The organism is Epibacterium sp. MM17-32, assembly GCF_022348205.1.
Classification (GTDB): domain Bacteria; phylum Pseudomonadota; class Alphaproteobacteria; order Rhodobacterales; family Rhodobacteraceae; genus Epibacterium.
This window is the reverse complement of record NZ_JAKRFC010000018.1, coordinates 1-55,119: the sequence shown is the minus strand read 5'-3', so window position 1 is coordinate 55,119 and position 55,119 is coordinate 1. Positions and strand designations below refer to the sequence as shown.

Below are 55,119 nucleotides of genomic sequence, written 5' to 3'. Positions count from 1 at the left end.
TCGGCGAGGTGGCTGCACACAACATCCTCCTTAGCGCCTGAATTGCTGCGGTGGGCACGGCCCCGCCGCAGGGCCCAGCATTCTTCGCAATCGATATCCTCGGGCTCGGGCGGATCGGTCTGCCAGTAGGACGCACAGTGCAACATGCGCTGGCTGTCGCCGCGGACATACAGGACGCCCGCAAGATCGGGAAAGATCTGTGGTGCGTAGCGCGCGATCACAGCGCCCAGTTCATCCAGGGATTGGCAGGCCTGCACCCGGTGCATCAGTTTCAGGATCAGGTCCTTGATCTTGATGTCACGGCGGCGCTCCGCATCGAGCTGTTCGCGCTCCAGCCCGTTCTTGCGGAACACATGCACGGCCCTGTTCAACTCACCGATTTCGTCACGCCGGCCATCCAGCGGCACCTCGACCTCGTAGTCCTGGCTGGCGAGGCGTTTCACGATCCCGGCCATGCGCGCCAAGGGGACGGCCACACGGCGGCGCAGAACGAAATACAGCACGCCAAGGAACACGGTCGCCGTCAGTCCCAACATGATCTGCGCAATGAACTCGAACCAGTCGCTGCGCTGATGCGCGGCCTGCAGCTCGCGATCCGTCCGGTTCTGAACCATGCGACGGAACTGTGTGACATCATCAATCAGCTTGAGGTGGAACTGGTAATGCTGCGCGCCAAACAGGAGATCCCGCGCGCGAGTGGTATCGCCGGACTGGTAGGTCGAAACCGCCTCCTGTTCCAACGCCTCCAACGTCTCCAGATCCGCGAGGATCCGTTGCAGGAACGCTATCTCCTCGCTGGTGGCTCCGAGCGAGCCGGCCTCCTGCGCGGAGGCTTCCAGCTCCGCTTCGGCCTGATCGGCACGCGTGAAGGCATCCAGGTGGCTCGGGTCGCCGCGCATCACGTAGAGGCGCGCCTCATCGGTGCGGAGTTCCGCCCCGATCGCCAGTTCCTCACCAAGCTCATTCAGGATCAGATGTGTTTGAACCGCATCGCGTTCTTTGGCGGAACTGTTGATCGAAGCGATGAACGCGGCCCCGGACAGAGCGGTCAGCACCACCGTCAGTCCATAGGCCCAATTCGTAATGGTGTTAATCTTCATCAGCAAAGGTCCAAAACTGACACGTGCCCGGGTTATATTGTGCAGCGAAATCTGAGCGGATTTCCCTGTCCCGGGCAGGCCTAGCTTACTGCCCCGGCGATTGATATGCCAAGAGCAGCATATCGGATGAGCAGGCCATATGCAGTGTGATTTTCGCAACCTATCGGCCGAGGTCCGGGCCTCTGGGGGAGCGGCCCGCGCGTTTCGCTGCGCGGCTGTGCTGCGATCTGGCTCCGGCAGGGGTCGTCAGGTGCGCGACCGCTCAAACCGGTCCCAGGCCTCTGCGAATGTCTCAAAATCGAACCCGGGGGCCTTTGCCGGCTCCAGCACCAGCTTCTCGGTCTCCAGCAGTTTGGTGATGGCCTCCGCCAGCATCGGGATCACCGCAGGCGGGATCACCAGGGCGCCGTGGCGGTCGGCGTGGACCAGATCACCGGGGGCGACAGTCAGGCCGAAGATCTCGACGGGCGTGTCGATCTCGCGCACATGCACAAACCCATGGCTGGGGCCGATCGAGCCTGCAACCACCGGAAAGCCTTCGGGCAGGTCGCCAAGGTCGCGCATGACACCATTGGTGAGCGCGCCGGAAATGCCAAAGCCCTTGTGCACGGTGGTGTTGATCTCACCCCAGTAGGCACCGATGGCGTTGGGGTAGTCCAGATCTTCGATCACGGTGACGGCGGGGGCAGGGGCCTCGGCCATGTATTTGTAATAGGCCATGCGGCGGGCTTTGATGACCTCGGGCGGCTCGGATGGCGGTGCTACGGCAGCGATCTTGGCGGTGCGGGCATAGCCCACCATGGCCGGGGCCTCCGGGGCGGAGGCCAGCAGGGTGCCACGCGTAAAGGCGTCAAAGCCGCGTTTGCCCTCTGCGACCTCGATGGCGTTGCAGACGGTCGGGGTATCCACCTGCCGCAACAGGGTGAGCAAGTCGGGTGTCATATGTCCTCCAGCCAGCGGGCCAGTGCCGCCGTTGTCTGTTCGGGGGCCTCAAGGGTGGGCAGGTGGCCGCAGTCGGGCAGCACGTCGAGGTGGCCGTGCGGCATCAGCTCCTGCATCAGTTCGTGTCGCGCAACCGGGCAGAGCCGGTCCTGCGCGCCGCAGAGGATCAGCGCCGGCCCCGCAAAGGAGCGCAGCGTTGCGCATTGATCCGGGCGATCGCGCAGCGCCCGCGACTGGCGCACAAAAACCTCCGGCCCCAGTGCCAGCGCCATCTCCAGGCACAGCGCGGAAATCGGATGCGCGGGGTCGGGCGTGGCGAGGTAGTTGGGGATCATGATGTCGGTCATGAGCTCTGCCAGACCGCCGCTCTGTGCGGCCTCGATCTGCGGCGCGCGCTTGGCCTTGACCTCGGGGACCTCGACCAGCGGGTTGGTGTCCAGCAGCGCCAGCCCGGCCACGCGGTCGGGGGCCTGGCGCAGCACTTCCATCGCAAGGATGCCGCCCATCGACAGCCCCGCAAGGGCAAATCGCGGCGGCGCGTTGTGCAGAACCTCTGCGGCCAGCGCCCCCATGGTGTCGTGACCGGTCAGCGCCGCGCAGGAGACGGTGCGCATGGCAGAGAGGGCAGCGATCTGCGGCGCAAACAGCCGCGCGTCGCACATCATGCCGGGAAGAAAGACGAGGGGAGTCATAGCGGCCTCCGTTTGAAAGACGGGCAGCGCTGGGGCGCTGCCCATGCGTGTGTGGCGGCAGCTTAGGCGGCACCGCTCCAGGTGGCCCCGGCGGGATCGTCGGTCTCGGTCACGCGGTAAAGGCTCGCCTCGCCCGTCATCGAGGGCGCAAGGCTGTAGCTCTCGCCCGGTTTCAACAGGCAGGTATCGCCCGGGTTCAGCACGGTGTCGAAATCGCCCACCCGAAGCGCCCAGTGGCCGCGCATCGGCATCAGCACCACGTGTTTGTCGGGCGTGATCGGGCTGTCGTCCAGCGAGGTGCGGGACAGGAAGTCGACCTCGAAACCGGGCTTGTCCTTCAGGAGCGCATCGGTGCCGATCACCTTTGCGGGTTGTTTGCCCGACAGCGCCATCAGGTCCCAGTAGCGCGCCACATAGCGCGGCACCACGGCCTCGACCGGGGTTTCGGGGAAGTCTTTCATCTGCTCTTCGGTCAGGGTGGGCATGGGCTGGACGTTGTGCGGCAGCGCCTGGCCCTGCTTGGTGTCGTAGAGCACGCCGTTGTTGCCCAGCACGAGCCCATGGGCGCGGGCTTCTTCGATCACCTGCGGCGCCCATGTGACACCGCCCCCGGCATCGTCACCGCCGAGAATCGCCATGATCATCCCGTAATCGGTGCCGACGTTTTCAAAGCCGCGAAAGATGCCGGTGGGAATGTTGAAGATATCGCCCTCTTCGGCGATGAACTCTCCCGCATCGCCATTACGGCCCCAGAAGAACCGCCAGCGGCCCTTGAGGACAAAGAACACCTCCGCTGTGGTGTGGCTATGGAGCGAGTTGCGGCAGTTGGGCGGCTGACCGGCTGCGCCGATGTTGAACCCGGGGGTGTCGCGGATGTGGACGTGCTGGTCCGGGGATTCCGAGACGCCGCCACCGATGATGGTAAAGTTTTCCTTCTGGTCCGACCCCGGCGTGTGGGCGTCGATAAAGGCGGTTTTGCAGGGACGCAGTTCGCCGTAACGGACGATGCGGTCATTCAGAGTGCTCATGGAGTTTATCCTTTGATATAAAACAGAAATGCGTCAGCTTGAGAGGCCAGCGCCGGGCGGGCGCAGGTTTAGCCGACGCGCCCGCAGCGAGGCGCGATGCGCATGCATCCGCCCTGTGGCCTCGCGGGCATCCAGTTTCATGTCAAAGGCGGGCATGATCACTCCGCCCCGGTTTGCATCAGGATCTGTTTCCAGACCGAGGTTTCGTCAAACAGCGTGTATTCGCGGCGTAGCTTCACGTCTCCGCCCACCAGCGCGCCAAATTCGGCGTGGGAAATGCCGAGGATATAGACCTCGGCGCCGGTCGGCACACCAAAGGCACCCCAGCCTTCGTGTTTGCCATGCAGGCTCCAGCGCAGGGCGGAGCGGGGCGGCATATGCGGATCGTCGCGGCCGATCTGGTGATGGATGGTGAAGGTTGCGTTCGGAAACGCCGCCCGCAGCCCCATCCAGAAGCGGTCCACCGCGCCAAAGGAATGGCCGGTGACGCCGCCGGGATATTCCACATGCGCGGCGCGATCATAGGTTTCCTCGATGGCGGCCATATCGGCATTCATGATCCGGGTCAGGATCTCGGCGTGGCGACCGCCCCATTCATTGTCGTTGCCCTGACCGGTGTAGGGACCGGGGCGGTCCGTGGCCGGGCTCAGGGGGGGTACGCAATTGGCCGCACCGCCCTCGTTCTCGATCAGCTGGGCGGCATAGTCCCTGGGCTCCCAGCCCATCTGACGCACGATGGCGCCCTGATCGCGGATCAGCCATTCATCGTTGATCTGATTGTTGATGGCATGACAATCGGCGAGGATCCGGTACTGGAGTTTCTTGCCGGTGGCCTTGCCATAGACCCCGTCGCCCGCATGGGTCGCGGTGGAAATGATCCGGTGCGAGGACAGCATGCCCGTCTCCGGCGTCCCGGACCAGATCACATCCTCGCCCAGCAGTTCGCGGTCGGGGAATTCCGCCAGCGTGGCCATGGTGGCGCCGATCACATTCTGATTGCCGACCACCACAGAGGCAGGCGAGCGCACGACGATGTCGTCGCTGTAATAGCGGTGCAATGTGGCGATGCCGCGATCTTCCCAGATCTCCTTGGTGATGCCGATGATATAGTCGGGGAAGTCGCGAAATTTCGCATCAAAGCCTTGCATGGGGGTTATCCTTCTGTGGGCCAGTCGTCCGGTATACGCGCCGATCCACGCAGTATCAGCGGCGCTTCGATCTGCACATGGCAGGGGCTGGCAGTGTCGGGTGTGTCGATTTGTTCAAACATCGCGCGCACGGTCTCGGCCACCATCAGATTGGCGCGCTGCCGGATCGTGGTCAGGTTATAGGCGCGCCACGCGGCCGGCGGGACGTCGTCATAGCCCACCACGGAGACATCCTCGGGGATGCGCAGGCCCAGCTCGAACCGCAGCACATCCATCACCGCAAAGGCCATGTGGTCATTGGCAACAAAGACCGCATCGGGGCGTTCGCCAGCGGGGACGGAGAACATGTCGCGGGCGGCCTGTTCGGCCTGCTCGACGCTGAAATTGCCCACGGCGCGGGCAAAGAGGTCCCGCCCGGCCCCGGAAAGGGCCTCGCGAAAGGCGGCCTCACGGTCGCGCTGGGTGGAGGCGCCCTCCCAGCCCGCGATATAGGCGATCCGCTGGTGCCCGCCTGCCATCAGGAACTCGGCCACCCGCCGCCCGCCGGCACGATTGTCGGAGGTCACGGCGGCGATGCCGTCGATGTCCTGGGCGCGGTTGAACAGCACCACAGGCACGCCAAGCTGCTGACAGCGCGCGGAAATATCCGAGGACATGGCAACGGAGGCGAGGATGATCCCATCGACCTGATGGTCGAGGATTTCCTCCATCACCTGATCGATATTGCCCGCCGTCTGCGAGGCCATGAAGACCAGCACGTGATAGCCCTTGGCCTGCAAGGCGGTGGAGAGTTTCTCCAGCGCTTCGGGGTAGAAGTAGTTTTCCAGATAGGCGACCACCAGCCCGATGATGCGCGACCGCCCCGAGGCCATGGCACGTGCCAGTACATTGGGGCGATAGCCGAGGTCTTCGGCGGCCATGCGCACCTTGTCGGCAGTTTTCTTGCTGACCGAGGCACCGGGGGTGAAGAACCGGCTCACGGCGGATTGGCTGACGCCCGCGCGCTCGGCAACCTGGAGGATGGTGACTTTCTCGCTCATCAGTCTGCCGTCCAGCCGCCGTCGATCAGCATCGAGGTGCCGGTGACCATGGCCGACGCGCCCGAGGCCAGATAGAGCACCGCGCCCATGATGTCGTCCACTTCGCCGACGCGGGGCAGCTTGATCTTCTCCATGATCCAGGCGGCACGGTCGGGGTCGTCAAAGGTGGCCTGCGTCAGTGGTGTGCGGATGAAGGTCGGGCAGACCGTGTTGATGCGCACGTTCGATTTGCCCCATTCGATCGCCATGGCTTTGACCATGCCCTCCAGCCCGTGTTTGCTGGCGCAATAGACAGCGCGGTCAATGCCGCCCACATGGCCCATCTGGCTGGAGATATGGATGATCGATCCGGGCTTTTGTGCCGCCTTCATTGCCCGCGCCGCCCAGGCCGACAGGAAATAGGCCGAGCGCAGGTTGACCCCCATCACCGCGTCATAATCCGCGGGCGTGGTGTCCAGCGCGGGGCCATGGCGGGCCAGCCCGGCGGAATTCACCACCACGTCATAGGCCGTATCACTCAGCGCCGCCTCCAGCGCGCTAAGGTCGCCCTGATCCAGTGGCAGCGCCTCTGCGCTGTAACCGGCCGCCTGCATCGCCGCCACCGTTGCCTCCAGTCGCTCCGCCCCGCGCGCGGCACAGACCACATGCGCCCCGGCCCCCGCCAGCGCGACCGCGCAGCCCTGCCCGATGCCGGAGGAGGCACCGGTCACCAGCGCGCGTTTGCCAGTGAGATCAAAGGACGGGGGGCGGGGCAGGTCGGTCATCAGCTCATTCCATTCGGGATATTGATCGGCGCGAGATTGCGTGCCTTGTTGAACTCACGCAGGCGGGCAAAGACGTCAACGCCAAGTTGCGCATAGGCATCCAGCAGATCGACCAATACCCAGTTTTCCCGGATCCTGCCGTTCTCCAGCCGCCAGAAGTCCAGACTGCGCATGGTGATTTTCTTGCCAGCCGGCGCAATCCCCATCCAGCCGTCATGGGTGACGGTCTGGATCATGTTTGGCCAGCCGGTGACGGCGGCATAATCGCCATCGCCAAAGAAATGATAGTTGATCTCGTCCACATACTGACCACGATCCGGCATGCCGTTCAGAAACGGGATCTGATGCCAGTTGCGGAACCCCGCGATGCCGCGCCCGGTGCCAATCCCCGACGGCCCGTACCAATTCATCCGCGGATGCCAGAAGCGCTCCATCTCCATCACTTCCGGACCACCCTGGGCGGGGTGCTTTTTCAGATGCTCGAGCATGTCGACGATGTGCTGACAGGAGGCCGCTCCGGCCTCTGCATCATAAGGCCCCGGCACCAACCCGTCCTGCGTCGCAGGCCCCGGCACATGCCATTCCCGCCCCAGCGAGGGCGCCATCGGCCAGGCGTTGGCCTGCATCATCACCTCGGGAATGTCCCACAGCGCCTGCACCTCCACCACCTTGCCATCCACGATACGATAAAACTCGTGAAACCGCATGCTGACCTGATGACCGGTGGGCGGAATGTCGAGCCAGGGCGCGGTAAAGACCCCGGTGTAATACCCGCCTGCGCCCACCCAATCATTGCCGAACTCGTCCGGCCCGGCGATCACGATGGTGTCGCGCCGCTCCAGATCCGGCCAGGCCTTCAAGAGGCCCGCGTAAACCGCGTCATAAAGGGCCTCCACCCCGGTGAGATCGCCAAACGGGTGACAGAACCGAAACAGCACATCCTGCGCGCAGACCGATCCAAGTGCAGCCCGCACGCCGGCCTCGTCAAAATCATACATTGCCGCCCGAAGCGGCGCGATCAGCGCCTTGTTCTGCGTATGAACATCCATGGCTCTTGCCTTCATCTTCTCAAAAATATCTCGAGGGAGGCCCCGCGAGGGGCCGGGGGCAGCGCCCCCCTTGTCCCGCTTTATTCTGCCGCGTCGCGATAGGGGGCAGCCGCACCGTAGGGTACATTCACCCCGCCATAGCGGCGCACCCGGATGTTGCATTGCTCGGCATGGCCCACAAATCCCTCGAGCATGCAGAGGCGCGAGCCGTATTCGCCGACCAGAGAGGCCGCCTCATCGGTCAGGACCTTCTGATAGCTGTGGGTTTTCAGGAACTTCCCAACCCAGAGCCCACCGGTATAGCGCCCCGCCTTCAGCGTCGGCAGCGTGTGGTTGGTGCCGATCACCTTGTCGCCGTTGGCCACATTGGTGCGCGGCCCCAGGAACAGCGCGCCATAGCAGGTCATCTGCTCCAGGAACCAGTCGTCGCGATCGGTCATCACCTGCACATGTTCCGAGGCGATCTCATCCGCGATCTCGCGCATCTCCTCGTAGCTGTCACAGAGGATCACTTCGCCGTAATCCTCCCAAGAGACCCGCGCGGTGTCGGCGGTGGGCAGGATCTTCAGCAGCCGGTCGATCTCCTCGAGTGTGCCCTCGGCGAGCGCGCGTGAATTCGTCACCAGGACGGCGGGCGAATTATAGCCGTGCTCGGCCTGTCCCAGAAGATCGGTGGCGCAGAGCTCGGGATCGGCGGCGGTCTCATCGGCGATCACCATGGTCTCGGTGGGGCCGGCAAAAAGATCAATGCCCACGCGGCCAAACAATTGCCGCTTGGCCTCGGCCACAAAGGCATTGCCTGGACCAACCAGCATATGCACCGCCTCGATGCTCTCGGTGCCGATCGCCATGGCACCCACCGCCTGAATACCACCGAGGATATGGATCTCATCGGCGCCGCCAAAATGCATCGCGGCGACCACGGCGGGGTTCGGCTTGCCCTTGAACGGCGGCGTGCAGGCCACGATGCGCGGCACGCCGGCGACCTTGGCGGTGGCCACCGACATATGGGCCGAGGCGACCATGGGGAACTTGCCCCCCGGTACGTAGCAGCCCACCGATTGCACCGGGATGTTCTTGTGGCCGAGGATCACGCCGGGCAGGGTTTCCACCTCGATATCCAGCATGGAGTCGCGCTGCGCCTTGGCAAAGGCCACGACCTGCTTTTGCGCAAACTTGATATCCGCGATCTCGCGGTCGGAGAGCTCTGCGATCAGCGCGTCGATCTGCTCTTGGCTAAGGCGAAAGCTCTCGGGCGCGTAGCCGTCGAATTTCTCGCTGAGGTCGCGCACGGCGGCGTCGCCGCGGGCCTCGATGTCGGCAAGGGTGGCCTCCACGATGGCGCGGGTCTTGGCGTTGTCTTCGGCGCGGGCGGCGTCGGATTTGCCGCGTTTGAGATAGGTGATTGCCATGGCTCTTATCCTTGGTTGTCGGTACGCGGAGTGTCGGGGCGCGGCGGGGTCTTTTCGCCGCGGTCATAGGCTTCCCAGCCGTGGCCGTTGAACAGATCCACACCGAGTTGCGCGGCCACATGGGCGAAATCCACATTCACCCAATTGTCGACGATCTTGCCGTCCTGAACTTTCCAGAAGTCCATATAGCGGATCTCGACCCGCTTGCCGGTGGCGGGAATGCCGAGGAATTCGCCCGTGTGGGTGGCTTCCTGACGGCCAAAGGCGGCCGCCCATTCGCCCATGTAGAGGCGCGCCTCGTCGATGCAGGTCTTGTCGGAAAACGCCGCCTGAAAGGGGCGCTGCCAGTTGTCCTGAAATTCCCGCAGGCCGGTCTTGGTGCCGCAGCCCTGATTGCCGAGCCAGCGGAAGTTTTCTGCAAAGAACTCGCCGATGTCGGCAATGCGGTGGTCGTTGAGACCGTCGACCATGCCTTCGATCACGGCGCGGGTCTCTTCGGTCTTGGTCATATCCGTGTCACGGGTCAGCACGGCCTGTTCGGGGCGGGAACCTTTCATGAGGTCACTCCTGTAATCCTGTTTCTGTGGTGAGGGAGGGCAGGCTCCCTGCGGACAGAAAATCCCGTGGCAGGCGGTTCAGCGCCGGGTGGCGGGCGCTCGCAGTCTCGCGAAAGGCACAGCTCATCCCTTGACCGCCCCTGCGGTGAGGCCGGAGACGATCTGGCGCTGGAACACCATCACCAGGATGAACAGGGGCGCGGTGATCGACACCGCGGCGGCGACGGCGACCACCTGATCGGTGGTTGTGGTCTCGCGGTTGAACATGCCCGCAATGGCCGGAACCATGGTCTGGTTCTGCGCATCGAGCAGAAGCGAGGTCACCAGAAAGTCGTTATAGGCCAAGAGGAAAGAGAACAGCCCGGTGGTAATGACCCCCGGCCACATCACCGGCATGATGACCCGGCGAAAGGCCTGAAAATGGTTGCAGCCATCGACCCGCGCGGCCTCGTCCAGATCGGCGGGGATGTTCTGGAAGAACGACCGCAGCATCCAGATGGTGAAGGGCTGGTTGATCGCCACCAGCACCGCGATCACCGCCATCGGCTTGCCATAAAGCGTCGGCGCGTTCTCCCCGAGGATCGGTGCCAGCCACTCGGACGAGTTGATAAACACCGGCAGATAGCCCGCCACCAGCACCGAATGCGGAAGGGCGCGGAACACCAGCGCGACGATCAGGATCCAGAACGCCAGCGTCGAGCCGGACCGCGCCAGACCATAGCCCGCAAGCGTACCCACGGTGAGCGACACGGTCACAACACCTGCGGTCACCACCAGCGAGTTCTGGAAGTTGTTGGAAAAGCCCCGGTCGATCCAGACGGTCTTGTAATGCTCGGTCGTGAGGCCGATCACATCCGCCCCAAAGGCCCCAAGCACCGGGTTCAGCGCGTTCGAGAGCACGGGCAGAAGGCCAAACAGGGTGACAAGCGCGACCAGACCAAGAGCAGCCGCACCAATGAGCCAGCCCAGCCAGACCGCGCCTGCGGGGGCGTAGCTCCTGACCATCGAGGGCAACAGCCGGGCCGCCCCCCGCCACAGCCCCCAGAGCGCAAGCCCCAGCAGGCAGATGTCGAGGAGCGATACGCCATGCCCCTTGGCGCGGGTTTCGGGGCCGAAGATCACATTGAGCGCGTTGGCATCAAAGGCATCCACCGGTGTCTTGAAGCTCATCACCGTGATCCAGAAGATCGGGAAGGCGGCGATGACGCACCACAGGATCAGGAGGCTGTTGGAGGTCAGACGCAGGCTGAGGGGCTGGCGCATGGCACGGGACGACATGTCAGTGGCCTCCTTTATGATCGCGCCAGGTGCGGCGCAGGGGAGCGATGAGCAGGAGCGTGATGCCGATCATGGTCAGCATGGCGCTGGCGGAGGCCCGGCTGATCGAACGGTTGCCCGCCTGATCCGGCACCAGGAAATCGTAGGTGAGCCATTGCAGCGAGATCACGTGCCCCTGGGAGGAGAAGCCGACGACCTCCTCGAACACGCGATAGGCGTCCATCAGGTGGATCATCGACACAAAGATGATCAGCGGCATCAGATGCGGGATCACGATGTAGCGCAGCCGCTGCCAGCGCGAGGCTCCGTCGATCACCGCACTTTCCAGACTGTCGGAATTCACCGTCTGAAGGCCCGCGTAAAAGACGATCGCGGCAAAGGGCGCGACGTGCCACACGCGGTAGAGCATCATCAAAAGCTCGATGGTCCAGGCCTGGGCGAACATGGCGATGTCGCGGCCCGAGTACCATTCCATCGCCGCCGTCAGGATGCCGTCGCCGCGAAACAGCCAGTTGATCGACAGCGCGCCAATCACCGGTGTGATGATGAAGGGCAGCAGCGAGATGAAGATCACCGGCCCGCGCACCGCACGGGCGGCGTTGTTGATCATCAGCGCAATGCCAAGGCCGAGGCCGATGTTCAGCGGCAGGGTGATGAGGGTGAAGGTCAGCGTGAAGCGCAGCGCCTTCCAGAAGTCGATGGTCTGAAAGGCCGACCAGCTGCCGGATTTCAGCGCATCCCACGCGCGGCCCAGCTCCAGCACATTGCGGTAGCTTTGCAGGCCGACAAATTCGGTGCGCGTCATCACGTCGCCGTTGTCATCCACCACCGGCACGGATTTTTCCTCGGTGGTGCAGGTCTGGGTCAGAAAGCCGGGGGTGCAGGTTTCCACCTCCACCACCTCATAGACGGTCTGGGTGACATAGAAACTCTGCACAAACACGCTGATCAGCGGAAAGGCGATGAACAGAAGCATCATAAAGACAGAGGGGCCGACAAAGGCGGCAAAGGTGCGGAAATTCATGTCTCTGCCTTTCTCATGGTTCCGTGGGGCTGGGAAAAAGGGGGGAGGGCGCGGCCTCCCCCGAGGTCGACGAGGAGAGGGGAGGGTTACTCCAGGAGGCCCGCTTCCTTGGCGGCGGTGATATAGTTCGCCTCGATGTCGGCCAGCGTGGTTTCCGCATCCTTGGCGCCGGTCAGATAGGCCGACAGCCCGTTGCCGAGGGCGGAATGCAGGATGCCAAGCGCGGTGGAGGCCGGGTAGGGGCGGGCGCCGTTGGCGGCAGATGCGGCGGCCCCGGCGGCCAGCGGGCCAGCCTCATAGCCGGGCACCAGCCAGACGGCGGCATCGTTGTTGGCCTGCACCATTTCGGTGTCGAGCCCTTCCATCACCACCCTGAAGGCGGCCTCGGCCTCTTCATCGCTCATGTTGGCGGCCAGCACGACGCCATCCCACCAGAGCGAGGTTGCAGGGGCTGCGGAGCCCATCGGGGCGGGGGCCATCTTGACCTTGCCCACCACCTGGCTTTCGGCGGCATCTTCCATCGCGGCGGCGCGGCTGGCCCAGAGGTTGGCCATGGCGATCTTGCCCTGCTGGAACTGCTGCTGAACGTAGGTGGAGTCGGACACCAGATATTCCGGGTCCATATAGGCGGTCATCGCCTTCAGGGTTTCCAGCGCCTTGATGCCTTCGGGCGTGTTGATGGTGGGGTTGTTGTCGGCGTCGACAAAATTGCCACCCTCGCCGAGGTACATGTTCACAAATTCCTGCGCCAGGTTCCAGCCGGTCTTGAAGGTGCCACCGAGCGGATAGTCTACCACGCCTGCGGCCTTGATCTTTTCGGCAGCGGCGAGGACATCGGCATAGGTCTTGGGCTCTTCGATGCCGAGATCAGCCAGGATGTCCTGCCGGTACATCAGGTGCTGGGCGTTCACCATCATGGCAATCGCCATGGTCTCGCCGTCGATCTTGATCAGCTGGTTGGGCGTCAGGTTCTCCCCGTATTTCGCAACCAGATCATCCAGCGGGCGGATGGTGCCGGCGTTCAACAGCGGGATCAGCGTCTCGTTCGCAACGCCGCCGATCTGGTAAAGCGCCGGGTTGGCGGCAAAGGCCTCGGGCTGCTTTTCCTTGAACTCCTGATCGAGCGAGGCGGAGAAGTTGCCGCATTCCGCCATCGCATCGGTCGCGGCCTTCCAGGCCTCGAAGCCAGCGGTGAGGGATTTGAGCGGCACGGTGTTTTCAAACGCGCAAGAGGCCGAAGCCGCCGCGCCCGCAAGGGACAGCGCCCCTGCCATCAGAATGGTCTTGAGTGTCATATAGTTGGCTCCCTGTGGGGTTCCTGTTGAGTTGAGGTCCGCCGGGTTGTCCCGGTCTGTTCTGGAATGGGTCAGATGCGTTCGCCGGTTTCGGCATCAAACAGGTGGCAGATCGCGGGCGGCACGCTGAGGTGCACCGGATCGCCGATTTCGGCGCGGAAGGTCTTGTCGGCCTTGACCGAAACCAGCGCCCCGCCGACGCGGACGGAGATCATCGTCGCATCGCCCAGGAGTTCGAGCGTGTAGATCGGCGCGGTGATCTGGCCCTGACCTTCGGGGGCGAGGCTGGCATCCTCGGCGCGGAAACCGAGCGTCAGCGGGCCGTCCTTGGCGTCAAGGCCCGGAATTTCCACATGTTTGGCGCGGAAGGTGCCGCCGGTGACGGTGCCCTCCATCAGGTTCATCGCGGGTGACCCGATGAAGCTGGCGACAAAGGTATTGGCCGGGTGGTCGTAGATTTCCGTGGGCGAGCCGACCTGCTGCACCACGCCTTTTTTCATCACCACCACGCGGTCCGCCAGCGTCATCGCCTCGATCTGGTCATGTGTGACGTAGATCGTGGTGACGGCCAGCTCGTGGCTGAGGTTCTTGATCTGGGCGCGGGTGGAGACGCGCAGCTTGGCGTCCAGATTGGACAGCGGTTCATCCATCAGGAACACATTGGGTTCGCGTACGATGGCGCGGGCCAGGGCGACGCGCTGACGCTGGCCACCGGACAGTTCCGCCGGCTTGCGATGCAGGAAATCGTCCAGCTCCACCATGGCGGAGGCGCGGCGCACCTTCTCGTCATGGGTCGCGGGGTCGACGCCGCGCACCTTCAGCGGAAAGCGGATGTTTTCATAGACATTGAGGTTGGGATACAGCGCATAGGATTGGAACACCATCGCCACGTCGCGGTCCTTGGGTTCCAGATCGTTCACCACCTTGCCGTCGATCAGGATTTCGCCCTCGGTCACATCCTCCAGCCCCGCGATCATCCGCATGGTGGTGGTCTTGCCGCAGCCCGACGGGCCGAGCAGCACGAGGAATTCGCGATCGGCGATGGTCAGGTCGAAGTTGTTCACCCCGACAAAACTGCCCCAGCGCTTGCCGATATTGCGCAGTTGGATTTCAGCCATTGATACTCCCCGCGTCTGATGGCGCTGCGCTCTGTCATAATCTCAAGGTTGAAATTGCAAGCGCTTGCAAAAAGGGTAGCGACAGGAAGCGCCATCTGGCAAGATGTTTTTGCAAGCGTTTGCAAAACTCTGCGGGGCGGCGGCGCGATCCGAAATCTAAGAGGCTGATTTTCCGAATGAAACCGACAGAACTCCAGCACGCAAAACACTTGGTGCGCGCCTTCTACGAGGCCCTGGACGGGGCCGAGGGGGCGGCGGTTCCGGCCGCTATGGCGCAATATTGCAGCCCGAATCTGCGTTGGCGCGGCTATCATCCGTTTGATGAAATCATCGGGCCGGAGGCGGTGGCGCAAGCGTTCTGGCAGCCCCTCAGGGGCGCGCTGACCCGGATGCAGCGGCGGCTCGACGTGTTTATGGCGGGCGAGAACTACTATTCGGACCCGGGCGGGATCTGGGTCTGCTCGATGGGGCATCTGATGGGGCTGTTTGACCGCCCATGGCTCCATATCGCGCCGACGGGCAAGCTGGTGTTCCTGCGCTACTGCGCCTTTCACCGTGTCGAAGGGGACCAGATCACTGAGACGGCGATGTATTTCGACATTCCGCATCTGATGATGCAGGCCGGGCTGCAACCCTTTCCGCCGCAGACCGCCAGCCATCAGGTGCAGCCGGGGCCGCAGACCCATGATGGCGTGATGTTCGACCCGCAAGACCCCGCCGCGGGGGTGCAGACGCTGGAGCTGATACAGCGGATGGTGACCGATCTTGGCACCTGGCAGGGCGCGCTGCCGCTGGAAGAGGAGCTGGCCCGCACCTGGCACCAGGACATGCTGTGGTGGGGCCCGGCGGGGATCGGTGCCACCTACACGATCGAACGCTATGCCAAACAGCACTCCGGCCCCTTTCGCGCCGGGTTTTCAGAGCGTTCCAAGACCCAACACATCTGCCGTATCGGCGAGGGCAATTTCGGCGGCTTCTTTGGCTGGCCCAATTTCACCGCGGTGCCGACCGGCGGTTTCATGGGCATGCCCGCCACCGGCAAGCCCGGCGAGTTCCGGGTGATCGACATCTATCGCCGCGACGGCGACAAGCTGGCGGAGAACTGGGTCTTTATCGACCTGCTGCATTTCTGGAAACAGCAAGGCGTCGATGTGCTGGGGCGGATGGCCCAGATCAGTCCCGCAGCACGCGCAGGGTCCTGACCGTTGCGCCGACGCTCAGGGGCATTTCCTCGCCACGCGTGATGACGGGGCTGTCAGGGAGGGGCGATCAGGCATAGACACGGTCGGACAGCGGCGTGGACTCCAGCCGTGCGATCAGGTCCGTGAGCAACCTGTCCTCGGCGCGATTGCGGATCGTTTCGGGGTGCCAGACCAGATAGACATCCACTTCGGGCAGGTCCTCGAACGGGGGGACCTGCCACAGCAACTCGTCGCGCAGGTCACGGGCCACCACATGTTTGGGCAATGGGCCGATGCCGAGCCCGGCCATGATCATGCGGCGCACCTCTTCGAGGTTCTCCGACACGCCGGTCACCTGGGACGCCAGTGCGGCGCGGGCGCGCAGCAGGGTCACATCCTGCAGCGCGTCTTGCAGCCGGTCGTTGTCGAACACCACCGCCGCGTGACCTTTGAGGTCATCCAGCGTCAGGTCGCGGCGACCAAACAGCGGATGGCGCGGGCCGCAAAACAGCGCAAATGTCTCGCGATAAACGGGGATGTAGCGCAGGTTCGGATCCTGTTCGCGCACCAGGGCGAGGGCAAAGCTCACCCGTTTGGCCGCCACCGCAGAGATCGCATCGCCGCTGGTGATCACGTCGATGGCAAGGCTCGCCTTTGGGTGGTCGGCATAGAAATCGCCGATGACCGCATCAAACAGCGGACACAGCACATGGCTGGCCACGGCAATGCGCACATGGCCGCTGATTTCTGGCGTTACCGTGCGCATCAGGGTCGCCAGCCGCAGGATGGAGCCGTTGATGTTCACCGCCTCGCGATAGAGCAACGCGCCAGCCTCGGTGAGGGTGAACCGCCCCGGCGAGCGATCAATCAGGCGCTGGCCCAGCTGGTCCTCCAGCTTCTTCAGGGCGACCGAAACCGTGGGCTGTTTTAGCCGCAACCGCTCTGCCGCCTCGGTGATGGAGCCGCTCTCTGCCAGCACCACAAAGGTGCGCAACAGGTTCCAGTTCATCTCTCGGGTGAGACGCTCGGGGTCGATGTGAGGCGGCGCGGAGGTGGAGGGGGGCTGCGTCATCTTCTTTGAAAACAATGCCTTATTGCGAGGGGCTGGCCTTGGCCTGTGTGGGTGAACGGATGTGTAATCCTCACTTTATTATGAAAATCTATGGCGGGTTAATCAATTATCTATTTGATCTATTCCAGATCCCTCCGCAAATTTCACGGAAGATCAACGTGGCGACACGGCCCCTCCGCAGAAGCGGCACCAGCCGACAGAGGGGCCATCCGGTTGCGCGTTGCACTGACAACAGGGAACGGAGATTTTCATGCGTAAGTCACTTTGGACCACCGCCGCCACGGCGGCTGCTTTCACCCTGTCGCTTGGCGCGGCGGAGGCGGCCGACATGCGGCTCAAACTCGCGGGCGTCGTCCCGGTCGAACATTTCGGCAATGACATCCTGAAACAGATCGAAGCCGATATCGAAGGCGCCGATGTGGGCCTTTCGGTGACGCTGTTCGAGGCCGGGCAGCTTGGCTCCGGCGAAGAGCTGTTCGAGGACGCCGCGCGCGGCAACGTCGATCTGGTGCATTCCGTCATCTATGCCCACCGTGACCCGGTGCTGGAGATCAACTCCTTGCCCTATCTGGTGTCGAGCTTTGACGAGATGGAGAATATCTATCTCAACAAGGATAGCGCCTTTAACGAGATCTTCGGCGAACGGCTTGAAGGGCTGGGGCTGAAGCTGCTGGCCAACGCACCCGAAGGGTTTATCGGCGTGGTTGCGGAAACCCTGCCCGAAAACGCAACCACCGTGGGCGACAAGGGCGTCAACATCCGCGTCTGGTCCAGTCAGGTGATCAAGAACACCGTGGAGGCCATGGGCTTCAACGCCACCACGATGAACTGGGGCGAGGTATTCCCGGCGATCCAGTCCGGCGTTGTGGATGGCGCGATCTGCTGCACCGCGCAGCTGGCCTACAGCGCCTTTGCGACCTCGGATGTGGGCAAGTATTTCATCCCCTATGGCGCGGTGGTCGAGAACACCACCTATTACGCCTCCATGGAGACATGGGAAGAGATGAACGACGAACAGCGCGCCGCCGTACAGGCCGCGTTTGACAAGGCCGCGCAGAGCTATTTTGCCGAGGCCAAGGCCAATGAAGCGGGCTACATCGATAAGCTCAAGGAGACCGGCTACGAGGTGGTCGAGGTCTCTGACGCCGAGCGCAGCGCCATTGCCGAGACCGTGCGCAAGGACGTTTGGCCGGGGATTGCAGAGATTGTCGGTCAGGATGTGATCGACCGCCTGATGGCCCCCAGCAACTGATCCCAATGATCTGACAGCGCGCAGGCCCCGGCATCCGGGGCCTGTCCTTGATCTCCAGACGGTGACTGCATCATGAAAGACCTGAGCCGGGATTTGCCGCCCGGGCTGGCCAAGCTGGTCCGCATCCTTTTGCGGCTGCAAACGATCTACGTGTGCTTTGGCTGTATCGCCATGGCGCTGACCTTCTTCCTCGTGGTGGTGTTCCGATATGGCTTTAACGCCGATCTGTTCGCCTATGAGGAATGGCTGCTGATCATCTGTTTCTGGCTCTATTTCATCGCCGCCGCCATTGGCACCTGGGAGGGCGTGCATGTGAACGCCGATCTGCTGGATTTCGTGATCCTTGATCCCGTTAAACGGCGCGCACGGGCGATCCTGATCACCGGGATCGAGCTTTTGGTGACCTTGGTGCTGTTTTACTGGTCCACGGTGATGATGATCGAGGAAATCGGCGATTATCCCCGCTATCAGACCACGATTGCCCTGCAAATTCCGTTCTTTGTGCCGCGCGCGGCGATCTTTTTCGGCTTTGGCCTGATGGGGGTCTACAGCGCGCTGCGGCTTTACGTTTTCCTGAAGCTTCCGGCGGCGCGCTTTGCCGTGCCCGCCGATCGCGACCCTGCTGCAGGAGCCTGACCCCATGATTATCCTCGGCAGTCTTTTGATCCTGTGTGTGCTGCTCCTGATTGGTGTAAGCGTGCCTTTGTCGTTCGGCGGCGTGCTGGTTTTTATCGGCGTCTTTGGCGGTCATGACGTGACCGGGTTCCTGCCCACCGGCCATTGGAAGATGAACTCCATCGTGCTGCTTGCGATCCCGCTGTTCATTCTCGCCGGTGCCATCATGGAGCGGGGGCGGATCGCTGCGCCGCTGGTCTCGGTGGCGGAGCTTCTGGTGGGGCGCATCCACGGGGGCCTTAGCGCGGCGGCGGTGTTCGCCAGCGGTATTTTTGGCTCGATCTCGGGGTCTGCGGCGGCGACGCTCACCTGCATCGGGTCGATCATGATGCCGCATCTCAAGGCCGCGAATTACCCGCGCGGCCCGGCGGCGGCGCTGATTGTGGCGGCCTGTCCGCTGGGGCTGCTGATCCCGCCGTCCTCGTCGCAGATCCTTTATGCGTGGGTTGCGCAGCAATCGGTGCTCAAGTGTTTCCTCTCGACCGTGGTGCCGGGGCTGATCCTGATTACGCTTCTGTGCATCGTGAACTATGTGCTGATGCGCAAGGCGGACCTGAAACTCTTGGAACGCCCCGCAAGCTACCCGCAGGAATTTGTGCGGCGCGGCGGGCGGGCCTTTCCGGCGCTGCTGATGCCGATCATCATCCTGGGCGGTATCTACGGCGGCATCATGACCCCGACCGAGGCCGCAGGGGTGGCGGTGATCTATGCCATTCCCGTCGGCCTGTTCATCTATCGCGGCCTTACGCCCCAGAACATCTGGCCGACCCTGCGCTATGCGGGCACCACCATTGGCGTGGTGATGCTGATGGTCTTTGTGGTGGTGATCGTCAGCCGCTTTCTGGTGTTCGAAGACATCCCCGGCATGGCCAAGGATCTGATCTTTTCGATCTCGGACAACCCGATCGTGATCCTGCTGATGGTCAACCTGGTGATGATCCTCATCGGCATGTTGATGGATGATATCTCGGGTCTGTTGCTGTCGGCGCCGCTCTTGTTGCCTATCGTGCAAAGCGTCGGCATGGACCCGGTGCATTTTGCCGCTGTCCTTGGCGTCAATCTCGGCATGGCCAATATCACGCCGCCCACCGCGCCGCTGTTGTATCTCGGCGCAAAGGTCACCGACACGCCCGTGAGCGAGATGCTGAAGCCCACCTTCATCATGATCGCATTTGCGTGGTTGCCGACGCTGCTGATCACCACCTTTGTGCCAGACGTGGCGCTGTGGCTGCCCAATTTTGTCTTTGGCTAAGGCCGCAAGGAGACCGACATGAAAGCGATCTATGATCCCCGCCAGCGCGCCCATAATCCCAGCCAGTTCATGGCCTATGGTGTGATGAAGCCAAACCCCGAACAGCCCGAACGCACCGAGATCCTGCGCAGCGGCGCCGAGGCGGCAGGCTGCACATTCACAGCGCCCGAGGACGCAGGCCTTGGCCCCATCGCGGCCCTGCATTCGCCGGAATACCTGACGTTTCTGCAAACGATCCATGCCCGCTGGTCCGAGATCGACGGCGCAGGCCCGGAGGTGATTTCTCATATCAAGCCGGGGGATCGCCGCGACAGCTATCCGCGGTCCGCGCTGGGGCAGGCGGGCTATCATCAGGCCGATACCTCCTGTCCGATCAATGCCGAGACTTGGGGCTCTGCTTATTGGTCGGCGCAGACCGCGATCAGTGCCGCCGATCTGGTCGCGGTTGGCGAACGCGCGGCCTATGCGCTCTGTCGCCCGCCGGGGCATCATGCCTTTGGCGATATGGCGGGGGGCTTTTGTTTTCTCAACAACTCCGGCATCGCCGCGCAGCTGTTGCGGGACCGGGGCCTCAGACCGGCAATTCTGGATGTGGACGTGCATCATGGCAATGGCACGCAGGGGCTGTTTTATGATCGCGACGATGTGCTGACACTCTCGATCCACGCCGACCCGGCAGATTTCTACCCCTTCTTCTGGGGCCACAGTTCTGAACGCGGCGAGGGCCGAGGGCGAGGCTACAACCTCAACCTGCCGCTGCCGCGTGGCACCGATGATGCGCCCTTCCTGGCCGCGCTCGACACCTGCCTCGACCGCGTTCGCGCTTTTGGCACCGACGTATTGGTCATTGCGCTGGGCCTTGATGCCTCCAAGGACGATCCGTTTCAGGGTTTTCAGGTCACCGGCGACGGGTTTTCGCGCATTGGCGAGGCGATTGCCCGCGCGGGCCTTCCGACGCTTTTTGTGCAGGAGGGCGGTTACATCTCCGACAGCCTCGGCCATAACCTCACCCGCGTGCTTGGCGGTTTTACCTCTGCCGCACGCTGAGATTTCCTTTAATCCTCAAACCATAAGAGACGACTATGAGCGATATCACCTACGCCCACACCACCCAACGCATGAGCCAGATCGTCACCCATGGCGACACCATCTACCTCGCTGGTCAGGTCGGCACCGCCGGGGCCAGCGTCACCCAGCAAACGCAGGATTGCCTTGATAAGGTCGACGCGCTGCTGGCCGAGGCGGGCTCCTCCAAGGAGCGCATCCTGCAAGCCACTATCTGGCTCGCGGATATGAGCGACTTTGCCGAGATGAACGCGGTCTGGGATGCCTGGGTCCCCGAAGGCCGTGCGCCCGCGCGGGCCTGTGGAGAATCCAAGCTCGCCACGCCCGAGTTCACCGTCGAGATCCTCGTTATCGCCGCCAAAGGCTGATTTCCGGGGGCCGTGGTCCCCTGCATGAAACACACCCCACGCCCGCGGCCTGCGGCGGGCGTGCGGGATACGCCTTGCCTACAGGAGCCCTCTCTCATGTCCGAAATTCTGGTTCTTGGTGGCGGCATGGTTGGGATTGCGACCGCCCTGGAGTTGCAGGCGCGGGGGCATGCGGTCACGGTTGTCGACCGCAAATCACCGGGGCAGGAGACCAGCTATGGCAATGCGGGGCTGATCCAGGCCGAGGCGGCAGAGCCCTACGCCATGCCCCGCGCGCTGCCCGAGATCCTCGACATCCTGCTGGGGCGCAGCAACGATGTGGTGTGGTCGCCGCGGGGTGTCCTCAGCCAACTGCCCGCGCTGTGGCAATACTACCGTTATTCCCATCCCCGGCGCCATCAGCTCCTGTCGCAACCTAACGCGCGGCTGATCCGCAGCGCCTGCGCCGATCACGACCGTTGGATCAGCCTTGCGGGCGCCGAGGATCTGATTGCGCGGGATGGCTATCTGTCGGTGTTTCAGGACCCGATCGCATTCGAGGCCATGGCGCGTGATCTCGACCGGCTGCAACAGCGCTACGGGATCGACGCGGTGCCACTCGACGGTGCCGAACTATGCAAGGCGGAGCCGGTGTTTCGCACCCCGCCCGCCGGCGCGATCCATTGGCGCGAGGTCTGGAGCTGCACTGCACCAGGTGAATTGGTCACCCGCTATGCGGAGCTGTTTCGTCGCCGGGGCGGCACCATCCACCTCGGTGATGCCAGCACGCTGCGTCGTGCGGGCCACGCCTGGGAGGTGCAGACCGACGCGGAGCGGGTGCGTGCGGAACATGCCGTCATCGCACTCGGACCTTGGACGCCGCCCCTGCTGGCGCAACTGGGCTACCGGGTGCGGATGATCATGAAACACGGCGCGCATCGCATGTATCCACAGGCCGCAACGCTGCGTCGCCCGGTGTTTGATGCCCGCCACGGGGTGGTGCTCTGCAGTATGAAGGGCGGCTTGCGGATGACCTGCGGTGTGGCGCTGGAGGCCTCGGGCCGAGTGCCGGATGTGCGCCAGCTCGACCGGGCCGCCAGCGGGCTTTCGGCCTATCTCGACCTCGGCGTGACCGAGGCTGGGCCGATCTGGCGCGGCACACGGCCCTTTCTGCCCGATATGCTGCCGATGGTCGGCGCTGCGCCCAGACATGACCGTCTCTGGTTCCATTTCGGGCATGGGCACCAGGGGTTCACCCTTGGGCCGACCACCGCGCGCCACCTGGGGGACATGCTGGACGGGGACGCCGATGAGGCCTGCGCGCCGCTGACGCCCGCCCATCGCCCCGCCATCATCTCCTAGGGTCCTGACCCTGGCCCGCGCCACAACCGGCCAGCGCGCGTCAGGCGCACCGCAGCGCACGTCGAGGCCCGCCGCCTGAGCCAGCCGGGCGACTCCGGCAGCGGTTATTGCAGCGGTGTGGCCAGCCAGCTGCGGAGGTCTTCGGTCATTTCCGCCAGCTGCATGCGTCCATTGACGCTTTTGTGGTACTCTAGCTGAATCGTCTCCCGCGCAAGAAGCGTGCGGCAGTCGTCAGGGCAGGGCTGGTGGCGCGACAGCAGATGGACCTCCCAGCAGGATCTGTGCTGGGCAATCATCGCCCGGAGCTTTTCGGTGATCTCGTCACAGAGAATGAACACGATCGGATCTCGCGTGCCGGGGCGCAGACTGTCGAGCGCCGAAATGATCTTGCCGTCTCGCTCCAGATCGCAGAGCACGATGAGTGCGTCCGCGCCCTGGTTGGCCAGCGAAATCGGGAGCAGGTCCCGCAAGGCGGAGGCTTCCCCGTCCTGCGCGCCGGTGTCCGTGGCGGCGGAGGCGGTGCGGCGCCGTTGCGTGTCCGCGTTCTCCGCCCGGAGCGGTTGCAGCCAGGTGGCAGGGCGTGGAATGGCATAGCGTGCAATGCCGTGTTGCTCGGCATAGGTCACAAGCCATTCTTCGGCGCTGTCGCCGGCCGTGTGATCGGCCATCTTCAGGTTCACTGTCCCGGTGTGAAAGCCACAGGAGCTGGTGGCGGGCACATGGATGCGACGGCGGCGCACCAGCGGATCCGTGGGGCGGAACCTGCTTTTTGCGCGTTTTATGTCGGCGGGCGATGCGGGATATTGCAGCAGGATGCCATCGACGCAGACGATCCCCTTGCCCTCGGTCTGGGCCAGTTCCTGCACCATCCGCAGGGCGTAATCGGTCGGGTAGAGATAGTCGTCGCTGCAGGCCAGGTAGATCGCGTTGTCGATGTGGTCGAGCCCCCAGAACCGGCCCGCGTCGCCGGGCTGGATCGGATCTTCGCACAGGACACAGGTGACCTTGTCCATGCGGTGCAGATACTCCGGCACCTCCTTGACGCCATGGAGATGGACAAACAGACCGTCCACCTGCGGCAGCAGCGAGGTCACCGTGGCCCGCAGCGCGGCATCGTTCTCCACCGAGGTCGACAGCCCCGCATAGAGTCCCGTGGTTGCCGGCAGCTGCTCCGCGACGCTGTCCAGAATGCGTCTGGTGTAGCTGCGGCTGTCCTGCGCCCGCTCCAGGCAGGTCCTGAAGAGATAAGCACCACTGGCGCCAAAGCGCTCCGCCTTCTGATAGCCAAGGGGCCACAGCAGCTGTTCGATCCGGTTCAGTTCCTCACGACAGCTGGCCTCGGCGACGATCAGCGGCTTGCACCGCTCAATGGTCGACAGCCCCCCCTCCAGCACCCGGTCGCCCTGTCCCCGGACATCGACCTTCAGGAGATCGACATGACGGGCCTGTATCAGCGCATCCAGTGTGGAAATCTCCACGCTGCCCTGATCCGTTTCCTCCACGCGGGCGAACCCGAGGTTGCTGGCGGTGAGATCGACGATATGCCCACGCCCGGCTGAGCGCCCCAGCGCCAGCTGGTGGCGTTCGATCTGATCTTCCAAACCATTGAGCGCGACATTCTTTTCAAGAATATCAAACGCATCCGGGACCGGCTCGATGCTGATGACCTGCGCATCCAGCACCCGGCCAAAAAACAGGGTGTGGTTGCCGATGTTGGCGCCGACGTCGACCACCGTCGGCGTTTCCGGCAGGCGCGCACAAAGCGCGATCAGCAGCTCTTCCTCATGGAAGCGCCCCGTCTCGCGGACGAATTTTTGCATCTGGTCGACCTCGGACGGGAGATAGATCGGGATATCGTGACCAAAGGCCTTGAGCGTCTTGACGTGACGCGTGGCAGTGCTGGCAAGGGGCATGGGAGGGATCTGCGAACTGTTGTGAGGAGCGCTGCGGTTGGTCACGGGCATCTGCTAGTCCTTTGCGACCGGAAAGGTCACGATCCCCGTGCCACCGATACCGCCGAGACATTGCTCCAGACCCACCGTCAGTTTCGCGGTTTGCTCGATCACCTGCGCGGCGACCTCGTTCCGGCTGAGCAGGGTGCAGAAGTGGAACCCGGTCTGCGACAGGTATTCGGAGATCGCAGGCAGGGCGACAACGGCGAATGTGCCTTCGTTCTCCTCGGCGCGCGCATCCACGATCACCACGTCAAAGGGCGCGGTCTCGGAGAGCGCCGCGCAGGACGGGAACAGGCAGTCCTGATTGTTGAACTGCACCTTGGACTTGGGCGCGGCGAGGATCTCGACCGTGCGGTCCAGCCCGAGCAGCGCAAGCCGCGCCCGAAGCGCCTGTTCGTCCCGGGGGCCCGCCATCAGGCAGGTCACGGAGGCCTCCGCGGCCAGCGCCACCACAAGCGTCGCCGTGTCGGGCGCGCCGATGTAGAGCACGCGCCCGGCGTGCCGGCTGATGATCCGAGACAGCGACAACAGTTGCAGCGGGGTTGTCCCGCTGTCCGCTGTCACGGCCAGCGCGGAGAGAAGGTCGGGATGCTGCGTCCCCAGTTGACGGGCGGCCTGGGGGTGCCAGACCTGAGCGGGGTCGATGGACGGAACTTCGGACAATGTGATGTCTCCGGACACTGAACTGATGGGGGGGGCAGAGTCTGCGGGGGGCGCTGGCAGAGGCGAGCGCGGTTGATACAGCGGCAGCGGTGGCTTGGCATGGATCTCGAGCGCGTTTGTGTGCTGCAGCTTCGAGGTCAGGGCATTGAGCTTGGGGGTGCTGTTGTGGAGCGACAGCGGGTTGGTCATCGTGTAGCGATAGGCGAGTTTCGGAATGAACTTGTAGTTCCGCGTCTGATCCAGAACCGGCATGGCAAGGGCCACGTCACAGGCGCCCATATACCAGTCCCCCTTGCCATCCTTGTAATAGCTCTCGGGGATGTTCTCCAGCAAGACACTGCGAAAGCTGAAGAAATGGCTGGTGCACCAACGCTGTTTCCGTGGCGAGCACGTGGGGTCCAGGTCGCTGTTCTGCCCTTGTTGACCACTGTCGGTAAAAAAGTTGGTCCAGACCACATCCTTGCCAGCAGCATAATGCGCGGCCATTTCCCGGAGGATGTTTGAATCGGCAAGCTGGTCGTCCGCATCCAGGATTGCGATGAAATCGAACCCCGCCGCCAGGGGGCGCAGATGGGCCCAGATGTTCTGCGATTTCCCAAGCCGCGCCGGATTGTGCACATAGGTGTGCCGTGCGGGAAAGAGTTCGGTCAGATAGTGTTGGGCGATCTCGCCTGTCTGGTCTTCGGAACCGTCATCGACATAGAGCACGTGAACGTCCTCATGGGTCTGCCGGGCAACGCTCCGAATGGCCTCTGCGGCGTAGATCTCGCAATTTCGTGCCGGCATGAAGACCAGGCAGTTGTTTTTATGACTTGATGCCGAATCCAGCATGACAATCCCGACAAGCTTCACACCGTTCTGGTGCTGATGATGGCCTGCCGCGCGTCACAGCTCATGATCGTGCTCTGCGGGCATTGAGCAAGATCTATCACCCATTTGGTTAAAACTTTCCCAAAGATCCGGCGCAAGAACAGCAGGACTCGTGTTTTTGCGCTTGTGTATTGCAGCCCGCCGCGGCGGCGTCCGCGTGCCGGAGGTGACGCCACAGGCCGGGGGCGGGGCGTGGCGCGGAGAGCTCCGCGCCACCTTGCAAGTGCGGCTTGTGTCTGCCGCTTTGGTTTGCTGCGGGATCAGGCCCGCAGGCGTTCGCCTTTGGGGTCAAACGGTGGCTCGGCCAGGATCTCCGCCCGATGGGGGCGACCCAATACCATGACCTCGACCGTATCGCCGGGGGCGGCGCCCTTCACAAATCCAAGGGCAAGCGACATGCCGACCGTATAGCCATAGGTGCCCGAGGTGACCCGTCCGATGCCCTGGCCATCCTTGAAGATCGGCTCGCCACCGGTGGCATCTGCGTTGGAGGCGGTCACATCCGCCTCCTCAAGCCGCAACAGCACCAGGGTTTCGCGGGCCTCCTGGGCCATGGCCGCTGCGGCGGCGTCCTTGTTGAGGAATGCCTTGTCCATCTTGCACAGCCGGTCGAGGCCAACCTCCTGCGGATAGTATTCGGGAGAGTATTCCCGGCTCCAGGAGCCATAGCCCTTCTCGATGCGCATCGACATCAGGGCCCGCCCTCCGACAGGGCCCGCGCCGACGGTGCGGCCGGCGTCGATCAACGCCATATAAAGCTTTTGCTGATCTTCTGTGGCGCAGTGCAACTCCCAGCCGAGGTCCCCGGTGAAAGACACCCGCAGCGCCAGCACATTGATCCCCTCCAACATCAGGCGCTTGCTGCGCATGAAGGGGAAGTCGGACGTGTCCAGCGACTCGTTGGTCATGCGTTGGAGCATTTCGCGCGACTTGGGACCGGCCACGTTAAAGCCGCAGACCGACTGGGTCATGCTCTCAAAGGACGTGCCCTCGGGCAGGGGCACCGCGCCAAAGAACCGCTTGTGATAGCGTTCCGCCATGCCGGAGCCGATGATCCAGAACTCGTCCTCGGCGGTGCGGGTGACGGTGAAATCGCCGGCAATGCCGCCGCGTTTTGAAATCAGCGGCGTCAGGCACGACCGGCCCACGGATTTGGGCATGGTGTTGGCAAAGACCGCGTTGAGCCAGGCTTCGGCGCCGGGGCCTTTGCAGAGGTATTTGGCAAAGTTCGAGATGTCGATGATGCCGGCGCGCTCGCGCAGCATCTTGCATTCCGCGCCCACCGGTTCCCACCAGTTCTGCCGGGTGAAGCCATTGGTGTCCTCGGTGCCGGGCTGATCGGCAAACCACAAGGGATGCTCCCACCCGGCGTTGAGGCCAAAGACCGCGCCCATCTCGCGCTGCATCTCGTAGATCGGGCGGGTGCGGGCCGGGCGGCCGGCGCTGCGTTCCTCGTTCGGAAAGTGGATGGCAAACCGGTGCGCATATTGATCCTGCACGCGGGCCTTGGTGAACTCCTTGGTGGCCCAGTCGTCAAACCGCGCCACGTCCCAGGCGAACATGTCGTATTGGGTCTCGCCCTCGATCATCCATTGCGCCGCCATCAGCCCCATGCCGCCGGATTGCGAGAAGCCGGGAATGATGCCGTTGCAGCAGAAATAGCCCTGCAGTTCCGGCACCGGGCCGAACAACACGTTGGAATCCGGCGACCAGATCATCGGCCCGTTGATGACCCGCTTGATGCCCGCTTCGCCGACCAGCGGCAGGCGCTCGATGGCGTTCATCATGTTTTCCTCGATGCGCTCCAGATCATCGGGGAACAGGTCATGGGCAAAATCGAGCGGCGTGCCCTCTTCGGCCCAGAATTTCATGTTGCGCTCATAGGCGCCGACCAGCAGCCCGTGGCCTTCCTGACGCAGGTAGTATTCGCCGTCACGGTCCGACACCGAGGGCAGGCGGCGGTCCATGTCGGCGACTTCCTTGATGGTCTCGGTGACGAAATACTGGTGCTCGGTGGGCTGCAAGGGCAGATCCAGACCGGCCAGTTTGGCAACTTCGCGCCCCCAGAGCCCGGCGGCGTTGACCACCCAGCCGGTGCGGATATCGCCCTTGGGCGTCCTCACGATCCAGCTGCCGTCTTCCTGCTGCTCGGTGGCGGTGACCGGGGTGAAGCGATGGATCTCGGCGCCGCGTTGGCGGGCGCCGGTGGCATAGGCTTGGGTCACGCCCGAGGGGTCGACGTTGCCGCCATCGGGTTCATACATCACGCAGCGGATGCCGTCGTAGTTCACCAGCGGATTGAGTTCCTGCGCCTCTTCGATGGAGATTTCGTAGAAGTTCATGCCGTAGAGCTTGGCCTTGGCGGCCTGCAGGCGCAGCTGGTGCTCGCGCGCTTCGGTCTGCGCCAGGTAGAGCGAGCCGGGCTGAAACACGCCGCAGCCCTGGCCGGTTTCCGCTTCCAGCTCTTTATACAGCGTCATGGTGTAGTGCTGGATGCGGGAGATATTGGTGCTGTCGTGCAGGCCGTGGATATTGGCCGCCGCATGCCAGGTGGAGCCGGAGGTCAGCTCGTCCCGCTCCAGGAGGACCACGTCGGACCAGCCGAGCTTGGTCAGGTGGTAGAGGATCGAGCATCCGATGACCCCGCCGCCGATCACGACGGCTTTGGCTTCTGTACGCATGATATTGGTGCTTTCGCTTTGCTGGTGGTGAAGGTTGGGTTGCGGGTCAGTGTTCCACCGCCGCCCCCTGCGGGACAACGTCGAAAATTCTCATCCCCGCATGAGGTGAAGTAAACCGAAGGCGCGCGCGGTCACTCTGCCGCCAGGGGCAGGACCACATCATCGGCGGCGGAAAGGGACGCCAGCGCATGATCGCGCAGGGCGGCGTTGGCCCGGGCCCGCATCGGGTCGGCGCGATCCGCCGAGGGGCTGCGGCCGTAGATGCGGCGGTAGATGGCGTTAAAGGCGCTGGCGGTTTCATAGCCGACCGAAAAGGCGATTTCGGACAGGGGCGCATCGGTGTGCAGCACCTTCTGGCGCGCCGCATCCAGCCGCAGTTGCCGATAATAGGCCCCGGGCGTGGTGGCCATCTCCTGTTTGAAAACGCGTTCGAACTGGCGCAGCGACAGCCCCACCAGATCGGCGGCGTCCTGGATCAGCACCCGGTCCTCCAGATGGTCGGCAAAGAACTGTACCGCCTCGCGGATCGGGCGCGGCAGCATGTCCCTGGTCTGGTTGCGCGAATGGCCCGGCAGCAGTTGTGGTGTGCCTTCCCGGCGCTGGGTGGCATGCTGAAAGCGGCAGGCCACCTCCACTGCGATTTCGGCGCTGGTGTGTTCGGCGATCAGTGCCAGCATGTATTCGAACACCGCCGCCGCGCCACTGATGCTGACGCGGCCACGATCCTCGCAATACAGGGCCGGGCAGACCTCCAGCCGGGGAAACCGCTCGCGCACCGCATCGGCATAGGTGAAATGCACGCTGCACCGGGTGCCGTCGAACACACCCGTTTCCGCCAGCGCAAAGATGGCGCCGTTGACCGCCCCGATGCGGCTGCCTTGGCGCAAAAGCCGGCGCAACAGGGCGCTGCTGGCGGCAGGATGGGACAAGGTGCTGTCGGCGGCGGCAAAGGTCAGCAGAACCTCGCTGCGCGCGGCCTCGGGCAGAGCCGCATCCGGCGTCAGGCTCAGCCCGCTGCTCGAGTACACGGCTGCCCCATCCTCGCTCGCGGTCTGCCACTGGAAAACAGATGAACCGTGAAGGCTGCCGGCCACGCGCAGCGCGTCGATCGCCAACGACAGGGGCGCCAGCGGGAACCCCGGCAGGCACAGAAAGGTGATGGTCATATCAAGTTCCCTCGGTCGGGCTAGGGGACCGCAGCCGGACCGGGCGCCGCAGCGCCCGGATCCTATGGTTCCAGCGGCCAGGCGCGGCCATGGGCCACCAGCCTGCGGTTCAGCTCATAGGCGCGGGCCACCCCCGCCTCGAGCGCAAAGACAAAGGCCTGGGTCAGAAAGAAACAGGCGGCGTCCACATCGCCCTGCGCCTCCTCGCCGTCCGCGGCGATGGCGTAGAGCTCGACCAGCTGTTCCAGATCGTGCTGCGCATGGGCGGAGAGGATCGCCGCATGCAGCGCTGCGGCGTCCTCCGGGCGAAGGTGTCTCCAGTCTGTGGTCATCATCTGGCGCGGCCCGCCTCAATCTGCGTTGCGACCCAGTGGTGGAAATTATGTGTCGGACCGTCCATTGCGGGCGAAAAGCGCCCGCCGTCGAACATCGGTCCGTGGCGGCCCTTCTGCATGCCCTCGACGACAAAGATGTCTTCCTCGAACACCGTCTTCCACAGTTGCGCGTTCTGATGCCGCATATGGTCGAGACCGGCGGTCTGCTCGCCGGATTTGGCATAGTAGATCTCGATATGCTCCACCGTGTTCTCGCAGTCCTTCGGCTCCAGCACGATGGCGAATGTATGGTCCCGCTGCACGCCCAAGAGAACGTTGGGATAGACCGCCACATATTCACCGCCGGTGTCCCATTTGTCGCTCAGCCCGTCGAAATCCGGGAAGACCTCGCCTTCGGCGCCTTGCAGCTGGCGATAGACCAGCGTGCCTTGGCCGGAATATTTCCCCTGCATTTCAATGTTGTAGTGGTCTTCCAGCCGGGAATAGCTGTTCAGGCCCGGGTGCACCCAGGGCAGGTGGTAGCTCTCGCAGTAGTTCTCCACCGCCAGCTTCCAGTTGGTCTTCACCTCAAGCTGGAACGAGCTGTCGATGCCACCGTGATAGAGCGGCTTGTCGAATTCCTGCCAGCGTTCGATCAGATCTGCATGGACCTCCTCAAAGGGCGCGGCGTTGCCATCGACATTGACGAAGATCACGTCCTGCCAGACATGGCTGCGAAACGAGATCAGGCTCAGCTCGCCCATCTTGACGTCCTCATGGGTGTTCTGGCCGACGCCCCCCACATGCGGCGCCGCCCGCAGCTTGCCCTTCAGGCTGTAGCACCAGCTGTGGTAGGGGCAGCGAATGGTGCCGCGGATGTTCTTGGGTTCGTCCACCAGGACCATGCCCCGGTGGCGGCAGGTGTTCTGATAGACATGCACGGCCCCGTCCTGATCGCGCACCAGCAAGAGCGGCACACCAAGGAAATCCACCGGCTTGGCGTCTCCGGCCTCGGGGATGTCCTTGCCGAACCCCACGCCGGCCCAATTGGCAAAGAGCACGGACTCGCGTTCCTCGGCAAACACCACCGGGTCGATATAATGGGCGTTGGGCAGACCGTTGGCCCGGTTGACCGAGGTCATGACGGTTTCTAGCGAGCTTGGCTTGTTCATCACACTCTCCTGCGAACTGAAGTTGCGGGAGGATGTGGCTGGACGGGATTTCGCTCAATATCCGAAAATCTCACTCTCGGATTAGCTGGGCTCATCCGAGATCAGCCGGGCCTCGCTGATGATCCAGTCGCGCAGCATGCGGGCGCTGGGCGACAGTTCCTCTTCCGGCTTGCAGATCAGGTAGAATTTCTGAGGTGCGGCCAGCACATGCGGCGTGATGATGCGCAGGTCGCCCCGGTTCAGCACCGGAGAAATCAGCTGTTCCCAGCCCAGCGTCAGCCCGGCGCCGTCCTGCGCCGCCTGCAGGGCGATCGAATAGTTGTTGACCCGGATGCCGGAGGCGACCGGCCCCTTGTAGCCCAACTGCCGGAACCAGTCGTGCCATTTGGTCCAGCTGATGTCATCGCCCTCCAGATGGATCAGGCGCTGCCGCGCCAGGACCTCAAGCGGAGCTCCCGCCAGCTCCTCCGCCCGCTCCGGCGCCGCCACCGGCAGGAGGTGATCGCGATAGAGCGGGAATTGCTCCAGCCGGGGGTCCTTTTCCCGCCCATACCAGATGTAGAGGTCCAGCTCGGCGGAGGTGGTAAAGGCCTTGTCGCGCACCACCTGGTTGATGTTGATTTCCGGATGGTCGCGCCAGAACCGGATCACCGCCGGGGACAGCCACATCGATGCCATCGCTGTGGTCGACCCCACCGTCACCACACCGGCGCTGCCATGGTCGCGAATGGCCTGCAGGCTCTGGGAAATCCGGGTGAAGGACCCGGCAAGCGTGTCATAGAGGGTCTGCCCCGGCGGCGTCAGTTCGACGCCGCGATGCTTGCGCTTGAACAGGGCAACGCCCAGCTCGCCTTCCAGCGCCTTGACCTGATGGCTCACCGCACCGGGGGTGACCGACAGCTCCTCCGCCGCCTTCTTGAAGCTCAGATTCCGCGCCGCGGCCTCGAATGCGGTCAGTGTCGTCAGAGGCGGCAAATCGTAGTGGCGGCGCGACATGGGCATGTGCTCGTGGCTTGGGTGAAAGTCCGGGGAGTATGGGCATTTGCGGATCGTTTGGCGAGGGGACTTCCCGACATAAGACCGGTCACATCCGACACGCCCCACCAGCGGATCCGGAGGGGGCCGCGCGCGCCCACCGCCGGGATGGCAGAACAACCCTATCGGCTGGCACCCGCGCCGCGCGCCCGGCACGGGCGCGCGGCGCGGGTCGCTTCGGGCCATGCCCGAAGCGAAACCCCTCACCAAGTGCAGGGGGGCGGTGTCCCGGTCAGAGACGCAGCCAGCGGGTCAGTTCCGCCTTGGCGCTGCGGCAGGCCGCGGCCAGATCGGTGCCGGCCGCAAGCCGGCAGGCGATGGCCGTGGCCAGGCTGCATCCGGTTCCCCGTTTTCCGGCAGCGACGCGCGGGGCGGCAAACTGTTCTGTCCCCTGCGGCGTAAACAGGTGATCGACACAGTGATCGCCGCGCGCATGGCCGCCCTTGATCAAAACCGCCCCGGCTCCCAGCGCCAGGAGCGCCCGGGCCTGCGCCTGCAGGGCGTCGGCGTAGGCCGCCTCGGGCAGGTCGCTCAGACAGGCCGCTTCGGGCAGGTTCGGGGTCAGCAGCGTTGATCGCGCGATCAGCGGGCGCAGGGCGGGTGCCGCGCTCAGCGTGCCCCCCGAACTGGCCCGCAGCACCGGATCGAACACCAGCGGCAGATCCTGTGGCAGCAGCTCCGCGAGGGCGGCGACCTGTGCCTCTGTCGCGACCATGCCGATCTTGATCGCAGCGGGCATGGGGACGGCAAGCGCGGCCTGTAGTTGCGCCCGCACCACCGACGGCGGCACCGGGTTGAGGGCATCGACCCCCGTATCGGTCTGCACCGTGACGGCCGTCACCACCGGTTTCACCTCGCAGCCCATGCGCGCCGCCATGGCCGCGTCCCGCGTCAGCCCGGCACCGCCGCTGGGGTCCGTGCCGCCGATCGCGATCACCCGCCTCACGGGGCCTGCACCGCATGCAGGCTGAGGCGCTCGAACCCCGTCGCCCGGAGCCGGCGCGCCGCCTGCCAGGCCCGCAGCCCGCTGGCGCAGGCCAGGGTGATGTGCCTGTCCGTGCGCGGGGATCGTCCGGCGCTAGAGACCCGTCGCAACTGTTCCAGCATCGCGCCGCGCAAGGCATCGGGCGCGATGCGCCAGGCGCCGGGTGTCACCGGAACCGGCGCCTCCGCGGTGCTGCGCAGATCCACCACAATCCGGTCCGACGGCATATCGGCGGGCAGCGCCACAAAGCCAAAACCCGTCGCCGGCTCCTCCGCCGTGTCGAAGCGAAAGCCCGCGGTCTGCAAGCGCCCCATGTCAAAGGACAGCAACTGCCCCGCCACCGGCGGCGCTGTCATCAGGATCTGTTGCAGCACCATCTGCGCCTGGGCGGCACCGATCAGGCCCACCACCGGCCCCATGACACCGGCGCTGGCGCAGGTGGCGGCCCGGTCGGGCAGGTCGGGAAACACCGCCCGCAGCGAGGGGGCGGGCCCGCAGAACCCGCCGACATAGCCGGTGGTGCCAAGTGCTGAGGCGGAGATCATCACCGTGCCGGCCACCCGACAGGCATCCGACAGGATATAGGACACGGCAAAGCTGTCAGCGGCATCGACCACCACATCGGCCCCCGCGATTGCGGCCACCGCGTTTGATGCTCCCAGCGGCTCGGCCCGCGCGACCACCTCGAGGGCGGGCGCAAGTCGGCGCAGCACCCGGGCCGCAGTGTCGGCCTTGGGCGCGCCCACATCATCCGGCGCGTAGAGCGGCTGACGATGCAGGTTGGTCCGCTCGATCCGGTCGGGGTCCATCACGGTGATGCGGCCCACACCGGCGGTGGCGAGATATGTCAGCACCGGACAGCCCAGCCCGCCCGCGCCGACCACCAGCACATGTGCGGCCGCCAATTGCGCCTGGCCTGCCGCGCCAACCTCCGGCAGGGCGATCTGGCGCGCAAACGCGCTCAGGTCCGACACGCGGCCACCCACGCGCGGGTTCGGGCTTCGGGATCTTCCGCCGCCTGGATGTCGGTCACCACCGCAGCGCTGTCCGCCCCGGCCGCAAAGACATCCGGCAAACGCTCCAGCGTCACCCCGCCGATGGCCACCAGCGGCACGGCGCCCGCGAGGCTCTTCCAGCGGGTCACCCGCTCCAGCCCCTGCGGGTCCCATTTCATCTGTTTCAGCTTGGTTTCATAGACCGGACCCAGCGCCACATAGGCCGGGTCCTGCGCCAGTGCCCGCTCCAGCTCCGCCTCGTCATGGGTCGACAGGCCAAACCGCACGCCGGCCCGGCGCAGGGCGTCGAAATCCGCTGTCTCCATGTCCTCTTGACCGAGGTGCACAAAATCGCAGTTGAGGTCGAGCGCCGCCTGCCAGTGATCGTTGACCACCAGCTGTGCGCCGTAAACGGCACAGAAGTCTCGCGCCCGGGCAATCTGACGGCGCACCTCCGCATCAGGCTGATCCTTGATCCGCAACTGCACCAGCCGCGCGCCCTGCGGCACCAGCAACTCCACCCGGCCCACATGGCCGACGATCAGGTAAAACCGTTCCATCATGTATTCTCCGCCAAATTCAGGTCCGCCAGTCCCATCACCGGGGTGGAGGGGACCGCCATGTCGCGTCGCTCCATCGGGTCGGCCAGGCAGGCCTTGTGTCCCGCGTCCACCGCCAGCGACATGGCGCGCGCCATCAGCGCCGGATCGCCCGCCTTGGCCACCGCCGTGTTCAACAGCACCGCATCCATGCCCAGCTCCATCGCGGCCGCCGCATCCGAGGGCCGCCCGATGCCGGCATCCACCACCAGCGGAACATCCGGAAAATGCGCCCGCATCGCGCGCAGCCCCTCGGGGTTCGCCAGCCCGCGACCGGATCCGATCGGCGCGCCCCAGGGCATCAGCACCGTGCAGCCGGCCTCCAGCAGCCGTTCGCCCACCACCAGATCCTCGGTGGTATAGGGAAAGACCTTGAACCCCTCGGCATTCAGCACGCGCGCGGCCTCCACCAGGCCAAAGACATCCGGCTGCAGGGTGTCCGCATGGCCGATGACCTCCAGCTTGATCCAGTCGGTGCCAAAGACCTCCCGCGCCATCTGCGCCGTGGTGATGGCGTCGCGCGCCGAGTGGCACCCGGCCGTATTGGGCAGGATGCGCACGCCGGTCTCGCGCAGCAGATCCCAGAACCCCGCGCCAGATCCATTGGCGGCCTCACGGCGCAAGGAGACGGTGACCAGATCGGTGCCGCTGGCGCGGATCGCCGCCTGTAGGACGGCGGGCGAGGGGTATTGCGCGGTGCCCAGAAACAGGCGCGACGTCAGTGGTTCGCCATAGACCTCCATGATCTCAGCCCCCCTGCATCGGCGCCAGAACCTCGATCCGGTCGCCGGGGTGCAGCGGTTGCGCGGCGCGCGCGTCTCGGGCCACGAACTGCCCGTTCAGCGCCGTTGCGATGGCCGGGCTGGTGTAGCCCAGCTCCATCAGCGCGGCGGCCAGCGACGGGCCGGTGATCTCATGCGGTTCGGAATTCACGAGTATTTTCATCGCGGTGCTCCATCAATTGGTCTGCGGCGGCCTCGGCCATGGCCGGGGCCAGCAGGAACCCGTGTCGGTACAGCCCGTTGAGAAACAGCGTGCCGTCACGCCGCTCCAGCCGGGGCAGGTTATCGGGAAAGGCAGGGCGCAGACCGGCGCCGGTCTCCACCACTTCGGCCTCGGCAAAGGCGGGCGACAGCGCATAGGCCGCCCCCAGCAGCTCCATCAGGGCGCGCAGGGTCGGCGGGCCGGCGTGATCGCTTTCCACCATGGTCGCGCCCAGCATGTAGTGACCATCGCCCCGGGGCACGAGGTAGATCGGCGTGCGCGGATGCAGCAGGCGCAGGGTGCGGCTGATCTCCACCTCCGGGCAGCGCAGGATCGCCATCTCGCCCCGGACCGACCGCAAGGACGGCAGCGGGGCCGCCATGCCGGTGCAATCCAGATCGACCTGCTGCGGGGCCTCGGTGCCGAGGCTGATCTCTCCGCCCAGATCCGTCACCGCGCGCGCGAGATCCCGCAGCGCCCGGCGCGGGTCCAGATGCGCCTCGCCCTCAAAGAACAGCCCCTGATCGAACCGCCCCGCCAGCGCCGGTTCCAGCGCGCCGATCTCCGCCCCGCCGACCTGCCGGTACGCACGGGTGCGACGTCCGAAACGTGCCACCTCCGCCCGGTCGCGGCGCGGTGCCACCACCAGCGTGCCGCGCCGGTGCACCGGGGTGATCCGGGCCCACCAGTCGAAGGCGCGGCTGCCGAGAGAGATCACCTCCTCCTCGGTGCTTTCGCGTTCGCACCAGGGCGCCAGCATGCCGCCTGCGTAGCGGGCCGCACTGTCGGCACCGATCACTCCGGAGCGTTCGAACAGGCGCACCGCCACGCCCCGGCGGGCCAGGGCATAGGCGCAGGCGAGGCCTGCCAGACCTGCGCCCGCGATGGTGATCACGCCGACTCCTCCGGCGTGTCCGCCGCAGCACCCGCCACCGGCACATAAAGCTCGCCGCCTTCGCGGAACTTCGCTGCCATCGCCTCGAACCCCTCCTTCTGGGCCTCGGCGCGGATGTCGTGGCTGATCCGCATGGAGCAGAACTTCGGCCCGCACATGGAGCAGAAATGTGCCACTTTGTGCGCCACTTTCGGCAGGGTCTCGTCGTGAAAACTCTGCGCGGTTTCCGGGTCCAGAGACAGGTTGAACTGATCCTCCCAGCGGAATTCAAACCGCGCGCGGCTCAGCGCATCATCGCGCCGCTGCGCGCCGGGCAGACCCTTGGCCAGATCGGCGGCATGGGCGGCGATTTTATAGGTGATGACGCCGGTTTTTACATCATCGCGGTCCGGCAGGCCGAGGTGTTCCTTTGGCGTCACGTAACACAGCATCGCGCAGCCAAACCAGCCGATCATCGCCGCACCAATGCCAGATGTGATGTGATCGTACCCCGGCGCAATATCCGTGGTCAGCGGCCCCAGCGTGTAAAACGGCGCCTCGTGGCAGCACTCCAGCTGCTTGTCCATGTTCTCCTTGATCTTGTGCATGGCCACATGGCCCGGCCCTTCGATCATCACCTGACAGTCCTTGGCCCAGGCGATCTTGGTCAGCTCGCCCAGCGTCTCCAGTTCGGCAAATTGCGCCTCGTCATTGGCATCGGCGATCGATCCGGGACGCAAGCCGTCGCCCAGCGAGAAGCTCACATCATAGCGGCGACAGATGTCGCAGATCTCCTCGAAATGCTCGTAGAGGAAGCTCTCCTTGTGGTGATGCAGGCACCATTTTGCCATGATCGACCCACCGCGCGACACGATCCCGGTCACGCGTTCCACGGTCATCGGCACCATATGCAGCCGCACGCCCGCATGGATGGTGAAGTAATCGACGCCCTGTTCCGCCTGTTCGATCAGCGTGTCGCGAAACACTTCCCAGGTCAGATCCTCGGCGATGCCGTTCACCTTCTCCAGCGCCTGATAAATCGGCACGGTGCCGATGGGCACCGGCGAATTGCGGATGATCCATTCGCGGGTGTTGTGAATATTGCGCCCCGTCGAGAGATCCATCACCGTATCCGCGCCCCAGCGGATCGCCCAGACCAGTTTGTCCACCTCTTCCTCCATCGAGGAGGTCACGGCCGAAGTGCCCATATTGGCGTTGATCTTCACCTTGAAATTGCGGCCGATGATCATCGGCTCCAGCTCCGGGTGGTTGATGTTGGCGGGGATGATGGCGCGCCCGGCGGCGACCTCGGAGCGCACGAATTCCGGCGTTACATAATCGGGGATGTTGGCCCCGAAATCCTCGCCATCGCGGCTGCCATGACAGGGCGACAGCTCACGCAGCTGGTTCTCGCGAATGGCGATATATTCCATTTCCGGCGTGATGATCCCCGCCCGCGCATAGGCCAGCTGCGTCGGCGCCGCATCGCCCTTGCCCCGCAGGGGCGCGGGCCGCACCGGGAACTCCGGCACCAGCCGGTCGCCCGCGACAAAGCCATTGTCCGCAGGGGTAACATCGCGGCCCTGATAGGCCTCGACATCGCCGCGATCCTTGATCCAGGCGGCGCGCAGCGGCGCCAGACCCTCGCGAATGTCGGTCAGGATCTCCGGATCCGTATAGGGTCCGGAACTGTCATAGACCGGCAGCGGCGCCTCGCCCGCGGTCGGATGGGTGGCGATTTCACGCATCGGCACGCGGATGTCCTTGTGCATCTCGCCTGCCACATAGATCTTGCGCGACGCAGGCAATGCGCCTGTGGTGATCTTCGGGTTGGGGACGTTCATCTTGGTGCTCCTCGAGTCCATTCTCAAAAAGACACCAATTGAGCCGGGCCGGAGGAAAACGGGGCAGGGGGTACAGGTCCTGCCGTGTCAGAGCAGCGGCGGATCAACCCTGTACCGGGGCGATGCGCGACTGTCCTAGCTTCCTACGCCAGTATCAACTGGGTCAGGTTCTAAGGGTCGCGTCACCGGGATTTCTCCCTGTCTGCCTCTCAGTCCCCTCGGCGGGACTCCCCTGCGTGGCCCTAGGCGTAGGGGAGGACATGGCAGCCCGTCAAGAGATTTCTGATCCACGCCCACCTGCAGAGGGTTATGCCGTGCATTCGCCCTATGCGCGTATTTTTGATGGGCATGCCTGAATGAACTCAAATATATTCAACGCTGTACTGCTCTTATTCATGGTTTATATATTATCTATAAAAGATTCGCGCCTCCTTGGCGTGTAGTGTCATCCGTTATCCAGCGAGGCTTCCCATGCTCGACACCCCCCTTATCCGCACCGACTGGACCCGGCAGGAGGCAGAGGAGATCTATGCTCAGCCCTTCATGGATCTGCTGTTTCAGGCCCAGAGCCTGCACCGCCAGATGTTCGACCCCAACGCGGTGCAGAAATCGCGCCTGCTGTCGATCAAGACTGGCGGCTGCGCCGAGGATTGCGCCTATTGCGCGCAATCGGCACGCAATGGCGCGCAGCTTCCGGCGTCCAAACTGATCGAGGTGCAGCGGGTGATTGCCGAGGCCAAGAAGGCGCGCGACGCCGGCGCCACCCGCTACTGCATGGGCGCGGCCTGGCGCGGCCCCAAGGCGCGCGACATGGCCCAGCTGGAAGCGATGATCACGGGCGTCAAGGCGCTGGGGATGGAGACCTGCATGACGCTTGGCATGCTGGAGCAGGATCAGGTGCTGCGCCTGCGGGATGCGGGGCTGGATTACTACAATCACAACATCGACACCTCGGAGCGCTACTACCCGGAGGTCATCACCACCCGCAGCTTTGCGGATCGGCTGGACACCCTGGCGCGGGTGCGCGAGGCCGGGATCAACGTCTGCTCTGGCGGTATTCTTGGCATGGGTGAAGAGCGCGGCGACCGGATCGACATGCTGCTGAGCCTCGCGACACTGCCGGAACATCCGCAATCGGTGCCGATCAACATGCTGATTCCGATGGCAGATACGCCACTGGCCGACACGCCTCCGCTTGATCCGCTCGAATTTGTGCGCACCATTGCGCTGGCCCGCATCCTGATGCCGCGCGCGCATGTGCGGCTCTCGGCCGGGCGCACCGAGATGAGCGATGAGCTGCAGGCGATGTGCATCTTTGCCGGGGCGAACTCGATCTTCATGGGCGACACGCTCCTGACCGCCGACAACCCGGAGGAGGACGCGGACGAGGCGCTCTTTGCCCGGCTCGGCCTCAGCGCCATGGCGGCGGGCACACACGGGACGCGCTGATCTGCGACAATCACGGCCTGCGTCGCCACTGGCGGGCGCCGTCCTTTCGCGCTAATCTGCCGCTTGCGCAGACGACATGCAAAGGACGACCCCATGCAGCTTGCCTATGTGATGACCGCCGAACGCGGCGCCACCGACCGCCTGTTGACCGCATTGGCAGAGCGGTTGGCCGAACGGGGCATTCGCACCGCAGGCATCGTGCAGACCAACACCGATTGCTATGACAGCAAGCTCTGCGACATGGATGTGCGCGTCCTGCCCGAGGGGGAAACCATCCGGATCTCCCAGTCTCTGGGCGAGGGGGCCCGTGGCTGCCGCCTCAACCCCGAGGCGCTCGAACGCGCTGTTGGGCTGGTCACCGCCCAGCTTGCCACCACGCCCGCGCCGCAGGTGATGCTGGTCAACAAATTCGGCAAGCACGAGGCCGATGGCCGAGGCATGCGCCCGGTCATCGCCGAAGCGCTGGCCATGGGGCTGCCGGTGGTGTCCGGCGTCAACCGGATGAACGTCGAGGCCTTCGAGGGGTTCGCCGAAGGTCTGGCCGTCGAAACCCCCCCCGATCTCGACGCGCTGGTCGCCTGGGTCGAAGCGGCGCTTGCCCAGACGGTCTGACAGGAGGGTCAGAGCGCGCCCGCGATCAGTTCCAGGGGACGCCGAGCAGGGGTTCCTACCGCGGCACCAGCCTTCATCTTCTTGGAAATATCCCGGGGTCCGGGGCAGCGCCCCGGCGCCATCGCTCACCCGCAAAATCTGCAATAATCCACCTGGCGCAGCCGCACCGGCTTCCCCGGTCGCGCGCGGGGGTGGACCACAGTATTTGGAAAAACGACCCACAGGACGGCGAATACCATCCTGTCTCAAGTCGTTGATTTTTCAGTTGAAAGAGAGAAGATGGTGGGCGACCTAGGAATCGAACCTAGCGTGCGTCTCCGCGAGGGAGTTACAGTCCCCTGCCACACCTTGCGGCCTGTCGCCCACGGTCAGAAGCATGTTGCACCTGACGTGGAGGCGTGATTACTAGCGCACCAAACGGGCGTCAACCGGAAAATCGCAACTTTTTTCCGCCGCCTCGCATTTTGTTTTCCGGAGCATGTCATGAACAAGAAACCCAGCAAGAAACCCGCCTGGGTGGTGGAAAAGGAAAAGGCCAAAAAGGCGGCCTCGGCGGAAACCGTCTGGCTGTTTGGCCTGCATGCGGTGCGTGATGCGCTGCTCAATCCCCGGCGCGAAAAGCTGCGCCTTGTGGTGACATTGAATGCCCAGAACAAGCTCGAAGACGCCATCGCCGCCTCCGGCATGACGCCCGATGTGGTCGACCCGCGCAAATTCTCGGTGCCGATCGATCCCGGCTCGGTGCACCAGGGGGCGGCGCTGGAAGTCAAGCCGCTGAACTGGGGCGGGCTTGAGGACAATTGCATCGGCGCCGAAATCCCGCGGGTGATCCTGCTGGATCGGGTGACCGACCCCCACAACGTCGGCGCCATCCTGCGCTCGGCCGAAGTGCTGGGCGCTTCGGCGGTGATCGGCACCCGTCACCACTCGGCCCCGGAAACCGGGGCCCTGGCCAAAACCGCCTCCGGCGCGCTGGAACGCCAGCCGTACCTGCGCATGCGCAACCTCTCGGACAGTATCGTGGCGCTGCAACAGATGGGGTATCTGGTGCTGGGGCTGGACGGCGAGGCCGAGGAAACCATCGAGGAGGCGGTCGCGGGTCGCACCTCCGACCCGATCGCCCTGGTGCTGGGCGCCGAGGGGCCGGGCTTGCGGCAAAAGACCAAGGAAACCGTCGATAAGCTGGTCAAGATCGACGCGGCGCGCGGTTTTGGCTCGCTCAATGTTTCAAATGCGGCGGCGCTCTCCCTATATGCTTCGTTGAAGGGCTGAACAGGAGGAGGTCCCCATCGCACATAAGAGCATCCCCGGCGGCAAACTCATTCGCTGTTGTTACTGTGGCGTCCAGTCCACATTTGTGCCCGATGCGGCCGTGCACGCGCTGGTGTGTGGCACCTGTGGCGCGCCGCTGTCGGCGCAAAAGATGCGGCCGCTGGCCGGGCAGAAAACGGCGCAGACCCGTGGCAAACGGCCCAAGGCGCCAAAACCGGCCAAGCCCACCCCCAGCCGCGCGGCAAAGACCGGCGATTGGGGCGATCTGGCAGCGGGGCTGGTGGCCAAGCAGCTGAAAAAGAAAAAGAAGAAGAAAAAGAAATCCGGCTGGAAGAAGGTCTTTGACGCGATCGAGGACATCTTCGACTGACACCGCGTGACAGCCTCCTCAAGGGGGCGCGACGGGGCCGACAGGACAGGCGGGCCCGGCAGACTGCGCGCAGGCCCGCCGTGGGCGCGCGCATTTTGAATCCTGTGTGCAACACTTGTCACAAGCTGTTCAAATTCCCGTATCCGGTCTTTTCCGACGCCGCGCCAGTCGGCATTCTCTGTGCCATCTGAAATCGTGCCGGAGGGAGACTGTGCTGCATCATCGTCTGATACCCGCCCTGCGTGGGCTGGGCGCTGTCATCATGACCGCGGGGATGTGTGCCATGGTCCCCGCAACCCAAGCCGCGGCCGGGACGCTCTATATCGCGGTTGAGGACGGAATTGCCATCGGGGGCTACGACCCGGTGTCCTTCCATCTGGCCGACGCGCCGTTGAAGGGGCATTCGGATCACGCGCTGATGTGGAAAGGGGCGGTCTGGCTCTTCCACTCCGCCGAGAACCAGTCGCGCTTCGAGGCAAACCCGAGAGCCTATGCACCCCGTTTCGGCGGCCATTGCGCCTATGGCATGGCCCGTGGTCGGGTGTTCGACGGCAATCCCCTGACGTGGGAGATCGTCGACGGGCGGCTCTATCTGTTTCATACGCCGCGGGTGGAGGCCTTGTGGCTGGCAGAGCCGGACGGGATGATCCGGGCAGCGCGGGCGGCCTGGCCCGGAGTGCTGCAAGCGGATTGATCACGCGCTTGGTGCTGCGCGGGGCAGAGTCAAGCTGCAATACACGCGCCCTCTTCACAACAAAGAGAGCCGCTCTTTCAATCCGCCGCGACAGCCCCAGATTCAATAACAGGCTGTGGCTTTGGAACCGCCACAGATCTTTTTCACTGTCCCTCGTTCCACACCTCGCGCCCGGAGCTTCTTCGGGCGCTTTTTTCTTGGCGCCTCCGCCCGCAGGTCTGCGAGCTGCCTGCGTGGCGGGGCTTGCGCTGACGGCACCACCTGCGCAGAGTGTCCGCATGTATTCGGATGCGCATCTCAGAACCATATTGACCCGCACAAAGGTGATCGCCGTTGTCGGGGTCTCGCCCAATCCGGTGCGGCCGAGCTATTACGTCGCCCGCTACCTGTCGTTGAAGGGCTATCGGGTGATCCCGGTGAACCCGGGCCATGCCGGAACGCAGTTGTTTGGCGCAACGGTGCACGCATCGTTGTCCGAGATTGCGGAGCCGGTGGATATGGTCGATATCTTCCGCCGCCCCGAAGCGGTGCCCGGCATCGTGGAAGAGGCGCTTGCAGCCTTTCCGACGCTGCGGACGATCTGGATGCAGATCGGGGTGGAGCACGCCGAGGCCGCGGCACAGGCGCAGGCCCGTGGCGTCGATGTGATCCAGAACCGCTGCCCGAAGATCGAATACCAGCGCCTGTTCGGGGAGCTGCGCCAGGGCGGCTTTGCAACCGGTATCATTTCGTCAAAACTCTGAAGGGCGGGCGAGGGGCGGCTCCCGCCCGTCGTTGCGCATGGGACATGCGCGCCTCCCGTTGGGCCCGGCGCCTTGCCTGGCGGCAAGGCGCGGTCCTCTGCCGGGGTCAGCGGAGGGGACGCACGCCATCGTCGAACGTCACGTGGCGTTTCTGAAATCGGGTGCCCTCGATGCAGTCTGGGGTGCTGATCCGGTCCATGCGGAAATGGCGCACCGCCGCGCGGTCTGGATCCCAGGCCACCAGATACCACAGAGGCGGCAGCACCAGGATCGCCTGCGGCTCGACCCGGCGGGTCGAGGTGGCCCCCTTTGCATCGCGGTATCGGAACGCGAGGAGCACCCGATCCAGGAATGCCGTCTCGAAGGCGGGCAGCAGCGCCGGGTCCATCGGGCCGAGGTCGGAAATGTCCACCTGCGGGGCGAGCGTGCCGACATAGAGACAGTCCAGGAAACGCCGCAGGTCGCGGATCTTGTCCGCCGGCAGTGATCTTTCGATCTTGGCCAAACCGCTGTCGGCGAGCCCGGAAAACGGCAGCTGGCCGGCGGCCTTCATGCTTGCAACGCTGATCACCAGCGCAAAGACCTCGGTCACCGACAGGCGCGCGGTGGCCCGCATCGAGCCGGGATCAAGGCAGAGACCGCCGCCGCGCCCGGGATCGGCATGGATCACATACCCCTCATCCCGCAGCGCGGCGATGTCCCGCAGGATGGTGCGGCGCGAGGCGCTGACATCATGGGCCAGGGCGCGCACCGTCGTGCTGCCCCTGCGGCGCAGAATGCGCAGGATGCTGTCCTGTCGGTGACGCGGAGTCATATCCGTCTGCGGCCCCCTCAAATGGTGTCAGAATTTGGCACCATTGCAGATTAGGCCGCGTTTGACGTGTTCAACAAGGAGATAACGCGATGCCTGAGACGACCCTTTTTCCCGCCCCCAGTTTTGTTGCTGTGAATGGCGTCGAACTGGAGGTGTTCGAGTGCGGCCAGGAAAACGCCGGCCGCCCGATCCTGCTGTGCCACGGCTGGCCGGAGCATGCCTATTCCTGGCGCGAGCAGATGCCGGCGCTGGCGGCGGCCGGGTACCATGTGATCGCCCCGAACCAGCGCGGCTATGGGCGGTCGTCCCGTCCGGCCGAGGTCGAGGCCTATGACATTGCCGCCCTGACGGGGGATCTGGTGGGGCTGCTGGATCACTTCGGCTATCAGCAGGCCATATGTGTGGGGCATGACTGGGGCGCGAATGTGGTCTGGGGTCTGGCACAACTGCATCCGGACCGGGTGTCCGGCATCGTCAGCCTGGCCTTGCCCTACCAGCCCCGCACACCGAAACCCTGGATCGAATTCATCGAGGAGGTGTTTGGCAGCGACCACTATCTTGTGCATTTCAACCGCCAGCCCGGGGTGGCGGATGCGGTGCTCGACCAGAACGCGGCGCAGTTCCTGCGCAACCTGTTTCGCAAGAACCTGCCGCCGGCGCAGCCCTCACCGGGCATGATGATGATCGATCTGGCCCTGGCGCAACAGCCGCAGGGCGACCCGGTGATGCGTGACGAGGATCTGGCGGTCTTTGTGTCCGCCTTTGCGGAGACCGGGTTCACCGGCAGCATCAACTGGTATCGCAACCTCGACCGCAACTGGCATCTTCTGGCCGATGTCGCGCCCCGGATCGACCAGCGCGCCCTGATGATCTATGGCGCGCAGGACACGATCCCCCAATCCGATAGTCTGACGGAGTTCGTGCCCAACGTGGAGATTGTCACCCTGGAGTGTGGCCACTGGATTCAGCAGGAACGCCCGCAGGAGACGACAGAGGCGATCCTGACCTGGTTGGCGCAGGCCCCCACTGCCTGATCCGACCGCCTGAACCGGCCGCCTGATCCGGACAGCGATCAACGCGCGCTGCCCATCGATCTGATCGGTGGGCAGGCGTCCTGTGCCGTGTCGCGCCGTGCCGACAGGTGTTATCCCTTGGGGCGGGCGGCTTTTTCGGCGATGCCGCTCAGGCCCTGACGCTCGGCCAGAACCTTGAGCACATCATCCAAGGCCACATCGCGCGCGGCCAGCATCACCAGGAAATGATAGAGCACATCCGCGCCCTCGGACGCGAGTCCCGCCTTGTCGTCTTTCACCGCCTCGATGATGGCCTCTATGGCTTCTTCGCCGAATTTCTCCGCACATTTCTCCGGCCCTTTGGACAGGAGTTTCGCGGTCCAGCTGGTGTCTGGATCGGTGCCCTTGCGCGACAGAATGGTCTGTTCGAGGTCATGCAGCAGGGTCATTGGAGCCTCATCGGGATGCCATTGGCGATCATGTGTTCTTTGGCCTCTTGCACCGTGTATTCGCCAAAGTGGAAGATCGAGGCAGCCAGGACCGCGCTGGCGCCCCCTTTGGTCACACCGTCCACGAGGTGATCCAGAGTGCCGACACCGCCAGAGGCAATGACCGGCACATCCACCGCATCGGAAATCGCGCGGGTCATCTCGAGGTTGAAACCCGATTTGGTGCCGTCGCGATCCATTGAGGTCAGCAGGATCTCGCCCGCGCCTTTGGCGGTTACAAGACGGGCGAACTCCACCGCGTCGATGCCGGTCTCGCGCCGCCCGCCATGGGTGAAAATCTCCCATTTGCCGGGGGCGACGGATTTGGCGTCGATGGCGCAGACGATGCACTGGCTGCCAAACTGGTCGGCGGCCTCGCGGATCACATCCGGGTTGGCCACAGCGGCGGAATTGAACGAGACCTTATCGGCCCCCGCCAACAGAAGCGCGCGCACATCGTCCTTGGTGCGTACGCCGCCGCCCACGGTGAGCGGCACAAAGCATTGCTCGGCAGTGCGGCGCACCATGTCAAACATCGTGCCGCGGTTTTCATGGGTCGCGTGGATGTCGAGGAAACAGATCTCATCGGCACCGGCGGCGTCATAGGCGCGTGCGGCCTCCACCGGATCGCCTGCGTCACGCAGGCCGACAAAATTCACGCCCTTGACCACACGGCCATCGGCGACATCGAGACAGGGAATGAGACGGGTCTTAAGCATATTTGCCTTATGGACCGGAACCGACGGCGGGAAAAGAGGGCATTGCGCGCTGGCTTGCGAATTGCACGGGGCAGGTGCGGGCCAGAGGGTGGCCGGTCTTTGCCGATTTCCGCGCTTGTCGCGTTTGTGACTGGCGAAGCCCGGTGGCGCGCGCCAGATTTTGCGCCAAATCGTCCATTTGTGATTGAGGAGATCTTATGAAAACCTTTGTAACCGCTGCCGCGATTGCCCTGATGAGCGCCGTGCCCGCCCTTGCGGATCTGGTCAAAGTCGAAAGCCGCCATTCCGTGCCCGCAACACTGGATGCGCTCGAAATGGCGCTGGACAAGGCAGGCGCGACCGTCTTTGCCCGCGTCGATCATGCCAAAGGGGCCGAAGGGATTGGCGAGGAGCTTGCCGCCTCGCAGCTGCTGATCTTTGGCAACCCCAAGATCGGCACACCGGCGATGCAGGCCGATGCGCGCGCGGGCCTGTTCTTGCCGCTCAAGGCGCTGGCCTATGAGGACAGCGAGGGCAAGGTCTGGCTCACCTATGAGGATCCGGTGATGATGTTCGAGGGGCTGGATATCAAAGCCAACGCTGAATTCATCGCGGGCATGACCGCGGCGCTGCAAAACCTCTCGGAGGCCGCAACGCAGTAGCAGGTTTACGGAATACCCTGTCTCGGCGTGAGGGCTGCGTTAGTGCGGCGTTTGCGCTGAGGCAGCAGGCGTGTCTGCACGCGCGATCCGGCGCATGGAATCGCGCACGATCAGGATGTGAAACGGCATCACCACCATCAGGTAGATCCGCCCCAGCCAATTGTTGCGGTGCACCCAAGTCGCCATGTGAATGCGACCTGCCTCCTGACGCACGCAGATGCGGAAATTCAGGTGGGTGTCATCGGTTCCCAGGATCACCTCCTGCGCGTCATGATGGGTGACCGGAAAAATCGCGCCTTCACCGGTATCGCTCACTTCGGTCTTGAGGCCCAAAGGGCGCACGATGCGGTTGCGCAACGCCAGCAGCGCACTGGCCCATTTGGGCATGCTGAGGCCGATATCCGCCGCCACTCGTGGGCCAAGGTGGCTCTCTACCGCATAGCCATCGATGAAGTCACCCGGCTGAACCAGCCTCCACAGGGTAGAGGTTTTTGGCAGCGGGCTGGTCTCGATCTTCGGCATGGCGAGGCTCCTTTTCAGGGAGCGTGACAGGCTCAGGCGTGTGGCGCCAGTGGGCAAGGTGCCGCAGATCAAGCGCTGCGTTCTCCAGCGAGGGGAAAGCTCCCGCCCCCAATGCAATCCCCGCCTTTGGCGAGGATCTTTCGGCGTTGGGCCGGGCGCGGAGGCGCGTGTCCGCAGGACACGCGCCTCCGCGGTCGCTTCGGGCAAAGCCCGAAGCGAAACACCTCGTAAACAGGTCGACCGGACAGCCGCAGGCGCTGTCGTGTGAGGAGGGGGCGATCAGCCTTTGAGGACCGCCAGCGCCTCAGAGAGATCAATCGCGCCATCATAGAGCGCGCGGCCCGAAATTGCGCCATTGAGAGCTGCGCCGCAGGATTTCAGCGCGCGCAGATCGTCGAGCGAGGATACGCCGCCAGAGGCGATCACCGGGATCGACACGGCATTGGCCAGCGCGGCGGTGGCGTCAATGTTTGGACCTTTCATCGCACCGTCGCGCATGATGTCGGTGTAGATGATCGCTGCGACGCCCGCGTCCTCAAAGGACTTCGCCAGATCGGTGACGTCGACATCGGTTTCCTCGGCCCAGCCCTTGGTCGCAACCTTGCCACCACGCGCGTCGATCCCGACCGCGACCTTGCCCGGAAACGCCCGTGCCGCCTCGCGCACCAGATCGGGGTCCTCCACCGCCACGGTGCCAAGGATCACCCGCGCCAGCCCCTTGTCGAGCCAGCGCTCGATGGTCGCCATGTCGCGGATGCCACCGCCAAGCTGCGCAGGCACCTGACACTGCTTCAGGATCTCCTCAACCGGCGCGGCGTTCACCGGCTCTCCGGCGAAGGCGCCGTTCAGATCCACCAGATGCAGCCACTCACAGCCCGCCGCCACGAACTCCAGCGCCTGCGCGGCCGGGTTGTCGTTGAACACGGTGGTCTTGTCCATGTCACCATGCAGAAGCCGCACGGCCTGGCCGTCCTTGAGGTCAATGGCAGGGTAGAGGATCATCGGCGGGGCCCTTCTGGTCATGGGGAGAGTGTTTTGGCTGCCCTTTTGCCCAAGGTGGCGGCGAATTGCAACGCGGGTGGCATCACCGCGCGTTGCAGGCGCAGGGGGAGGGCGACCCGAGGTCAATCTTGCCTGAATGCGCACGCCTCGGTCAGACTTCCAACCCATAGGGAGGACGAATGACCATGAAACACCTGATTGCACCCCTTGCCGTGACGCTTGGGCTGACGACCGCCGCCTTTGCCGCCGACCCGATCGAGGGCACGTGGAAGACCCAGCCAGATGATGGCTCTTATGCGCATGTGGCGATGAAACCTTGCGGCAGTGCCGTTTGCGGCACCATTGCGCGCACCTTCAATGACAGCGGCGAATATAAATCTCCGAACCTCGGAAAGACGCTGGTGATCGACATGGTCCCGCAGGGCGGCGGCGCCTATGAGGGCAAGGTCTGGCGGCCCTCCAACAACAAGATCTACATCGGCAAGATGGATCTGAGCGGCGACAGCCTGCGCCTGCGTGGTTGCGTGGCGGGCGGGCTGATCTGTTCGAAACAGACCTGGACGCGGGTGAAGTAACGCGCATTCAAGCCTGAATGCGGTGGGGTCAGAACAGCCCCATCTGCACCGGGATCGGCACAAAGCCCCGTTTGACCTGCCGGTCCCGCGTGCTCTCGAACAGCGATTGCGCCTCATCAAGCGTGGGGCAGTAGTTGCGCCGCTCCTGCCCGCCGGGCTGGCCGATGGGGCCGGTGGATTGCACCACGCACCAGTCGCCGAACAGCGTTGGCGTCAGGCTCAGCACCAGATAGCGATGCTGCCCGTCCCGGTGGCTGAATTTTTCGAAACGCAAGTACAAGTGGAAGTGGGCCTGACCGTGAAAGTGGTCAGGCCCATATGCCTTGTTGCCAAGGCCATGTCCATTGCTCACATGGGTTTAGGGGACCGGTGATGCAGGACAAAAGCGGTTGGGCTCAGACGCTGCCGGTGTATTCGCCGCGCGCCGGGTAGCTGTTGGCGATGGCAAAATCCAGCGCCGCCACCAGTTCGGAAAAATGCGGGCGCACAAAGGGCATGGTCTGTACGGAGCCATAATAGAGCGTCTGTTCCGGCGTCACCATGAACAGGCCCGGCTCGGAAAACAGTGCGGGCTCTTCAATGCCGATCGAGGTGGTGCCGCGCGACGTCGAGATATAAAGCCCCCAGTCCTTGGCGACATTCAGTGGCAGATCATAGGCAAAGCGCAGATTTTTGGCTTCGATCTTTTCGGCCATCAACCGGGTGCGGTCCTCGTCGTCAGAGCTGATGGCGATGCAGTTGACGCCGCGTTCGGCAAAATCTGCGGCGCGCTTTTCGAACTCTTTCAGATAGGTGGCGCAGATCGGGCAGTGCAGGCCGCGATAGAAACAGATGACAGTGCCGCGTTCGGACACTTCGGAGGCAAGGTCGAACTGGCCGCCGCCCAGCAAAGGCAGCGACAGGTCAGGGGTTTTCTGGCGAGGGATCAGCATGGGCAACTCCGGTATGCTTGCGGCCGACATGGGGTCGGTAGGCTGTGTGACATCTCTATTGCACGCATTTGTGCTTGGTAATTCCGAAAAAGCTGACCTAGAACCCGGATGTGCGCCGGATATGCGTATGTGGAGGATGTGATGGACCGTCTCACCAGTCTTATTTCTCGGTTTCGGATGCGGGTGGATGTCGCGGCGTATCCGCATGCAAATCTGTGTGTTCTGACAGGGCGCACAGGCGTGCAGACCCTGCTGTTTACCCCCGGCAGCACAGTGCAGGGCACGGAGGCTGCCGCAGGCGCGGTCTGCCTTGCGCTGCGGGTGGACTGGGACGGGGCGCATAACCCTTTGGTGGCGGCATTGCCGCAGCGGGTCGAGGTGGCGTTGTCCCAAACCCCGCAGTTGGCCGCGATTCTGGACCTGATGCGGCAGGAGCTTGAGGCCCATCGCTGCGGGGCGGAATCGGTTCTGTCGAGTCTCGGGCAGGCGTTGATGGTGCGGCTGCTGCGCCATCTGATCGAGGCAGGCACCGCAGAGCCGGGCCTGCTGGCAGGGCTTGCGGATCAGCGGCTGGCCCGGGCGATTGTATCGATGCATGATGAGCCGGGACGGGTCTGGACCACCGCTGATCTGGCGCAGGAGGCGGGGTTGTCGCTGTCGCGGTTCTCGGAGCTGTTCTCAGCGCAGATGAACGAGACGCCGATGGGATACCTGCGACGCTGGCGGTTGACGCTGGCGCGGCAGGATCTGCTCCGGGGCGACCGGGTCGAGGCCGTCGCCCGCCGCTATGCCTACGAGTCACCCGAAGGGTTTACCCGTGCCTTTCGCAAAGCCTACGGCGTGGCGCCGGTGTCCCTGAGGCAAAGCGCGGCCTGAGGCTGGGCTGCGTTTGGCCCAGCTGCGCGTGCCCTATGGGCATGGCTGGTGTTGCGTGTTCTGACATCTGTTGAGTGTGATGGCCAAACGCCGCGCGCCGCCCTTCGGGCGGCAGGCGTCCAGATCAGAGCGGGGTGTCAGGGGGTCCAGGTGAGGAAGTTGCCGATCATCCTGAGCCCGACATGCTGGCTCTTTTCCGGGTGGAACTGCATGCCGAGCATGGTGTCGCGCCCGATCACCGCTGTGACATCCCCGGCGTAATCCACATGCGCCAGCCGTTCGGCCGGATTGGCGACACGGAAGTGATAGCTGTGCACGAAATAGCAGTGATCGCCCGTCGAGATGCCATCAAACACCGGGTGCGGGTTGTCGATCACCAGATCGTTCCAGCCCATATGGGGCACCTTGAGGCGCGTATCCGCAGGCGTGATCTTCACCACGTCACCGCCCACCCAGCCAAGGCCCGGCGTCTCGGAATATTCGTGACCCGTCGTGGCCATCAACTGCATGCCGACACAGATCCCGAGGAAGGGGCGGCCCTTGACCTCCACGGCCTCGACCATCGCGTCATAAATGCCTTTGTGGCCGCGCAATTCTGCCGCGCAAGCGGGAAAGGCACCGTCGCCCGGCAGCACCAGCCGGTCGGCACGGGCGACCACATCGGCGTCGGATGTCACCACAACCTCGCCAGCGCCAACCTCGGCCGCCATGCGCTGAAACGCTTTTTCGGCGGAGTGCAGGTTGCCGGATTCATAGTCGATGATGGCGGTCAGCATGGGATCGTCCTCGGGATGGTGTGAACCCCGAGGTGGCGTTGAGCCATCACAGGGTCTAGGGGCACGGGATCAAAGGGCAGGGCAGCAGTGCGGCGTAAGCGCGCCTCAGAGCGCGCCTTTGGTGGAGGGCACGGCGTCGGCCTTGCGCGGGTCGACCTCGACCGCGGTGCGCAGCGCGCGGGCTACGGCCTTGAATGCGGCCTCGGCGATGTGGTGGCTGTTCACCCCATGGATCTGGTCGATGTGCAGGGTGATGCCGCCATGGGTCGCAAGCGCCTGAAAGAACTCGCGCACCAGTTCGGTGTCGAAATTGCCGATCTTCTGGGTCGGCAGATCCACATTCCACACGAGGAAAGGTCGGGCCGAAAGATCCAGCGCAGCACGCACCTGTGCGTCATCCATCGGCAAGTGGCACTCGCCGTAGCGGTTGATTCCTTTCTTGTCACCAAGCGCCTGCACCAGCGCCTGACCCAGCGCGATACCGGTGTCCTCGACCGTGTGGTGGTCGTCGATGTGGTAGTCGCCCTTGGCGCGGATGGTCATGTCGATCAGCGAATGGCGCGACAGCTGGTCCAGCATGTGGTCAAAAAAGCCAACACCGGTCTGATTGTCATATGTGCCGCTGCCGTCGAGGTTGACGGAGACGGAGATCTCCGTCTCGGCGGTGGAGCGGGAAACCTGGGCTGTGCGCATGGTGAAATCCTCAATCTGTCGCCTAGGCTTATAGGGTGCGGGGTGGCGCAGGCTCAAGGGGGATCGCAGGATTGCTGTGCCTCTGCAGTGCCTTTGTGGCGCATCAGGGGCGCTCAGGGGTGGGATTGCCCTTTTTCGCGCTGCATGCGAGGTTGCCGGGCAACCAGACCTGACAGAAGCTGAGGCGAGAAATGTCCACCTGCGTCTTTATCCAGATCCGCTGCAAACCCGGAACCACCTATAAGGTGGCCGAGGACATTGCGCTGCATGAGATCCACTCGGAGCTTTATTCCACCAGTGGGGAGTATGATCTGCTGATGAAGCTCTACATCCCCTCGGGCGAGGATGTGGGCAAATATATCAACGACCACCTGTTGCAGATCCCCAATATCGAGCGGTCGCTGACGACGATGACGTTCAAGGTCTTCTGAGGATTACCAGAAGGAGCGCCTTGCGGCGCGCAGGTTGCGCTTTTCCTTTTGGGAAAAGCCTGTTGCGAGGCGCTGCCTCGCGCTCCGAGATATTTTTGAAAAGATGAAAAGGCGCCCGTTTTGGTCGGGGCGCCTTTTGTTTTAGGTCAGCTGTTCAGGAGGCCTTCGGATTTTAAGGCCTCATAGGCGGTGTCGACACCAGCCTTGGTGCGTTTGAGCATCTCGTCCACCTCAGCCTTGGTGATGATCAGCGGCGGGCAGAAGGCCAGCGCGTTTCCGGCCACGGCGCGCAGGATCAGGCCCGCGTCCTGGCAGGCCTTGACTGCCGCAGCACCGCCTTTGCCGCCTTGGATGGTGGCGCCGGTGGTCTTGTTGGAGACCAGTTCGAGCGCCGCGATCAGCCCCTTGCCGCGCACCTCGCCAACCAGCGGGTGATCGGTGAAGATCTCGCGCAGCTGCGCTTGCATGTAAGCGCCCACTTCGGCGGCATGCTCAAAGATCTTGTCGCGCTCGTAGATTTCCAGCGTTTTTAGCGCGGCGGCACAGGCGGCGGGGTGGCCGGAGTAGGTATAGCCGTGGCCAAAGACGCCGACCTCATTGGTTTGATCTACCATCGCCCTATACATCCAACCGGGAATGACGGAGGCGGAGATCGGGAAATAGGCCGAGGACAGCTGTTTGGCGAAGGTCATCAGATCGGGTTTGATCCCCATGGTGGTGCAGCCGAAATCTGCGCCTGTGCGGCCAAAGCCGCAGATGACCTCATCCGCCCAGATCAGGATGTCATATTTGCGCAGGAGAGCTTGCAGCCCCTCGTAGTAGCCTTCGGGGGGCACGATCACGCCGGAGGCGCCGGTGATCGGCTCGACGATCATCGCGGCGATGGTCTCCGGGTCCTCGGCGAGGATCTGGTCTTCGAGGTTTTGCAGGATGCGTTCGACAAACTGCGCCTCGGTCTCATTGCCCTGACGGCCGGTGTAGTAATGCGGCGCATCGGTGCGCAGGATCGACAGTGCCTCCAAGGGCGCGTCGAAATGGGCGAGGTTGGCGGGCAGGGAGGTCAGCGAGCCCGCCGCCACCGTCACGCCATGGTAGCCCCGCTCGCGGGTGATGATCTTGCGCTTTTGCGGCTTGCCGATCGCGTTGAAGTAATAGCGCAGCATCTTGTAGTGGCTGTCATTGGCGTCGGAACCGGAGTTGCCAAAGAAGAAATAGGCATCCTCCACCGGCACCATCGCCTTGAGCTTCTCGGCCAGTTGCATCACCGGCGCGTGGGTCTTGCCGCCGAAAGTGTGCTGGAAGGGCAGGCGATTCAGCTGGTCGGTGATCGCCTCCACCACCTCGGTGTTGGAATAGCCCAGCGAGGTACACCACAGGCCCGCGAGCCCTTCGATGTATTCCTTGCCACTGTCGTCATAGACGTAGATCCCCTCACCATGGGTGATGCAGAGCTGCTCCGTCGCGGTGAAATTCGTCGTCGGGTAGATCACGGAGGACATCTGGCCATTCCTTTGCTGTCTCAGGTTGTCACAAGGATTGGCGCGGCGCTGCGCGGCAGTCAAAGACTTTTGATCAAAAAGTGCAAGTGCCTGGCCTGAAACGCGAAAAGCCGCCCCGGAGGAGCGGCCTTTTCGGTTTCGAATGGAGCGGGCGAGGCGATTCGAACGCCCGACCCTAACCTTGGCAAGGTTATGCTCTACCCCTGAG

General features: G+C 64.0%; 58 protein-coding genes, 1 tRNA gene and 1 riboswitch (1 of these 60 only partly in view). Of the genes, 18 read left to right on the top strand and 41 right to left on the bottom strand.

The features are described from left to right. The 15 genes from MHM88_RS20680 to MHM88_RS20615 all read right to left on the bottom strand — a co-directional run. Positions 1–1,100, bottom strand: partial view of a diguanylate cyclase gene (locus tag MHM88_RS20680; protein ID WP_239368704.1) — the 5' portion only. 691 nt of this gene lie to the left of the window's left edge; only the first 1,100 of its 1,791 coding nucleotides appear in the window; its start codon is at positions 1,098–1,100; its stop codon lies off the left edge, out of view. Between the two features lie 246 nt (positions 1,101–1,346). Continuing rightward, positions 1,347–2,042, bottom strand: a complete 696-nt coding sequence (locus MHM88_RS20675; RefSeq protein ID WP_239368702.1) for an RraA family protein — start codon at positions 2,040–2,042, stop codon at positions 1,347–1,349. Continuing rightward, complete coding sequence (locus tag MHM88_RS20670) at positions 2,039–2,734, bottom strand: alpha/beta fold hydrolase (RefSeq protein ID WP_239368700.1); 696 nt, start codon at positions 2,732–2,734, stop codon at positions 2,039–2,041. The genes MHM88_RS20675 and MHM88_RS20670 overlap by 4 nt, the downstream gene beginning before the upstream one ends. 62 nt (positions 2,735–2,796) lie before the next feature. Next, the gene (locus MHM88_RS20665) at positions 2,797–3,762 is read right to left on the bottom strand and encodes a cupin domain-containing protein (protein WP_239368698.1); all 966 of its coding nucleotides are present in this window, start codon (positions 3,760–3,762) and stop codon (positions 2,797–2,799) included. Positions 3,763–3,795: 33 nt separating this feature from the next. Beyond that, a complete protein-coding gene (locus MHM88_RS23160) occupies positions 3,796–3,918 on the bottom strand; it encodes a hypothetical protein (protein WP_255734807.1) in 123 nt (40 codons plus the stop codon). Positions 3,919–3,920: 2 nt separating this feature from the next. Beyond that, positions 3,921–4,910: a nuclear transport factor 2 family protein gene (locus MHM88_RS20660; protein WP_239368696.1), complete on the bottom strand. Its 990-nt coding sequence runs from the start codon at positions 4,908–4,910 to the stop codon at positions 3,921–3,923. 5 nt (positions 4,911–4,915) lie between these two features. Then, entirely contained in the window at positions 4,916–5,950 is a 1,035-nt protein-coding gene (locus MHM88_RS20655; protein WP_239368694.1) for a LacI family DNA-binding transcriptional regulator, read from the bottom strand. Then, the gene (locus MHM88_RS20650) at positions 5,950–6,714 is read right to left on the bottom strand and encodes an SDR family NAD(P)-dependent oxidoreductase (RefSeq protein ID WP_239368692.1); all 765 of its coding nucleotides are present in this window, start codon (positions 6,712–6,714) and stop codon (positions 5,950–5,952) included. The genes MHM88_RS20655 and MHM88_RS20650 overlap by 1 nt, the downstream gene beginning before the upstream one ends. Next, positions 6,714–7,763: an ester cyclase gene (locus MHM88_RS20645; RefSeq protein ID WP_239368690.1), complete on the bottom strand. Its 1,050-nt coding sequence runs from the start codon at positions 7,761–7,763 to the stop codon at positions 6,714–6,716. Before MHM88_RS20645 ends, MHM88_RS20650 begins: the two co-directional genes overlap by 1 nt. A gap of 80 nt (positions 7,764–7,843) precedes the next feature. Further along, complete coding sequence (gene hisD / locus MHM88_RS20640; RefSeq protein WP_239368688.1) at positions 7,844–9,175, bottom strand: histidinol dehydrogenase; 1,332 nt, start codon at positions 9,173–9,175, stop codon at positions 7,844–7,846. A gap of 5 nt (positions 9,176–9,180) precedes the next feature. Beyond that, positions 9,181–9,732, bottom strand: a complete 552-nt coding sequence (locus tag MHM88_RS20635) for an ester cyclase (RefSeq protein ID WP_239368686.1) — start codon at positions 9,730–9,732, stop codon at positions 9,181–9,183. Positions 9,733–9,855: 123 nt separating this feature from the next. Beyond that, a complete protein-coding gene (locus MHM88_RS20630) occupies positions 9,856–11,010 on the bottom strand; it encodes a carbohydrate ABC transporter permease (RefSeq protein ID WP_239368684.1) in 1,155 nt (384 codons plus the stop codon). 1 nt (position 11,011) lies between these two features. Further along, positions 11,012–12,034, bottom strand: a complete 1,023-nt coding sequence (locus MHM88_RS20625) for a carbohydrate ABC transporter permease (protein ID WP_065322605.1) — start codon at positions 12,032–12,034, stop codon at positions 11,012–11,014. A gap of 86 nt (positions 12,035–12,120) precedes the next feature. Continuing rightward, a complete protein-coding gene (locus MHM88_RS20620; RefSeq protein ID WP_239368682.1) occupies positions 12,121–13,329 on the bottom strand; it encodes an ABC transporter substrate-binding protein in 1,209 nt (402 codons plus the stop codon). Positions 13,330–13,400: 71 nt separating this feature from the next. Then, complete coding sequence (locus MHM88_RS20615) at positions 13,401–14,447, bottom strand: ABC transporter ATP-binding protein (RefSeq protein WP_239368680.1); 1,047 nt, start codon at positions 14,445–14,447, stop codon at positions 13,401–13,403. Between the two features lie 176 nt (positions 14,448–14,623). Between MHM88_RS20615 and MHM88_RS20610 the strand changes: the two genes are divergently transcribed. Further along, positions 14,624–15,649 (top strand): nuclear transport factor 2 family protein, encoded by a 1,026-nt coding sequence (locus tag MHM88_RS20610; protein WP_239368678.1) that lies wholly within the window; start codon positions 14,624–14,626, stop codon positions 15,647–15,649. A gap of 67 nt (positions 15,650–15,716) precedes the next feature. Here the strand turns inward: MHM88_RS20610 and MHM88_RS20605 are convergent, their stop codons facing one another. Next, on the bottom strand, positions 15,717–16,700 hold the full coding sequence (locus tag MHM88_RS20605; RefSeq protein ID WP_239368676.1) for a LysR family transcriptional regulator: 984 nt from the start codon (positions 16,698–16,700) through the stop codon (positions 15,717–15,719). A 250-nt stretch (positions 16,701–16,950) separates the two neighbouring features. Here MHM88_RS20605 and dctP point away from each other — a divergent pair, with 250 nt between their 5' ends. The 6 genes from dctP (at position 16,951) to MHM88_RS20575 (ending at position 22,653) form a co-directional block, all read left to right on the top strand. Further along, on the top strand, positions 16,951–17,952 hold the full coding sequence (gene dctP / locus MHM88_RS20600; RefSeq protein ID WP_239368674.1) for a TRAP transporter substrate-binding protein DctP: 1,002 nt from the start codon (positions 16,951–16,953) through the stop codon (positions 17,950–17,952). A 72-nt stretch (positions 17,953–18,024) separates the two neighbouring features. Beyond that, a complete protein-coding gene (locus MHM88_RS20595) occupies positions 18,025–18,588 on the top strand; it encodes a TRAP transporter small permease (RefSeq protein WP_239368672.1) in 564 nt (187 codons plus the stop codon). A 4-nt stretch (positions 18,589–18,592) separates the two neighbouring features. Beyond that, positions 18,593–19,879, top strand: coding sequence for a TRAP transporter large permease (locus MHM88_RS20590; RefSeq protein WP_239368670.1), 1,287 nt, complete (start codon positions 18,593–18,595; stop codon positions 19,877–19,879). 18 nt (positions 19,880–19,897) lie between these two features. After that, on the top strand, positions 19,898–20,926 hold the full coding sequence (locus tag MHM88_RS20585) for a histone deacetylase family protein (RefSeq protein ID WP_239368668.1): 1,029 nt from the start codon (positions 19,898–19,900) through the stop codon (positions 20,924–20,926). A gap of 35 nt (positions 20,927–20,961) precedes the next feature. Next, a complete protein-coding gene (locus MHM88_RS20580; protein WP_239368666.1) occupies positions 20,962–21,312 on the top strand; it encodes a RidA family protein in 351 nt (116 codons plus the stop codon). A gap of 96 nt (positions 21,313–21,408) precedes the next feature. Then, entirely contained in the window at positions 21,409–22,653 is a 1,245-nt protein-coding gene (locus MHM88_RS20575) for an FAD-binding oxidoreductase (protein WP_239368664.1), read from the top strand. Positions 22,654–22,757: 104 nt separating this feature from the next. Here MHM88_RS20575 and MHM88_RS20570 read toward each other — a convergent pair whose 3' ends face one another. From MHM88_RS20570 to thiC, 14 genes are all read right to left on the bottom strand, one after another. Beyond that, positions 22,758–24,566, bottom strand: coding sequence for an FkbM family methyltransferase (locus tag MHM88_RS20570; RefSeq protein WP_239368663.1), 1,809 nt, complete (start codon positions 24,564–24,566; stop codon positions 22,758–22,760). Positions 24,567–24,620: 54 nt separating this feature from the next. Next, entirely contained in the window at positions 24,621–26,057 is a 1,437-nt protein-coding gene (locus tag MHM88_RS20565) for a glycosyltransferase family 2 protein (protein WP_239368661.1), read from the bottom strand. A 344-nt stretch (positions 26,058–26,401) separates the two neighbouring features. Then, entirely contained in the window at positions 26,402–28,822 is a 2,421-nt protein-coding gene (locus MHM88_RS20560) for an FAD-dependent oxidoreductase (protein WP_239368659.1), read from the bottom strand. 131 nt (positions 28,823–28,953) lie between these two features. Continuing rightward, on the bottom strand, positions 28,954–29,988 hold the full coding sequence (locus MHM88_RS20555) for a GlxA family transcriptional regulator (RefSeq protein ID WP_239368657.1): 1,035 nt from the start codon (positions 29,986–29,988) through the stop codon (positions 28,954–28,956). 62 nt (positions 29,989–30,050) lie between these two features. Continuing rightward, entirely contained in the window at positions 30,051–30,320 is a 270-nt protein-coding gene (locus MHM88_RS20550) for a hypothetical protein (RefSeq protein ID WP_239324135.1), read from the bottom strand. After that, positions 30,320–31,474, bottom strand: coding sequence for an aromatic ring-hydroxylating dioxygenase subunit alpha (locus tag MHM88_RS20545; RefSeq protein ID WP_239323937.1), 1,155 nt, complete (start codon positions 31,472–31,474; stop codon positions 30,320–30,322). The genes MHM88_RS20550 and MHM88_RS20545 overlap by 1 nt, the downstream gene beginning before the upstream one ends. Positions 31,475–31,555: 81 nt before the next feature. Then, positions 31,556–32,470, bottom strand: a complete 915-nt coding sequence (locus MHM88_RS20540; RefSeq protein WP_239323938.1) for a LysR substrate-binding domain-containing protein — start codon at positions 32,468–32,470, stop codon at positions 31,556–31,558. 271 nt (positions 32,471–32,741) lie between these two features. Further along, on the bottom strand, positions 32,742–33,455 hold the full coding sequence (locus MHM88_RS20535; protein WP_239368655.1) for a hydroxymethylpyrimidine/phosphomethylpyrimidine kinase: 714 nt from the start codon (positions 33,453–33,455) through the stop codon (positions 32,742–32,744). Further along, a complete protein-coding gene (locus MHM88_RS20530) occupies positions 33,452–34,459 on the bottom strand; it encodes a HesA/MoeB/ThiF family protein (protein ID WP_255734813.1) in 1,008 nt (335 codons plus the stop codon). Before MHM88_RS20530 ends, MHM88_RS20535 begins: the two co-directional genes overlap by 4 nt. Beyond that, a complete protein-coding gene (locus tag MHM88_RS20525; protein WP_239368741.1) occupies positions 34,456–35,049 on the bottom strand; it encodes a thiamine phosphate synthase in 594 nt (197 codons plus the stop codon). Before MHM88_RS20525 ends, MHM88_RS20530 begins: the two co-directional genes overlap by 4 nt. Continuing rightward, positions 35,049–35,831 carry a thiazole synthase gene (locus MHM88_RS20520; RefSeq protein ID WP_239368651.1) on the bottom strand — a complete coding sequence of 261 codons (783 nt, stop codon included), beginning with the start codon at positions 35,829–35,831 and terminating at the stop codon, positions 35,049–35,051. Before MHM88_RS20520 ends, MHM88_RS20525 begins: the two co-directional genes overlap by 1 nt. Before the next feature lie 4 nt (positions 35,832–35,835). Continuing rightward, positions 35,836–36,033 (bottom strand): sulfur carrier protein ThiS, encoded by a 198-nt coding sequence (gene thiS, locus MHM88_RS20515; RefSeq protein ID WP_239368649.1) that lies wholly within the window; start codon positions 36,031–36,033, stop codon positions 35,836–35,838. Beyond that, entirely contained in the window at positions 36,002–36,967 is a 966-nt protein-coding gene (locus tag MHM88_RS20510) for an FAD-dependent oxidoreductase (protein WP_239368647.1), read from the bottom strand. The genes thiS and MHM88_RS20510 overlap by 32 nt, the downstream gene beginning before the upstream one ends. Further along, a complete protein-coding gene (thiC, locus tag MHM88_RS20505) occupies positions 36,964–38,790 on the bottom strand; it encodes a phosphomethylpyrimidine synthase ThiC (protein WP_239368645.1) in 1,827 nt (608 codons plus the stop codon). The genes MHM88_RS20510 and thiC overlap by 4 nt, the downstream gene beginning before the upstream one ends. Positions 38,791–38,913: 123 nt before the next feature. After that, a riboswitch (TPP riboswitch) is annotated at positions 38,914–39,034 on the bottom strand. 227 nt (positions 39,035–39,261) lie between these two features. Here thiC and bioB point away from each other — a divergent pair. Then, positions 39,262–40,239: a biotin synthase BioB gene (gene bioB / locus MHM88_RS20500; protein ID WP_239368643.1), complete on the top strand. Its 978-nt coding sequence runs from the start codon at positions 39,262–39,264 to the stop codon at positions 40,237–40,239. 93 nt (positions 40,240–40,332) lie between these two features. Then, entirely contained in the window at positions 40,333–40,851 is a 519-nt protein-coding gene (locus tag MHM88_RS20495; protein WP_239368641.1) for a DUF2478 domain-containing protein, read from the top strand. A gap of 280 nt (positions 40,852–41,131) precedes the next feature. On the opposite strand, the gene MHM88_RS20490 is transcribed toward MHM88_RS20495, so the two are convergent. Next, positions 41,132–41,215, bottom strand: a tRNA-Tyr gene (locus MHM88_RS20490). A 119-nt stretch (positions 41,216–41,334) separates the two neighbouring features. On the opposite strand from MHM88_RS20490, the gene rlmB reads away from it, so the two are divergent. The 4 genes from rlmB (at position 41,335) to MHM88_RS20470 (ending at position 43,930) form a co-directional block, all read left to right on the top strand. Further along, positions 41,335–42,123: a 23S rRNA (guanosine(2251)-2'-O)-methyltransferase RlmB gene (gene rlmB / locus MHM88_RS20485; protein ID WP_239368639.1), complete on the top strand. Its 789-nt coding sequence runs from the start codon at positions 41,335–41,337 to the stop codon at positions 42,121–42,123. 85 nt (positions 42,124–42,208) lie between these two features. Next, the gene (locus MHM88_RS20480) at positions 42,209–42,493 is read left to right on the top strand and encodes a hypothetical protein (protein ID WP_239368637.1); all 285 of its coding nucleotides are present in this window, start codon (positions 42,209–42,211) and stop codon (positions 42,491–42,493) included. 283 nt (positions 42,494–42,776) lie between these two features. Beyond that, positions 42,777–43,187, top strand: coding sequence for a YHS domain-containing (seleno)protein (locus MHM88_RS20475; RefSeq protein ID WP_239368635.1), 411 nt, complete (start codon positions 42,777–42,779; stop codon positions 43,185–43,187). A gap of 278 nt (positions 43,188–43,465) precedes the next feature. Beyond that, positions 43,466–43,930, top strand: coding sequence for a CoA-binding protein (locus tag MHM88_RS20470; RefSeq protein ID WP_239323959.1), 465 nt, complete (start codon positions 43,466–43,468; stop codon positions 43,928–43,930). Positions 43,931–44,036: 106 nt separating this feature from the next. On the opposite strand, the gene MHM88_RS20465 is transcribed toward MHM88_RS20470, so the two are convergent. After that, positions 44,037–44,744 (bottom strand): YafY family protein, encoded by a 708-nt coding sequence (locus tag MHM88_RS20465; RefSeq protein ID WP_239368633.1) that lies wholly within the window; start codon positions 44,742–44,744, stop codon positions 44,037–44,039. 89 nt (positions 44,745–44,833) lie between these two features. On the opposite strand from MHM88_RS20465, the gene MHM88_RS20460 reads away from it, so the two are divergent. After that, positions 44,834–45,778: an alpha/beta fold hydrolase gene (locus tag MHM88_RS20460; protein WP_239368631.1), complete on the top strand. Its 945-nt coding sequence runs from the start codon at positions 44,834–44,836 to the stop codon at positions 45,776–45,778. 110 nt (positions 45,779–45,888) lie between these two features. Here MHM88_RS20460 and MHM88_RS20455 read toward each other — a convergent pair whose 3' ends face one another. Both MHM88_RS20455 and hisF read right to left on the bottom strand, forming a co-directional pair. Next, positions 45,889–46,206 carry a phosphoribosyl-ATP diphosphatase gene (locus MHM88_RS20455; RefSeq protein ID WP_065326127.1) on the bottom strand — a complete coding sequence of 106 codons (318 nt, stop codon included), beginning with the start codon at positions 46,204–46,206 and terminating at the stop codon, positions 45,889–45,891. Beyond that, positions 46,203–46,964, bottom strand: a complete 762-nt coding sequence (gene hisF, locus MHM88_RS20450; protein WP_219231182.1) for an imidazole glycerol phosphate synthase subunit HisF — start codon at positions 46,962–46,964, stop codon at positions 46,203–46,205. Before hisF ends, MHM88_RS20455 begins: the two co-directional genes overlap by 4 nt. A 197-nt stretch (positions 46,965–47,161) precedes the next feature. Between hisF and MHM88_RS20445 the strand changes: the two genes are divergently transcribed. Next, positions 47,162–47,605, top strand: a complete 444-nt coding sequence (locus tag MHM88_RS20445; RefSeq protein WP_009176477.1) for a DUF302 domain-containing protein — start codon at positions 47,162–47,164, stop codon at positions 47,603–47,605. A 39-nt stretch (positions 47,606–47,644) separates the two neighbouring features. Here the strand turns inward: MHM88_RS20445 and MHM88_RS20440 are convergent, their stop codons facing one another. Further along, positions 47,645–48,127, bottom strand: coding sequence for a DUF2867 domain-containing protein (locus MHM88_RS20440; RefSeq protein WP_239368629.1), 483 nt, complete (start codon positions 48,125–48,127; stop codon positions 47,645–47,647). 279 nt (positions 48,128–48,406) lie between these two features. Further along, positions 48,407–49,129 carry a 1-(5-phosphoribosyl)-5-[(5-phosphoribosylamino)methylideneamino]imidazole-4-carboxamide isomerase gene (hisA, locus tag MHM88_RS20435; RefSeq protein WP_239368627.1) on the bottom strand — a complete coding sequence of 241 codons (723 nt, stop codon included), beginning with the start codon at positions 49,127–49,129 and terminating at the stop codon, positions 48,407–48,409. A gap of 185 nt (positions 49,130–49,314) precedes the next feature. Here hisA and MHM88_RS20430 point away from each other — a divergent pair, with 185 nt between their 5' ends. Then, a complete protein-coding gene (locus MHM88_RS20430; protein ID WP_239368739.1) occupies positions 49,315–49,704 on the top strand; it encodes a DUF2147 domain-containing protein in 390 nt (129 codons plus the stop codon). 28 nt (positions 49,705–49,732) lie between these two features. Here MHM88_RS20430 and MHM88_RS20425 read toward each other — a convergent pair whose 3' ends face one another. Both MHM88_RS20425 and MHM88_RS20420 read right to left on the bottom strand, forming a co-directional pair. After that, entirely contained in the window at positions 49,733–49,984 is a 252-nt protein-coding gene (locus MHM88_RS20425; protein WP_239323982.1) for a WGR domain-containing protein, read from the bottom strand. Positions 49,985–50,099: 115 nt separating this feature from the next. Next, positions 50,100–50,636, bottom strand: a complete 537-nt coding sequence (locus MHM88_RS20420; RefSeq protein WP_239368625.1) for a peroxiredoxin-like family protein — start codon at positions 50,634–50,636, stop codon at positions 50,100–50,102. Between the two features lie 141 nt (positions 50,637–50,777). Here MHM88_RS20420 and MHM88_RS20415 point away from each other — a divergent pair, with 141 nt between their 5' ends. Further along, positions 50,778–51,512 carry an AraC family transcriptional regulator gene (locus tag MHM88_RS20415; RefSeq protein WP_239368623.1) on the top strand — a complete coding sequence of 245 codons (735 nt, stop codon included), beginning with the start codon at positions 50,778–50,780 and terminating at the stop codon, positions 51,510–51,512. Between the two features lie 137 nt (positions 51,513–51,649). On the opposite strand, the gene hisH is transcribed toward MHM88_RS20415, so the two are convergent. Then, entirely contained in the window at positions 51,650–52,288 is a 639-nt protein-coding gene (gene hisH, locus MHM88_RS20410) for an imidazole glycerol phosphate synthase subunit HisH (protein WP_239323989.1), read from the bottom strand. A gap of 105 nt (positions 52,289–52,393) precedes the next feature. Continuing rightward, positions 52,394–52,981 carry an imidazoleglycerol-phosphate dehydratase HisB gene (gene hisB / locus MHM88_RS20405; protein ID WP_126136568.1) on the bottom strand — a complete coding sequence of 196 codons (588 nt, stop codon included), beginning with the start codon at positions 52,979–52,981 and terminating at the stop codon, positions 52,394–52,396. Positions 52,982–53,172: 191 nt separating this feature from the next. Here hisB and MHM88_RS20400 point away from each other — a divergent pair, with 191 nt between their 5' ends. Then, a complete protein-coding gene (locus MHM88_RS20400; RefSeq protein ID WP_005652398.1) occupies positions 53,173–53,412 on the top strand; it encodes an Lrp/AsnC family transcriptional regulator in 240 nt (79 codons plus the stop codon). 146 nt (positions 53,413–53,558) lie between these two features. Here the strand turns inward: MHM88_RS20400 and MHM88_RS20395 are convergent, their stop codons facing one another. Beyond that, positions 53,559–54,911: an aminotransferase gene (locus MHM88_RS20395; protein ID WP_239368621.1), complete on the bottom strand. Its 1,353-nt coding sequence runs from the start codon at positions 54,909–54,911 to the stop codon at positions 53,559–53,561. Positions 54,912–55,119: the final 208 nt, after the last annotated feature.

Excerpts from the sequence above, each read along its gene's own strand:
- MHM88_RS20555 (WP_239368657.1), bottom strand. The coding sequence starts at position 29,988 with ATGACCATCACCTTTCTGTGCCTGCCGGGGTTCCCGCTGGCGCCCCTG.
- MHM88_RS20625 (WP_065322605.1), bottom strand. The coding sequence starts at position 12,034 with ATGAATTTCCGCACCTTTGCCGCCTTTGTCGGCCCCTCTGTCTTTATG.
- MHM88_RS20495 (WP_239368641.1), top strand. The coding sequence starts at position 40,333 with ATGCAGCTTGCCTATGTGATGACCGCCGAACGCGGCGCCACCGACCGC.
- hisH (WP_239323989.1), bottom strand. The coding sequence starts at position 52,288 with ATGCTGACCGCCATCATCGACTATGAATCCGGCAACCTGCACTCCGCC.
- MHM88_RS20525 (WP_239368741.1), bottom strand. The coding sequence starts at position 35,049 with ATGGAACGGTTTTACCTGATCGTCGGCCATGTGGGCCGGGTGGAGTTG.
- MHM88_RS20560 (WP_239368659.1), bottom strand. The coding sequence starts at position 28,822 with ATGCGTACAGAAGCCAAAGCCGTCGTGATCGGCGGCGGGGTCATCGGA.
- MHM88_RS20415 (WP_239368623.1), top strand. The coding sequence starts at position 50,778 with ATGGACCGTCTCACCAGTCTTATTTCTCGGTTTCGGATGCGGGTGGAT.
- MHM88_RS20615 (WP_239368680.1), bottom strand. The coding sequence starts at position 14,447 with ATGGCTGAAATCCAACTGCGCAATATCGGCAAGCGCTGGGGCAGTTTT.
- MHM88_RS20565 (WP_239368661.1), bottom strand. The coding sequence starts at position 26,057 with ATGCCGGCACGAAATTGCGAGATCTACGCCGCAGAGGCCATTCGGAGC.
- MHM88_RS20455 (WP_065326127.1), bottom strand. The coding sequence starts at position 46,206 with ATGACCCTGCTGCATGACCTCGAACAGACCATTCTGTCGCGCAAGGGC.
- MHM88_RS20570 (WP_239368663.1), bottom strand. The coding sequence starts at position 24,566 with ATGCCCCTTGCCAGCACTGCCACGCGTCACGTCAAGACGCTCAAGGCC.
- MHM88_RS20670 (WP_239368700.1), bottom strand. The coding sequence starts at position 2,734 with ATGACTCCCCTCGTCTTTCTTCCCGGCATGATGTGCGACGCGCGGCTG.
- hisB (WP_126136568.1), bottom strand. The coding sequence starts at position 52,981 with ATGCGCACAGCCCAGGTTTCCCGCTCCACCGCCGAGACGGAGATCTCC.
- MHM88_RS20585 (WP_239368668.1), top strand. The coding sequence starts at position 19,898 with ATGAAAGCGATCTATGATCCCCGCCAGCGCGCCCATAATCCCAGCCAG.
- MHM88_RS20595 (WP_239368672.1), top strand. The coding sequence starts at position 18,025 with ATGAAAGACCTGAGCCGGGATTTGCCGCCCGGGCTGGCCAAGCTGGTC.
- MHM88_RS20520 (WP_239368651.1), bottom strand. The coding sequence starts at position 35,831 with ATGGAGGTCTATGGCGAACCACTGACGTCGCGCCTGTTTCTGGGCACC.
- MHM88_RS20650 (WP_239368692.1), bottom strand. The coding sequence starts at position 6,714 with ATGACCGACCTGCCCCGCCCCCCGTCCTTTGATCTCACTGGCAAACGC.
- MHM88_RS20400 (WP_005652398.1), top strand. The coding sequence starts at position 53,173 with ATGTCCACCTGCGTCTTTATCCAGATCCGCTGCAAACCCGGAACCACC.
- MHM88_RS20540 (WP_239323938.1), bottom strand. The coding sequence starts at position 32,470 with ATGTCGCGCCGCCACTACGATTTGCCGCCTCTGACGACACTGACCGCA.
- MHM88_RS20470 (WP_239323959.1), top strand. The coding sequence starts at position 43,466 with ATGTATTCGGATGCGCATCTCAGAACCATATTGACCCGCACAAAGGTG.
- MHM88_RS20660 (WP_239368696.1), bottom strand. The coding sequence starts at position 4,910 with ATGCAAGGCTTTGATGCGAAATTTCGCGACTTCCCCGACTATATCATC.
- thiC (WP_239368645.1), bottom strand. The coding sequence starts at position 38,790 with ATGAACGTCCCCAACCCGAAGATCACCACAGGCGCATTGCCTGCGTCG.
- bioB (WP_239368643.1), top strand. The coding sequence starts at position 39,262 with ATGCTCGACACCCCCCTTATCCGCACCGACTGGACCCGGCAGGAGGCA.
- MHM88_RS20445 (WP_009176477.1), top strand. The coding sequence starts at position 47,162 with ATGAAAACCTTTGTAACCGCTGCCGCGATTGCCCTGATGAGCGCCGTG.
- MHM88_RS20430 (WP_239368739.1), top strand. The coding sequence starts at position 49,315 with ATGAAACACCTGATTGCACCCCTTGCCGTGACGCTTGGGCTGACGACC.
- MHM88_RS20395 (WP_239368621.1), bottom strand. The coding sequence starts at position 54,911 with ATGTCCTCCGTGATCTACCCGACGACGAATTTCACCGCGACGGAGCAG.
- MHM88_RS20465 (WP_239368633.1), bottom strand. The coding sequence starts at position 44,744 with ATGACTCCGCGTCACCGACAGGACAGCATCCTGCGCATTCTGCGCCGC.
- dctP (WP_239368674.1), top strand. The coding sequence starts at position 16,951 with ATGCGTAAGTCACTTTGGACCACCGCCGCCACGGCGGCTGCTTTCACC.
- thiS (WP_239368649.1), bottom strand. The coding sequence starts at position 36,033 with ATGAAAATACTCGTGAATTCCGAACCGCATGAGATCACCGGCCCGTCG.
- MHM88_RS20590 (WP_239368670.1), top strand. The coding sequence starts at position 18,593 with ATGATTATCCTCGGCAGTCTTTTGATCCTGTGTGTGCTGCTCCTGATT.
- MHM88_RS20605 (WP_239368676.1), bottom strand. The coding sequence starts at position 16,700 with ATGACGCAGCCCCCCTCCACCTCCGCGCCGCCTCACATCGACCCCGAG.
- MHM88_RS20635 (WP_239368686.1), bottom strand. The coding sequence starts at position 9,732 with ATGAAAGGTTCCCGCCCCGAACAGGCCGTGCTGACCCGTGACACGGAT.
- MHM88_RS20545 (WP_239323937.1), bottom strand. The coding sequence starts at position 31,474 with ATGAACAAGCCAAGCTCGCTAGAAACCGTCATGACCTCGGTCAACCGG.
- MHM88_RS20440 (WP_239368629.1), bottom strand. The coding sequence starts at position 48,127 with ATGCCGAAGATCGAGACCAGCCCGCTGCCAAAAACCTCTACCCTGTGG.
- MHM88_RS23160 (WP_255734807.1), bottom strand. The coding sequence starts at position 3,918 with ATGCCCGCCTTTGACATGAAACTGGATGCCCGCGAGGCCACAGGGCGG.
- MHM88_RS20550 (WP_239324135.1), bottom strand. The coding sequence starts at position 30,320 with ATGACCACAGACTGGAGACACCTTCGCCCGGAGGACGCCGCAGCGCTG.
- hisA (WP_239368627.1), bottom strand. The coding sequence starts at position 49,129 with ATGATCCTCTACCCTGCCATTGACCTCAAGGACGGCCAGGCCGTGCGG.
- MHM88_RS20610 (WP_239368678.1), top strand. The coding sequence starts at position 14,624 with ATGAAACCGACAGAACTCCAGCACGCAAAACACTTGGTGCGCGCCTTC.
- MHM88_RS20630 (WP_239368684.1), bottom strand. The coding sequence starts at position 11,010 with ATGTCGTCCCGTGCCATGCGCCAGCCCCTCAGCCTGCGTCTGACCTCC.
- MHM88_RS20580 (WP_239368666.1), top strand. The coding sequence starts at position 20,962 with ATGAGCGATATCACCTACGCCCACACCACCCAACGCATGAGCCAGATC.
- hisF (WP_219231182.1), bottom strand. The coding sequence starts at position 46,964 with ATGCTTAAGACCCGTCTCATTCCCTGTCTCGATGTCGCCGATGGCCGT.
- MHM88_RS20475 (WP_239368635.1), top strand. The coding sequence starts at position 42,777 with ATGGTCCCCGCAACCCAAGCCGCGGCCGGGACGCTCTATATCGCGGTT.
- MHM88_RS20675 (WP_239368702.1), bottom strand. The coding sequence starts at position 2,042 with ATGACACCCGACTTGCTCACCCTGTTGCGGCAGGTGGATACCCCGACC.
- rlmB (WP_239368639.1), top strand. The coding sequence starts at position 41,335 with ATGAACAAGAAACCCAGCAAGAAACCCGCCTGGGTGGTGGAAAAGGAA.
- MHM88_RS20575 (WP_239368664.1), top strand. The coding sequence starts at position 21,409 with ATGTCCGAAATTCTGGTTCTTGGTGGCGGCATGGTTGGGATTGCGACC.
- MHM88_RS20645 (WP_239368690.1), bottom strand. The coding sequence starts at position 7,763 with ATGGATGTTCATACGCAGAACAAGGCGCTGATCGCGCCGCTTCGGGCG.
- MHM88_RS20420 (WP_239368625.1), bottom strand. The coding sequence starts at position 50,636 with ATGCTGATCCCTCGCCAGAAAACCCCTGACCTGTCGCTGCCTTTGCTG.
- hisD (WP_239368688.1), bottom strand. The coding sequence starts at position 9,175 with ATGGCAATCACCTATCTCAAACGCGGCAAATCCGACGCCGCCCGCGCC.
- MHM88_RS20665 (WP_239368698.1), bottom strand. The coding sequence starts at position 3,762 with ATGAGCACTCTGAATGACCGCATCGTCCGTTACGGCGAACTGCGTCCC.
- MHM88_RS20620 (WP_239368682.1), bottom strand. The coding sequence starts at position 13,329 with ATGACACTCAAGACCATTCTGATGGCAGGGGCGCTGTCCCTTGCGGGC.
- MHM88_RS20655 (WP_239368694.1), bottom strand. The coding sequence starts at position 5,950 with ATGAGCGAGAAAGTCACCATCCTCCAGGTTGCCGAGCGCGCGGGCGTC.
- MHM88_RS20460 (WP_239368631.1), top strand. The coding sequence starts at position 44,834 with ATGCCTGAGACGACCCTTTTTCCCGCCCCCAGTTTTGTTGCTGTGAAT.